The organism is Ralstonia pickettii (assembly GCF_001699815.1).
Lineage (GTDB): Bacteria > Pseudomonadota > Gammaproteobacteria > Burkholderiales > Burkholderiaceae > Ralstonia > Ralstonia thomasii.
Genome location: NZ_MCGB01000076.1, coordinates 1 through 57,671, shown reverse-complemented (window position 1 = coordinate 57,671; position 57,671 = coordinate 1). Strand labels below are relative to the sequence as shown.

General features: G+C 61.4%; 41 protein-coding genes, 2 pseudogenes and 1 other annotated feature (1 of these 44 running past the window's edge). Of the genes and pseudogenes, 24 read left to right on the top strand and 19 right to left on the bottom strand.

Features of this window, described 5'->3' with window-relative positions; all coding sequences use genetic code 11:
• On the bottom strand, positions 1 to 265 hold the 5' portion of the coding sequence (locus BEK68_RS15830) for an NmrA family NAD(P)-binding protein (RefSeq protein WP_012435388.1). 359 nt of this gene lie to the left of the window's left edge; the window shows 265 of its 624 coding nt (coding positions 1-265); the start codon lies at positions 263 to 265; its stop codon lies beyond the left edge, outside the window.
• Positions 266 to 1,029: 764 nt separating this feature from the next.
• Between BEK68_RS15830 and BEK68_RS15825 the strand changes: the two genes are divergently transcribed.
• Positions 1,030 to 2,133: an SDR family oxidoreductase gene (locus BEK68_RS15825; RefSeq protein ID WP_012435387.1), complete on the top strand. Its 1,104-nt coding sequence runs from the start codon at positions 1,030 to 1,032 to the stop codon at positions 2,131 to 2,133.
• 104 nt (positions 2,134 to 2,237) lie between these two features.
• Here BEK68_RS15825 and BEK68_RS15820 read toward each other — a convergent pair whose 3' ends face one another.
• The 3 genes from BEK68_RS15820 to BEK68_RS15810 all read right to left on the bottom strand — a co-directional run bounded on the left by BEK68_RS15820 (position 2,238) and on the right by BEK68_RS15810 (position 6,909).
• Positions 2,238 to 3,662, bottom strand: coding sequence for a mannose-1-phosphate guanylyltransferase/mannose-6-phosphate isomerase (locus tag BEK68_RS15820; RefSeq protein ID WP_012435386.1), 1,425 nt, complete (start codon positions 3,660 to 3,662; stop codon positions 2,238 to 2,240).
• Between the two features lie 76 nt (positions 3,663 to 3,738).
• Positions 3,739 to 5,754, bottom strand: a complete 2,016-nt coding sequence (locus BEK68_RS15815; RefSeq protein ID WP_012435385.1) for a capsular polysaccharide biosynthesis protein — start codon at positions 5,752 to 5,754, stop codon at positions 3,739 to 3,741.
• The gene (locus tag BEK68_RS15810) at positions 5,755 to 6,909 is read right to left on the bottom strand and encodes a glycosyltransferase family 4 protein (protein ID WP_012435384.1); all 1,155 of its coding nucleotides are present in this window, start codon (positions 6,907 to 6,909) and stop codon (positions 5,755 to 5,757) included.
• Positions 6,910 to 7,056: 147 nt separating this feature from the next.
• Here BEK68_RS15810 and BEK68_RS15805 point away from each other — a divergent pair, with 147 nt between their 5' ends.
• The 7 genes from BEK68_RS15805 to BEK68_RS25015 all read left to right on the top strand — a co-directional run bounded on the left by BEK68_RS15805 (position 7,057) and on the right by BEK68_RS25015 (position 19,243).
• Positions 7,057 to 8,223, top strand: a complete 1,167-nt coding sequence (locus tag BEK68_RS15805; RefSeq protein ID WP_012435383.1) for a polysaccharide biosynthesis/export family protein — start codon at positions 7,057 to 7,059, stop codon at positions 8,221 to 8,223.
• A gap of 208 nt (positions 8,224 to 8,431) precedes the next feature.
• Positions 8,432 to 11,071: an FkbM family methyltransferase gene (locus BEK68_RS15800; RefSeq protein WP_012435382.1), complete on the top strand. Its 2,640-nt coding sequence runs from the start codon at positions 8,432 to 8,434 to the stop codon at positions 11,069 to 11,071.
• Positions 11,068 to 15,267, top strand: a complete 4,200-nt coding sequence (locus tag BEK68_RS15795; protein WP_198135792.1) for a glycosyltransferase — start codon at positions 11,068 to 11,070, stop codon at positions 15,265 to 15,267. The genes BEK68_RS15800 and BEK68_RS15795 overlap by 4 nt, the downstream gene beginning before the upstream one ends.
• A gap of 204 nt (positions 15,268 to 15,471) precedes the next feature.
• Positions 15,472 to 16,506, top strand: a complete 1,035-nt coding sequence (gene gmd, locus BEK68_RS15790) for a GDP-mannose 4,6-dehydratase (protein ID WP_012435380.1) — start codon at positions 15,472 to 15,474, stop codon at positions 16,504 to 16,506.
• A gap of 3 nt (positions 16,507 to 16,509) precedes the next feature.
• A complete protein-coding gene (locus BEK68_RS15785; RefSeq protein ID WP_012435379.1) occupies positions 16,510 to 17,403 on the top strand; it encodes an NAD-dependent epimerase/dehydratase family protein in 894 nt (297 codons plus the stop codon).
• Entirely contained in the window at positions 17,400 to 18,515 is a 1,116-nt protein-coding gene (locus BEK68_RS15780; protein WP_012435378.1) for a glycosyltransferase family 4 protein, read from the top strand. The genes BEK68_RS15785 and BEK68_RS15780 overlap by 4 nt, the downstream gene beginning before the upstream one ends.
• Positions 18,516 to 18,652: 137 nt before the next feature.
• A complete protein-coding gene (locus tag BEK68_RS25015) occupies positions 18,653 to 19,243 on the top strand; it encodes a CatB-related O-acetyltransferase (RefSeq protein WP_249262930.1) in 591 nt (196 codons plus the stop codon).
• Positions 19,244 to 19,385: 142 nt separating this feature from the next.
• Here the strand turns inward: BEK68_RS25015 and BEK68_RS15775 are convergent, their stop codons facing one another.
• The 4 genes from BEK68_RS15775 to BEK68_RS15760 all read right to left on the bottom strand — a co-directional run bounded on the left by BEK68_RS15775 (position 19,386) and on the right by BEK68_RS15760 (position 23,378).
• Positions 19,386 to 20,681, bottom strand: coding sequence for a glycosyltransferase family 4 protein (locus tag BEK68_RS15775; protein ID WP_027693117.1), 1,296 nt, complete (start codon positions 20,679 to 20,681; stop codon positions 19,386 to 19,388).
• A gap of 82 nt (positions 20,682 to 20,763) precedes the next feature.
• The gene (locus tag BEK68_RS15770) at positions 20,764 to 21,417 is read right to left on the bottom strand and encodes an ABC transporter ATP-binding protein (protein ID WP_009240829.1); all 654 of its coding nucleotides are present in this window, start codon (positions 21,415 to 21,417) and stop codon (positions 20,764 to 20,766) included.
• Complete coding sequence (locus BEK68_RS15765) at positions 21,414 to 22,205, bottom strand: ABC transporter permease (protein ID WP_009240830.1); 792 nt, start codon at positions 22,203 to 22,205, stop codon at positions 21,414 to 21,416. Before BEK68_RS15765 ends, BEK68_RS15770 begins: the two co-directional genes overlap by 4 nt.
• Positions 22,206 to 22,223: 18 nt before the next feature.
• Entirely contained in the window at positions 22,224 to 23,378 is a 1,155-nt protein-coding gene (locus BEK68_RS15760; RefSeq protein ID WP_249262929.1) for a hypothetical protein, read from the bottom strand.
• Between the two features lie 385 nt (positions 23,379 to 23,763).
• Between BEK68_RS15760 and BEK68_RS15755 the strand changes: the two genes are divergently transcribed.
• The 7 genes from BEK68_RS15755 to BEK68_RS15725 all read left to right on the top strand — a co-directional run bounded on the left by BEK68_RS15755 (position 23,764) and on the right by BEK68_RS15725 (position 38,015).
• A complete protein-coding gene (locus BEK68_RS15755; protein ID WP_012435374.1) occupies positions 23,764 to 24,972 on the top strand; it encodes a capsule biosynthesis protein in 1,209 nt (402 codons plus the stop codon).
• A complete protein-coding gene (locus BEK68_RS15750) occupies positions 24,965 to 25,750 on the top strand; it encodes an SDR family NAD(P)-dependent oxidoreductase (protein WP_012435373.1) in 786 nt (261 codons plus the stop codon). Before BEK68_RS15755 ends, BEK68_RS15750 begins: the two co-directional genes overlap by 8 nt.
• Before the next feature lie 6 nt (positions 25,751 to 25,756).
• Positions 25,757 to 27,334, top strand: coding sequence for an LTA synthase family protein (locus BEK68_RS15745; protein WP_012435372.1), 1,578 nt, complete (start codon positions 25,757 to 25,759; stop codon positions 27,332 to 27,334).
• Positions 27,335 to 27,409: 75 nt separating this feature from the next.
• Positions 27,410 to 35,080 (top strand): type I polyketide synthase, encoded by a 7,671-nt coding sequence (locus tag BEK68_RS15740; protein ID WP_012435371.1) that lies wholly within the window; start codon positions 27,410 to 27,412, stop codon positions 35,078 to 35,080.
• Positions 35,080 to 35,973 carry a UDP-3-O-acyl N-acetylglycosamine deacetylase gene (locus BEK68_RS15735; protein ID WP_009240836.1) on the top strand — a complete coding sequence of 298 codons (894 nt, stop codon included), beginning with the start codon at positions 35,080 to 35,082 and terminating at the stop codon, positions 35,971 to 35,973. Before BEK68_RS15740 ends, BEK68_RS15735 begins: the two co-directional genes overlap by 1 nt.
• A gap of 16 nt (positions 35,974 to 35,989) precedes the next feature.
• The gene (locus tag BEK68_RS15730) at positions 35,990 to 37,351 is read left to right on the top strand and encodes an aminotransferase class I/II-fold pyridoxal phosphate-dependent enzyme (RefSeq protein WP_009240837.1); all 1,362 of its coding nucleotides are present in this window, start codon (positions 35,990 to 35,992) and stop codon (positions 37,349 to 37,351) included.
• Positions 37,352 to 37,355: 4 nt separating this feature from the next.
• The gene (locus tag BEK68_RS15725; protein ID WP_012435370.1) at positions 37,356 to 38,015 is read left to right on the top strand and encodes a GNAT family N-acetyltransferase; all 660 of its coding nucleotides are present in this window, start codon (positions 37,356 to 37,358) and stop codon (positions 38,013 to 38,015) included.
• 128 nt (positions 38,016 to 38,143) lie between these two features.
• On the opposite strand, the gene BEK68_RS25010 is transcribed toward BEK68_RS15725, so the two are convergent.
• Both BEK68_RS25010 and BEK68_RS25945 read right to left on the bottom strand, forming a co-directional pair.
• Positions 38,144 to 38,431 carry an H-NS family nucleoid-associated regulatory protein gene (locus BEK68_RS25010; RefSeq protein ID WP_012435369.1) on the bottom strand — a complete coding sequence of 96 codons (288 nt, stop codon included), beginning with the start codon at positions 38,429 to 38,431 and terminating at the stop codon, positions 38,144 to 38,146.
• Between the two features lie 252 nt (positions 38,432 to 38,683).
• Positions 38,684 to 39,519 (bottom strand): annotated as a pseudogene (locus tag BEK68_RS25945) (IS3 family transposase); the annotation flags it as partial.
• Positions 39,125 to 39,241: a sequence feature (AL1L pseudoknot), on the bottom strand. Its footprint overlaps the pseudogene before it by 117 nt.
• Positions 39,520 to 39,797: 278 nt before the next feature.
• Here BEK68_RS25945 and gstA point away from each other — a divergent pair.
• From gstA to BEK68_RS26200, 3 genes are all read left to right on the top strand, one after another.
• On the top strand, positions 39,798 to 40,409 hold the full coding sequence (gstA, locus tag BEK68_RS15710; protein WP_012435366.1) for a glutathione transferase GstA: 612 nt from the start codon (positions 39,798 to 39,800) through the stop codon (positions 40,407 to 40,409).
• Between the two features lie 31 nt (positions 40,410 to 40,440).
• Positions 40,441 to 41,232, top strand: a complete 792-nt coding sequence (locus BEK68_RS15705; RefSeq protein WP_012435365.1) for an SDR family oxidoreductase — start codon at positions 40,441 to 40,443, stop codon at positions 41,230 to 41,232.
• A 71-nt stretch (positions 41,233 to 41,303) separates the two neighbouring features.
• The gene (locus tag BEK68_RS26200; RefSeq protein WP_249262928.1) at positions 41,304 to 41,528 is read left to right on the top strand and encodes a hypothetical protein; all 225 of its coding nucleotides are present in this window, start codon (positions 41,304 to 41,306) and stop codon (positions 41,526 to 41,528) included.
• Between the two features lie 240 nt (positions 41,529 to 41,768).
• On the opposite strand, the gene BEK68_RS15695 is transcribed toward BEK68_RS26200, so the two are convergent.
• From BEK68_RS15695 to BEK68_RS15665, 6 genes and pseudogenes are all read right to left on the bottom strand, one after another.
• On the bottom strand, positions 41,769 to 42,347 hold the full coding sequence (locus tag BEK68_RS15695; protein WP_012435363.1) for a hypothetical protein: 579 nt from the start codon (positions 42,345 to 42,347) through the stop codon (positions 41,769 to 41,771).
• 256 nt (positions 42,348 to 42,603) lie between these two features.
• On the bottom strand, positions 42,604 to 43,125 hold the full coding sequence (locus BEK68_RS15690) for a lysis system i-spanin subunit Rz (RefSeq protein WP_012435362.1): 522 nt from the start codon (positions 43,123 to 43,125) through the stop codon (positions 42,604 to 42,606).
• 16 nt (positions 43,126 to 43,141) lie between these two features.
• Positions 43,142 to 44,219 (bottom strand): annotated as a pseudogene (locus BEK68_RS25000) (phage tail sheath C-terminal domain-containing protein); the annotation flags it as partial.
• 102 nt (positions 44,220 to 44,321) lie between these two features.
• Entirely contained in the window at positions 44,322 to 44,555 is a 234-nt protein-coding gene (locus tag BEK68_RS15675) for a hypothetical protein (RefSeq protein WP_012435361.1), read from the bottom strand.
• Between the two features lie 166 nt (positions 44,556 to 44,721).
• Positions 44,722 to 45,087, bottom strand: coding sequence for a phage tail assembly chaperone (locus BEK68_RS15670; RefSeq protein WP_249262927.1), 366 nt, complete (start codon positions 45,085 to 45,087; stop codon positions 44,722 to 44,724).
• Positions 45,088 to 45,166: 79 nt separating this feature from the next.
• A complete protein-coding gene (locus BEK68_RS15665) occupies positions 45,167 to 46,276 on the bottom strand; it encodes an enoyl-CoA hydratase/isomerase family protein (RefSeq protein WP_024542462.1) in 1,110 nt (369 codons plus the stop codon).
• 147 nt (positions 46,277 to 46,423) lie between these two features.
• On the opposite strand from BEK68_RS15665, the gene BEK68_RS15660 reads away from it, so the two are divergent.
• Entirely contained in the window at positions 46,424 to 47,329 is a 906-nt protein-coding gene (locus BEK68_RS15660) for a sterol desaturase family protein (protein WP_012435358.1), read from the top strand.
• Here BEK68_RS15660 and BEK68_RS15655 read toward each other — a convergent pair.
• A complete protein-coding gene (locus BEK68_RS15655; RefSeq protein WP_012435357.1) occupies positions 47,322 to 48,191 on the bottom strand; it encodes a LysR substrate-binding domain-containing protein in 870 nt (289 codons plus the stop codon). The genes BEK68_RS15660 and BEK68_RS15655 overlap by 8 nt on opposite strands.
• Before the next feature lie 256 nt (positions 48,192 to 48,447).
• Here BEK68_RS15655 and BEK68_RS15650 point away from each other — a divergent pair, with 256 nt between their 5' ends.
• Positions 48,448 to 50,037, top strand: a complete 1,590-nt coding sequence (locus BEK68_RS15650; RefSeq protein ID WP_012435356.1) for a rhodanese-like domain-containing protein — start codon at positions 48,448 to 48,450, stop codon at positions 50,035 to 50,037.
• Positions 50,038 to 50,351: 314 nt separating this feature from the next.
• Here the strand turns inward: BEK68_RS15650 and typA are convergent, their stop codons facing one another.
• Positions 50,352 to 52,172 (bottom strand): translational GTPase TypA, encoded by a 1,821-nt coding sequence (typA, locus tag BEK68_RS15645; protein WP_004626434.1) that lies wholly within the window; start codon positions 52,170 to 52,172, stop codon positions 50,352 to 50,354.
• Positions 52,173 to 52,422: 250 nt separating this feature from the next.
• Between typA and BEK68_RS15640 the strand changes: the two genes are divergently transcribed.
• From BEK68_RS15640 to BEK68_RS15625, 4 genes are all read left to right on the top strand, one after another.
• Complete coding sequence (locus tag BEK68_RS15640) at positions 52,423 to 52,941, top strand: MarR family winged helix-turn-helix transcriptional regulator (protein ID WP_012435355.1); 519 nt, start codon at positions 52,423 to 52,425, stop codon at positions 52,939 to 52,941.
• A gap of 81 nt (positions 52,942 to 53,022) precedes the next feature.
• Complete coding sequence (locus tag BEK68_RS15635) at positions 53,023 to 54,552, top strand: AdeC/AdeK/OprM family multidrug efflux complex outer membrane factor (RefSeq protein WP_012435354.1); 1,530 nt, start codon at positions 53,023 to 53,025, stop codon at positions 54,550 to 54,552.
• Positions 54,553 to 54,608: 56 nt separating this feature from the next.
• A complete protein-coding gene (locus tag BEK68_RS15630) occupies positions 54,609 to 55,898 on the top strand; it encodes an HlyD family secretion protein (RefSeq protein WP_012435353.1) in 1,290 nt (429 codons plus the stop codon).
• Between the two features lie 3 nt (positions 55,899 to 55,901).
• A complete protein-coding gene (locus BEK68_RS15625) occupies positions 55,902 to 57,458 on the top strand; it encodes a DHA2 family efflux MFS transporter permease subunit (RefSeq protein ID WP_004626426.1) in 1,557 nt (518 codons plus the stop codon).
• Between the two features lie 45 nt (positions 57,459 to 57,503).
• Here the strand turns inward: BEK68_RS15625 and BEK68_RS15620 are convergent.
• Positions 57,504 to 57,671 (bottom strand): integrase core domain-containing protein (locus tag BEK68_RS15620; protein WP_139111358.1); only part of this gene is annotated, 168 nt, incomplete at its 5' end.

Sequence of the window (57,671 nt, the reverse complement as noted above, 5' to 3'; positions counted from 1 at the left end):
TCAAATCAACCGGACTCAGCTTGATGTTGTCGAGCGCCAGATACAGCGAGCCATCGTTAACGATGCTCGGTGCTTCAAAAATGTACTCCTGCATGAAACCCGTGGGTCTCAGGCTCGTCCACGCCATGCCACTACCTCGCAGGTGCTCTTCGATCCGCTTGTGCATGTTGCTGAACACGAACGTCGTTTCTCGTCCTGCGTTCAGTCCGGATAGCTTGATCAGGTGATGAACGCCAGCCGCTCTACAGGCGTCGATGAAAGTCACTTGCGTACGGAACTTGAATCGCCCCGGGGCGATTCAGTTTGATATGTGCGTAACGATTCGAGAGGAGGAGTTTCCATGCCTATATGGAGCCCTCTCCAGCGCACGAAAGGGCAAGGCGCGCGCGCCACTGCTCAAGAGATTTGCGAACGATGCGCTGCGTATGCGGGGCGGCAGTTGCATCCCTTCGGGTGGATGGCTTTGACCGATTGTGTTGGGAAATTCGATTTGTGAATCCGGTGACGATCCAACGACGCTGCGGCTGTGTCGCTAGGGCTTGTAGCCGTACCTACCAGCATCCTGACTTCAATCGCTCTCTTGATGAAGCCTACCGAACGAAGCCAAACCAGCTCGGCTGGAAGGGCCGGTCGACATCTACAACGCCAGCAACACACCGCCAGAGATCACCACGAGCAAGACCTCCAACGGCACGGTACTGCACGCATGAAATCAACCCTATCAACGAGGGGTAAGCAAACACGCCACCCTAAAGGGGACCGAAAGGCTACATTCTTGTAAAATCAGATGCTTGGCGCTGATCCCGGCAGCATGCTTGACTACCGCTTGGCGAGCCGAAAGCATCAAGCGTATACGTCTCCTGGATTTGGCGATGCCTTTCCGGGCTGGCCAGCCCCGAGGCGACATCCGGTTTGGTCACCGGACTCTGACAAGCGCATCTGCGCCAATATCGATAACGGCGGCAACCTACATTTCTCGCGGATGAGCAAGTACCTTTGCGCAACGCGACGAATTTTCGAGTCTCAGGCATGAGTATTCTGCTAACCGGCGCGACCGGTTTTGTAGGCGGCGCTGTTGCCGCCAACCTTGCGGACAAGGGTTTGCTGCGCGACACCCGATTTGCGGTGCGCGGCGGCACCCCCGCCGACGGGCTCGTGCGCCTGCGAAACAACCTGCGCCGTTTTCAATTGCCGAAGACGGTGCTGGATGGCATTAGCGAAGCGCAAATCGTGCCGTTCGACTTGCGCAATGCGGCCGCCACCGCGCTTGGCGACCCGGAAATCATCATCAACTGCGCCGCGCTGGCGACGTTTTCCAACCATCCGTCGCTGTGGGAAACCAACGTGGGTGGCGTGCTGGCACTGGGCAGGCAGGCTGTCCAAGGCAAACGGCTGAAGCGCTTTCTGCAGGTTGGCACCGGCATGTCGTGCGGCAAACTTGCTGACCGCCACGTGCAGGAAAGCTGGAACGTGCCGCCGCTTGAGCAACACGCGGTGCAGTACACCTATTCCAAAGGGATGGCCGAGCTGAAGCTGCGCGAAGCGTATCCCGAGTTGCCGCTGGTGGTAGTCCGACCGTCCATCGTAGTCGGCCACAGCCAGTTGGGCTGCGCGCCGTCTGGCAGCATCTTCTGGATGCTGCGCATGGTCGCCCTGCTGGAGACCTTCAGTTGCCGGTTGGGCGACCGTATCGACATCCTCCCCGTGGACGATTGCGCCGAGGCCATCGTGCGGCTGGCGCTCAAGCCGATGCTGGCGCACGACCTGTATCACATCAGCGCTGGCGACGCGCATTCGGAGCAGATCGCCACGCTGTACCCGCGCGTCAAGCGCTGCGCGAGCCCGGAAGAAGATGCCCAGGCACTGGCCGATTACGTGTATCAGGAAAAAATCGAGGAGAAGGCGCTGGCTCGCAAATTTCTGCGCTTGACCGAAGATGGCAACGTGCGTCTGGTCGCGCGATCCATCCACCTATATGCCAAGTTCGCCAGCATGAGCTACGTGTTCGATAACACGCGACTGGTAACAGAGACGGGCTTTCAGCCGCGCTCGCTGCTCAGTTATCTAGACCGCTGCCTCGACACGTCGGACGCCGTGTCGATCACCGAGCAGATGCAGTGGGACTACAAATAAGCGTCCCCAACTAAACCAAACCACCAGACCAACAGTAGCCTCACCGCCCTCGGCATGCGCCCGTGGGCGCGTGCGCGAGGTAGTCTTTGCAGTCGTGAGCTCGCCTAAGCAACGCGCCCGTAGTGATCCTGGAAGCGAACAATATCGTCCTCGCCAAGGTAGGATCCGGATTGCACTTCAATCAGCTCAAGCGGAATCTTGCCCGGGTTTTCCAGGCGATGCGTCACGCCTAGCGGTATATACGTTGACTGGTTTTCCGACAGCAGCATCACCTGATCACCGTTGAATACCTTGGCGGTGCCGCACACCACGATCCAATGTTCTGCACGATGGTGATGCATTTGCAGACTGAGCGACGAGCCCGGATTGACGATGATGCGCTTGACCTGGAAGCGCTCGCCTTGGTCAATGCCCTCATATGAACCCCAAGGGCGAAACACCTTGCGGTGCGTGACCGACTCGTGACGGCCCGAGCTGTTCAGACGCTCGACGATCTTCTTGACGTCCTGCGCTCTGTCACGGTGCGACACCAGAATCGCATCGGCGGTTTCCACAATCACCAGGTCGTTGACGCCCACCGCCGCCACCATGCGGTGCTCGGCCCGCACGTATGTGTTCCTCGCGTCCTCGACCAGCACGTCCCCAAACAACGCATTGCCGTTGTCGTCGACGTTGGCGATCTCGGCAAGAGCCGTCCACGAACCGATGTCGTTCCAGCCCAGGCCAGCCGCCGTCACAACGGCAGCATGTGCCGTTTTTTCCATGACGGCGTAGTCGATCGACAGCTTGGGGCTGGCGCCGAAGGCCTCTGCATCGAGCCGCACGAAATCAGCGTCGCGCTTGGCGGCGTTCAGTGCCAGTTCTGCTTGACGGAGAATCTCGGGCGCATGCTGGCGGAGTTCGTCCAGGTAAGCGGCCGCCTTCAGCATGAACATGCCGCTGTTCCAGTAGTACCCACCCTCTTCCAGCAAGCGGGCGGCGGTCACCGCGTCCGGCTTTTCCACAAAACGCTCCACCCGGTACGTGCCATCGACTGCAACCAGCGCTTCGCCACCGCGGATGTAGCCGTAACCCGTATGCGGCTCGGTGGGCTCGATGCCAAAAGTGACCAAGAAGTTATCCTTGGCGACACTGGCTGCAACCGTGGCGAGCTTGCCGAACACCACGTCGTCCTCGATCACGTGATCCGACGGCAGTACCAGCAGCAGCGCATCGGGCGTTGCCTGCGATGCAAGCAGGGCCGCCACGGCTACGGCTGGCGCCGTATCGCGGCCGACCGGCTCAAGCACGATTGCCGACGGTTTCACGTCGACGCTGCGCAGTTGCTCGGCCACCAGAAAGCGCTGCTCCTCATTGGTGATCACGATCGGGGCGGCCACATTGCCGATACCGCGCAGGCGCAGCGCCGTCTGTTGCACCAGCGTGTGTTCGCCGACGAGCTTCAGATACTGTTTCGGATAGCCGCCGCGCGACATTGGCCAGAGACGGGTACCGCTTCCGCCACACAGAATGACGGGGTAAATATTCATATCAACTCCCTCAAGGACTACCACTCACTCAATCAATGCATTTGGCCCATCGCAACGCTCGTCGCCACCTGCCCCGCTACAGCACTCCACGCAGGCGCGCCTGCCGACGTTGCGCCCAGGCCCAATATCCGTACCACGCCGCATTCCGGCTCCAGCGCCACGCCTTGCGCAGCGGCCGCTTCCAGTCATCCGCAATCCGCCCAAGCGGGCGTGCTGCCGTTGATCCGAGCTTGCGCACCACCGCTTCCGGCGTGGTGAACAGCCGGGTGCGCCAGTCCCAATAGATTGGGTAGCGCAGCAACGCACCAGCCACCAGCATGTCGAGCGTCAGCTTGCGCTGCCGCCACGGCTGCTCCAGCGCATCTTGTGTCAGCCCCCAGCCTGCATAGAACGGCAACCCATAGGTGAAGACGCGCTTGCCTCGCAGCAGAGCATCAAATCCAACGAGCGATGACAGCACGTGCACCTCATCGGCGCAATCGACCAACGAGACCACGTCGGACTCGGCGTCGACAATGTCGGCCAATTCGTGGGCATGCACCAGCCCCTGCCGGTTGCCGGACAACACATCTGGATGCGGCTTGTAGACGATGAAGCCATCTGGATTGCGCTTGCGCACCGCTTCGAGCAGCGCTTCAGCCGTGCCGAGTGCCCCGGTGCCGAAGCGGATCGACGCATCGTCGGCCACCTGGCCAGCCACGAGGATGACCGTCTTGCCGGCCGGTGCGTTCCAGCCCGGCGCGCGCCGGCCGAGGTTGTACTTCGTGACGCCAAGGCGAGCTATCAACTCACGCAAAGCCGCCGCTCGAGCAAGTTCCGCATCATCGAATTGCGCGCTGTTCAGGGTATGCGTCAGTTCGTTCGGGGTGCGCGCATCGAAATACAGCCCCTCCCGATCGAGCACCTGGCTGCACGGCGCATTCATGTCGGAGCCAAGTCCGTCGGAGTGGAAGAAACCATCTTCCATGCGCAACATGGGTGCACTCGCTGGAATGCCCTCCGTGCTCTTGCCCCCCCACAGCGCCACACGCTCCCCGTGCTCTATCTTTTCTGACACGCGCGCCCAGCGCAATTTGCTCCCGCCAGCCATCAGGAATGGTGTGGCGAAAAACCGCTTCCATAGCTGGAAACGCACCCCCGCCACTCGCTCGCAATCTGCATAGCGCGCACGCACCGTGCGCTGCAGCTCAATGCTGTCAAGCGAGCGTTCCAGCGTGCCAACACCATGGGTTTCGGGGTCAAGATAGCGCGCGAGTCGCAGATAGACCGCGTCGAACAATGCGGCGAGTGTGGGGCGGTGGGGGCGGTCCGGCATCGGAAGATCATCCGTTGTCAGGCCCCAGCCCGCATAGTATGGGCGACCAAACACGCGCACAGGTATGCCAGCCAACAGAGCCTGCATGCCTTCGGGCGCGCTCACCGTATATGTATGGTCAATATGTGACAGCGTGGCGAAAAAACTGAAACCCGCAGCAATTCTGCGCGTGCCTGTAGGCAGATCACCCGCTCCGGACAGCCCGCCCGCAGCGCCACGGGCAGCGGGCCAGATCCAGATTTCTGCGCCGGGGTGCTCGCTCTGTGCCGCCGCCACCATGCGCGCAAACGCGGCCCTCGTTGCGCCCCAACCGCATTGCTGGTCAATCAGTAACACGCGCGGCTTACTATGCGGCTGCATTAACTCCGGTGGACAAACAGGCGTGGCATTGCGTGCAAGGTCCGCACGGGCGGCGACCATGCGCGCCATAAGGTCAGGCAGTTCCGGCGAGGTCCCCAGGCTATCGACGCTGGCAAGCAATCCCTGCACGGCCTGTTCCATCGGATCACCCGCGCCACCTGGCCCGGGCAGCACGAACCAAGACAGCATCGGCTCCCCGAGCTTGCATTCCGACCAGATCGGACCTGGAAGCAAAGTCGGTGTGGTCGAATCAATGCAGCGTTTGAGCCGGAGCACTGCCCGCCCCACCCGCCGCTCGCCCCATACACCACCGGCAACGCCCGCGATGGAGCCAAGCGTGCGCCAGCCCCGCGTCACGCCACGCAGGTATGAGGCGACCTGAGGCACAGGCCCGGCAACCGCGCCCATGTCGCGCATTTACGCCAGCTCCTCGATAAATTGATCAACTACCTCGAAGTGCTGCTGCCATGTGGGCTCGCGGAACCCTTCAATGCGGATCAGTTGGCTCGCGCGCCGCACGCTATTCGCCGTGGAATATTCCAAAATGCGCGCCATCCAGCCAGGGCCGTCAAGCGGATCGAGATAGTCCGGTATCTCGCCTGCGATCTCCCGGAACACCGGCAGATCACTGGCAATCACAGGCACCCGCATTGACAGTGCTTCGGCCAGCGGCATGCCGTAGCCTTCCACGAAAGATGGGAACAGCAGGGCCTGGGCGTGATGCAGATAGTTGTAGAGGCGCTGGTCGGAACAATTGGCCTCTTCTATGACTTTGCCGCGCAGGGCCACACAGCGTTCCAGCATATCCACCACGTTTTCGCACTCCCACCCTCGCCGCCCGATGACAACCAACGTCGGGGCACGTTCACCCAGTTCCTCGACCATACGGCGCCAGACATGGAGCAAAAACCAGTGATTCTTGCGCGGCTCAATTGTGCCCAGCATGACGAAATACGGCTGCGCGAGCGGGCGCGCGTCTACGTTGGCAGCCGGCACGCCTGAAGCCAGACGCGCCACTACCGTCTTCGGCAACGGCCATCCGGCCCATCGCGCTTCTTCGATTAAGGAATCGAGCGTAGCTTTGGAATTAGCGATAACACCAGACGCATGGCGAAGCGCCACACGCATCCGCTCCCGATGGAGCTCCCGCACTCCTGGGCGACAATATTCAGCGTGTGTGAGCGGAATCAAATCGTGCAGCATGAAAACCGTACGGATATTCCGGTTCGCCAGTGATTGAAAATACCGGCAATATTCCAACCCGGAATGGCTGGTATGCAGCAGCACCCCCCGAGCAAATCGCTCCCGACGCAGCGCGCCGAGAATAGCACGCACCATCAGTCGCCGAGCATCCCTCCAACGGGTGGCGTCCTGATTTAGCAACAACTCAAATGCCTGCGCCGATTCCCGCTCCGGCAATACGACATAAAATCCGCGCTCGCTCAGTACGGCACGCGCGCGGGATGCATAGTGGCGGATGTAGGCAAGGCCAACGCGATCCACGCCAGTTGGCAGAGTCTGTTTGGCCAGCCTGTCCAGAAGCCGCGTGACGTCTAAGAATATCGGTAGCACAGCTTTATTACGAATGCATGAATTAGCGGGTGGAGAGTAAAAATATGCCAACGACTTTTGCGGGAAAATTGCCAAAGGGCTGCATATTCTAGCGACGGGCATGTGATACTTGCAAAGTTTTGCTTGACCTCAAGAACCTTCTCCAGAATGCGCAGCCTGCCCGCCTTGCTTTCGGCAGTGTCGATTGTCGGCATTGCCAGCCTTACCGCCTGTTCGTCCGTCCCCTCTTCCGGCCCAACCCGATCGCAGGTAACCGACGCCGCCACCGATGCGTCCGTCACAGCCGGAATCCAGATCGTAGACGTGACCGAAGAAGTGGCCCAGCGTCTTCTGGCCGAGCGCCAGACCGCCGACTTTGCCCGGACGTTGGGGGGCGGGGCGCAATTCCAGCAGCAACTGGGCGTGGGCGACGTCATTGAAGTTTCCGTCTGGGAAGCCCCGCCGGCCACCCTGTTTGGCGCCACCGGCATGGACCCGCGTGTTGCGCCAAGCAACGCCCGCGTCTCCGTGCTACCCGAACAGATGATCAGCGGCGACGGTTATATCAATGTCCCATTTGCCGGGCAAATCAAGGCCGCCGGGCGCACCACCACACAACTGGAAAAGGACATTACCGCCGCCCTGAAAGGCAAGGCCAACCAGCCCCAGGTGCTGGTGCGGCTGTCCAAGAACGTTACCTCCTACGTGACCGTAGTGGGCGACGTTGCCACCAGCACCCGCATGCAACTGACTGCACGCGGTGAACGGCTGCTTGATGCCGTGGCCAGTGCCGGCGGCGTGCGCCAGCCGGTAGACAAGATAACGATTCAAGTCACCCGCGGCAACGCGGCTCAAACCCTGCCGCTGCAAACCATCATTCGCGACCCGCGCCAGAATGTGCCGCTGCGTGCTGGTGACGTCGTAACCGCGCTATTCCAGCCCCTCAGCTTTACTGCGCTGGGTGCCACCGGCAAAAACCAGGAAATCAATTTCGAAGCGCAAGGCATTACGCTGGCCCAGGCCATTGCCCGTGCCGGCGGCCTGGAAGACTCTCGCGCCGATGCGCGGGGCGTGTTCATTTTCCGCTTTGAAGATGCCAACGCCCTGCCCTGGCCGCGCCAGCCGGTGCGCACCACACAGAACGGCAAGGTGCCGGTGGTCTACCGTTTGAACCTAAAGGACCCCGGCAGCTTTTTTGTAGCGCAGACGTTTGTGATGGATAACAAGGATTTGCTGTACGTGTCGAATGCACCGATTGCTGAGCTGCAGAAGTTCTTGAATGTAGTGTTTTCCGTGGCTTATCCGGTGGTGACTACGGTGAATACGTTCAAGTAATTCTGTTTGCTTCGGTAGCCAGTCTAAATGGGGGCTGGCTATACCGTGCCTCAGCTCTCGAGCGCTTGCCCGGGCGGGTACCGCCCTGCAATTGCTCAGCATTTTGGGAATTTGGTCTACCAAGACAACTGGTTTGATGACAGTTCCGGCCGCGGCACCTCAGTGGACGTCGGACGTGACGGCATGAGTGCTGCCCGGATGTAATAGCATGAGTATTATTTCTTACGCCCAGAACTTTGAAGACGTCATGCTATGGCGTGCCTTGGGGCACGTAGCAGAAGGCTTCTATATCGATGTGGGCGCCCAGCACCCCACTATCGATTCCGTCAGTAAAGCGTTTTACGAGCATGGCTGGCGCGGCATTCATGTGGAACCCACCAGCACCTATGCCACCTTGCTGAGACAGGATCGCCCGGACGAAACCGTTCTGCAGGCCGCCCTGACCCACACCCATGGCACGCTGACGTTTTACGAAATCCCCGAAACCGGCCTGTCTACGGCGGATGCCACCATTGCCGAGCGCCACAAGCAGCAGGGCTTCCAAACCCGTGAAACCACAGTTCCCTGCCTCACCCTGGCCGATGTGTTTGAACATGCCGGCTCACGCGACATCCACTGGCTCAAGATTGATGTCGAAGGATTCGAACGGCAGGTGCTGGAAGGCTGGGGGCAGTCACTAGCCCGGCCATGGATAGTCATAGTGGAAAGTACGCTTCCGCTAACAACTATCGAATCCCACTCACATTGGGAACCGCTACTGCTTGGCCGCGACTACGAACACGCCTATTTCGACGGACTTAACCGCTACTACGTCTCTGCCGGCCACCCCGAACTGCGCGAAGCGTTCCGCGCAGGGCCGAATGTGTTCGATGGCTTTGCGCTTAACGGCACTGCCAGCGCCCCTTTTTGCCACCTGGTGCAGGAACACCATCAAGCACAAGTTGACTGCGCGCAGGCGGAGCTGGCCCAGGCAAAACACACTGCCCAGCAAGAAATCACGCGCCTGACCGACGCATTGGCTACGCAACAGGAGCTTCACACCAAACAAGAGCAGGCCCTGGGGGAACAGTTACGAGCAGCGAACGATGCCGTGCACCAGCTCGAGTCCACGCTGGTTGATCAGGGCCGCGCCAATGTCGAGAAAGAACAATCGCTGATGCGCGACCATGCTAATCGGGTCGAATCTCTGCTCCAGCAACTCCAAGCCAGCGAGACGGAGCTTCGTCAGTTAATGCAGGAAGGGGCTGCGCGCGAAAGAGAGCTAACACGGCAGGCTGCCCAAATCCGTGAGGAAGTGGACGAGCTGCTGCGCACCTTGGTACAGCGGGAAAAAGAGTTCTCCCAAGAACTCATGCAAACCCGCCAACATGGCGAACAAGCCCTGGCCGACCAGTTTTCCGCGAGCCAAGCCGAGCTGCGACGGCTGGCCCAGGAGGGAATCGAACGGGAACAAGTACTGACCCAGCACAACCTCCAGGTTCGGCAGCAGATGGAAGCCCTACTGCGCTCAGTAGCGCAGCGGGAAAGCGACTTTGCCAGAGAACTGCTACAAACCCGGCGCGAGGTCGAGCAGATCACTGCCGAACAAGCCCGCGTCCACGCGGAGCTAGAGCGGACTCTGCGTCACGAAGGGGCCGAGCGCGAATACGCGTTGACCGAGCAAATCGGCCAACTTCGACTGGAAGTTAAAGAACTGCTCCATTCGTTGGCGCAACGGGAAAGCGAATTTTCCCGAGAACTTCAGCAGGTTCACCGCGACGCCCAGCAAGCCGTCGGCGAACAAGCCCGAGTGCATGCCGAGCGCGACCAGGCATTGGTTCAACAACTTCTGACCGCATACGCAGAATTGCGTAGCGCCGAAGCGCGCGGCCGTGATCGAGAACGACAGCTTGACCAGGAAATTTCCAGCACGCAGGCAGAGCTTATCCAACTGACGCAGGCCCATGCGACACTCGAGGCGCAGCTCAGAGAGCAAATGGCGGCAGCACAACATACAACCTTGGCGCTTAAGGCATCGTTAGATGCGATTCACACCTCTTTCGCATGGCGTCTCACGGCACCAGTGCGCTGGATTGGCTCCCTGTTGTTCACCCCTTTGCCACTGCCGCGAACTCAGGCGGCGCCGATATTTTCACCTCCAGAAGCTCAGCCTGCAGCACCAGCCCCAACATCTGCTCTCACCCAACAACACTCGAGTGAGACCCCAATTTCTGCCTTAGCGATCACCCCCCCCATGAACCGTCTATCAACAGCACACACGCTGGATGAACTCTTGTCGTACCACGATCAGGACTTCGTCTTTTGTGCTTACATAACCTTACTTGGCCGGGAGCCCGACCCGGAAGGTTTGCGCTACTACCTAGCTCGCGTGCGTCAAGGGGTTGGCAAAATAGAGATTCTTTCACAGCTTCGCCTCTCTCCAGAGGGGAAAGCACGTGGCGCATCACCCCTTGCGGGCTTGGATGCAGTAGTGACGCCCTATCGCTACCTCAAGCTTCCCGTGATCGGCTCGTTGCTTGGTTTTTTGATAGGAGTCCAAGGCCCTGGCGTCAATCACCAGAAATTGAACGCGATCGAAAATCAAATCTGTGTCCTCGGCGACGAAAACCGGCACCGCTTTGTGCAACTCGAACAAGCAATGGCCAGCCTACACCACGTGGTCATGCAGCAAGTTCACTCAGTAGGTGCCGATCTAGGTGACGCATCGAATCCGAGCGAAGTCGCCGCAGCTACCGACGGCATCCGACCGCCTGAGTTCGAAAGTCTCAAGCAACTCTCGCCACGCGCGCGGGAAATCTATCTTCAGCTTAAGAAGTCTGCTGCCATTCATGCCAAGGGAGTCGCATGATGCGAATTGTGATTGACCTGCAAGCTTGCCAGACTGCCGGTAGCAGGAATCGTGGTATCGGCCGGTATTCAATGGCGCTCGCGCAAGCGATGGTGAAGAATGGGAGCAAACACGATTTCTGGCTCGCGTTGAATGGGCACTACCTCAACACCATTGAACCGATTCGAGCCGCATTTGAGGGACTGATTCCGCAAGATCACATCTGCACATTCGAGGTTACGACGCCGGTCGCGGACATTGATGCGGCCAACACGTGGCGCCGTCAGGTGTCAGAGCGTATGCGGGAGGCTTTCATCGCAGACTTGCAGCCGGACTTCGTTCACGTCAGCAGTCTGTTTGAGGGTCTGGTCGAAGACGCGGTGACGTCGATTGGTCATCTCGATCAGATTACACCTCACGCGGTGACGCTATACGATCTGATCCCTCTGCTGAATCCCAAACCATATCTCGAGAATGCAACGGTACGAGATTGGTACTATCGAAAACTGCAGTTCGCTAAACGCAGTGACTTGCTGCTGGCAATTTCGGAATCGAGCCGACAAGAAGGCATTCATGCACTTCAGCTCCCGCCAGAACGGGTTTTTAACATTTCAACTGCGATCGATTCGTCTTTCCGGCCAGTTGTATTAGGGGACGCAGCTAAATCGTCACTGCGCCTTCGTTACGGTCTCAAAGAGCGCTTCTTGATGTACACGGGCGGGATCGATCATCGTAAGAACATTGAAGGTCTGATCGCTGCATACGCAATGCTGCCAGCGGAACTGCGCCGGGACAATCAGCTTGCGATTGTCTGCTCCATTCAACAGGCGGATCGGGACCGCCTTTCCGCGCTATGCTTGAAAGAAGGCCTTGCCAACAACGAGGTGGTATTCACAGGATACGTTCCTGAGGATGACTTGCTCGGCCTCTACAACCTTTGCACATTGTTCGTATTTCCATCTCTGCATGAAGGATTCGGCCTGCCGGCACTCGAGGCGATGGCTTGCGGCGCGGCAACAATCGGCGCAAACAATAGCAGCATCCCCGAGGTGATCGGACGCGATGATGCGTTGTTCGATGCGCGCACCCCTCGCCACATCGCGGCAAAAATTGCGGCCGTGTTGCAGGACGAGGCGTTTCGGGCAACGTTGCGCGAGCACGGACTCAAACAAGCATCCAAATTCTCATGGGATAACAGCGCGAAAAGTGCCCTGGCCGCCATGGAAGCGGCAGCGGAGATGTGCGACGTTGCGCGAACATTTGTCGTCTCCAAGCCCCTCCGTGCACGCCTTGCATACGTTTCGCCCATGCCGCCTGCAAAGACTGGCATCGCCGATTACAGCGCAGAGCTGCTTCCTGAACTGACACGTTACTATGATATTGATGTCGTCGTCGATCAGCCGGAAGTCAGCGACCCGTGGGTATGCAGCAACCTGGCAATCCGAGATTTCGACTGGTTCGACAGGAACGCAAAACAATTTGACCGAATCGTCTACAACTTTGGAAATTCGCATTTCCACGAGAAGATGTTCGGCTTGCTTGAGAGGCATCCTGGCACCGTCGTGTTGCACGACTTCTATCTGAGTCATCTGCAGCAATGGCGTCAACATCAACACCAGTGGCCTGGATATTTTTCGCGTAGCCTGCTGACGTCGCACGGCTATCGTGCTCTGATCGAGCACGTAGATGACGAGAATGACAGCGTCGTATGGCGCTATCCTGCTAATTTCGACATCTTTGCACGCGCATCCGGCGTCATCGTTCATTCGCAATTCGCGTTTGCCGCTGCTGAGCAATTCTATGGCAATGCGAGTATCCGCGAGATGGAACACATCCATCAGTTACGAGCAATCCCACAAGTGGATCGCCAGAGCGCTCGAATGCAACTAGGTTTTGACGATGACGACTTTGTCATCTGCTCGTTCGGAATGCTTGGCCCGATCAAGCTAAATCAGCGGCTCTTAACCGCGTTCCTAAACTCGAGCCTAGCCAAAGATCCGAAATGCCGGCTCGTGTTCGTCGGCTCGAATGACGCGGGCGCTTATGGTAAGGAAATCGAGCAGTGCATCAAGGAGAGTGGGTGCGAGGATCGCATCGTCATCACAGGATTCTTGCCGCCTGATCTTTTCAATGCGTACCTTTGTGGTGGCGATGCAGCAGTACAACTACGGACGCAAACACGTGGCGAGACCTCCCGCGCGGCACTAGATTGCATGGCGCATGGATTGCCCTTGATTTTCAACGCGCATGGGACCATGGCCGAGTTCCCGGACGACGCAGCAATAAAAATCTCGGACGAGTTTGAAGATCGCGAACTTGTGCTTGCGCTCGAGCGACTGCGCAAAAGCAAGACCACAGGCGAGCGGTTGCGCGCGCGCGCGCTTGCCCTCGTTCGCGAGCAGCATGCGCCCGCGAAGGTGGGGCACCGCTTCTATACCACCGTCGAGAAATTTGCGCGTTACGGCAGTAAGGCCAGAGCGCAGCGCTTGACGGAGGCGATCGGCAATCTGACTGACGTAGCGACATCTGACGATGATTTGTGCACGACCGCACGTAACCTCAATATCAATACGCCGTCACTGAGACAACGTGAGTTGCTGGTCGATATTTCCGTCTTGGTCCAGGTTGATGCGAAATCAGGGATTCAGCGAGTTGTCCGATCTATCCTGAGCCAGTTGCTGCGGAATCCGCCTCCCGGCTATCGAGTCGAGCCCATCTACAGTACGCAGGAAGGGGCATGGCTAGGCTACAGGTATGCTCGTCAGTACACGCTGGCGATGCTCGGCCATACCGACCCTACGGTTACGGACGATGTCGTAGAGCCGTATCGCGGAGACACTTTTCTCGGCCTCGATTTGACTCTCCACCGGGCATCGAGGATGGCTGACATTGGCTTTTACTCTCGGTGGCGCGCTCGTGGCGTGGGGATTCATTTTGTCGTGTACGACCTCTTGCCCTTGCTTCACTCACAGCATTTCGAATCGGGCGTGACTGAGTCATTCGACTCCTGGGTAGACGCAATCACGGCCGTCTCGGATAGTCTGATTTGTATCTCTCGAACAGTCGCCGAAGAGCTTCACGAGTGGCTGTACTTATCGCGCGTGAAGCGCGATCGTGCTTTGGGAATCGGCTGGTTTCATTTGGGAGCGGATGTCGAAGCCAGCATACCGACAAAGGGTATGCCGGAAGACTCGACCAACGTGTTGGCAAATCTTGTGAAACGCCAAACAATACTCATGGTGGGGACACTTGAGCCGCGCAAGGGACAAGGCCAAGCGTTGGCAGCTTTTGAACACTTGTGGGAACAGGGGGTGCAAGCCAACCTGGTTATTGTCGGCAAGCAAGGATGGTTGGTCGAAAAACTGGCCGAACAACTGAGGAACCACCCCGAACGTGGACAACGTCTGTTCTGGTTGGACAGCGTCAGCGACGAGTATCTGCAAGCGATTTACGCTAATTCGTCCGCGTTGCTGGCGGCATCGGAGGCTGAGGGCTTTGGCTTGCCACTCATCGAAGCAGCGCAGTTCGGCATTCCCATTATTGCACGCGACATTCCTGTCTTCCGCGAGGTAGCGGGCGAACATGCCTTCTACTTCTCCGGCAACGGCCCGGCCGAACTATCGGCGCGACTTTCAGTCTGGCTGAAGAAACACCAGCGTGGCGAAGTACCTCAATCGAAGAATATGCCGTGGCAGACGTGGTCCGAAAGCGCGCGCCAGTTAATGAGCGTCGTATCGAACCGTCGTTGGGCTTTTGAGTGGATGCCGGACAGAACTCCTCGGTTTCGGGGGTCATCGTCGTCTCTGCGATCCCAGGTGGGGAAGAAAGAAGGTGGACTGGTCAGAACGACCGGTCAGGCAGGCTATTTGCTCTTTGGCCCCTTCCTGCCCTTGCAGTCAGGGCAATACGTGATTCGCGTGTGGGGTAGCGTGAGGGCCCCCGGTCGCGCCAAGCTTGACATTTGCATTGACAGTGGAACGACGATCTTGGCTGAGGCGACCTTGCCGAAGCAAGTCGCATCTGCCAAACCAGTAGAACTTATACCACCCATTGCCGTTTCGTTACTTAATGGCTGCCACGATCTGGAAGTTCGTCTGTGGGTAAGCGAAGATAGCGAAATCGAAGTGAGCCGTATTGATATTTCAACGTGCATTGATAAAAAAATTAAAAAGGAAGAATCGGATTGCAATACAGCGGATAGCCCATTATCCGTCTAGATAGTTTTTTTCAGCCTTTCATATTTCGACGATGCAACAGCGCAACCCTTGGACTCAATTTAATGACTCCATTAACTTGCACGGCTCACGGCGCAACTGTTGCAGCGCCCTTCTGCATCAGCAGCCGGAAAACTAGGCTGCCACGAAGGAAATAGCCCACCAACCCTATTTAATTTATTTCACTTTAAAATCAGAGAAATAAGAATGACCACTGCTATCATCACCGGCATCACTGGCCAAGACGGCGCCTACCTAGCTCAACTGCTCTTGGAAAAAGGTTACACCGTCTACGGCACGTACCGCCGCACCAGTTCCGTCAATTTCTGGCGAGTCGAGGAACTCGGCGTAGATAAGCACCCGAACCTACATCTGGTCGAGTACGACCTGACCGATCTGAGCGCCAGCATCCGCCTCCTACAGACGACCAAGGCCACCGAAGTCTATAACCTCGCCGCGCAAAGTTTCGTCGGCGTATCGTTCGACCAGCCCGCCACCACGGCCGAGATCACCGGCATCGGCCCGCTCAACCTGCTCGAAGCAATCCGCATCGTCAACCCGGAGATTCGCTTCTACCAAGCCAGCACCTCCGAGATGTTCGGTAAGGTCCAAGCCATTCCCCAGATCGAGAGCACGCCGTTCTATCCGCGCAGCCCTTACGGCGTGGCCAAGCTGTACGCACACTGGATTACCGTGAACTACCGCGAGAGCTACAACATCTTCGGCAGCAGCGGCATTCTGTTCAATCACGAGTCGCCGCTGCGTGGCCGTGAGTTCGTGACCCGCAAGATTACCGACAGCCTAGCCAAGATCCATCTGGGCAAGCTGGACGTGCTGGAACTGGGCAACCTCGACGCCAAGCGCGACTGGGGTTTTGCCAAGGAGTACGTTGAGGGTATGTGGCGCATGCTGCAGGCTGACAAGCCAGATACCTACGTGCTGGCCACCAACCGTACAGAAACGGTCCGTGACTTCGTCACGATGGCGGCCAAGGCGGTCGATACCGAAATCATGTGGGAAGGCCATGCCGAGAGCGAAGTCGGCTACGATCGCAAAACAAACAAAGCCATCGTCAAGATCAATCCCAAGTTCTACCGCCCGGCTGAAGTCGAGCTGCTGATCGGCAATCCCGCCAAGGCCCGCGAAGAACTGGGCTGGGAGCCCAAGACGACGCTTGAGCAACTGTGCCAGATGATGGTCGAGGCAGACGTCCGGCGCAATCAGGCAGGCTTCTCGTTCTAAGACATGGCAAAGGTCCTGATTACCGGCATTCGCGGCTTCACCGGGCAGCACTTGCTCAAGGAGTTGCTTGATGCCGGTCACGAAGTCTGCGGCCTGGCACACACACCGGCGCCCGAGGCGTCGGTGCGTGTGCATGTGTGCGACCTGCTTGACCGCACGGCACTGACGGAGGTGCTCGCCCGAGAGCAGCCCGAGGCGGTGGTGCACCTCGCCGCCATTGCGTTTGTTGCCCATGGCGACGCCCGGGCAATCTACGAGACCAATGTGGTGGGCACCCGCAATCTGCTGGATGCTATCCATACGTCGGGCTGTCGGCCAAAGTCCGTACTGCTGGCCAGCAGCGCCAACATCTACGGCAATGCAGACCGCGAGGTGATTGACGAGTCCACTCCCGCTGCGCCTGCCAATGACTACGCGGTCAGCAAGCTGGCCATGGAATACATGGCCAGGCTGTGGGAAGACAAGCTGCCAATCACCATCGTGAGGCCGTTCAACTACACAGGGGTAGGACAGTCGCCCAACTTCCTGCTGCCGAAGATCGTCTCGCACTTCCGCGAGCGCAAGCCTGTCCTAGAACTGGGGAATCTGCACGTCGTCCGCGATTTCTCCGATGTGCGCAGCGTTGTGTCCGCCTATGGGCGCTTGCTCGACGAGCAATTCGCGGGCCAGACCTTCAATGTCTGTTCGGGTACTGGCTATGCGTTGGAGGATGTGCTGGCCATGATGTGCGATCTCGCCGGATACCAGCCGGAGATCAAGGTGAACATGGCCTTTGTACGCGCCAACGAAGTGCACACGCTGATCGGTAGCAACGCCAAGTTGCGTGAGGCCATTGGCGCGCAGCCCACCATTGCGTTGCGCGACACACTGCAGTGGATGCTGGAAGCCGAAGAATGAAGCTGATCCTTGCGGTGGATGCGATCGTGCCACCATTGACGGGCATCGGCCGCTACACGTGGGAACTGGCCAGGCACTACACCCTGCCGCAAATCGGACTGGACCAAGCGCGCTTCTTCTTTGCCGGCCGCTGGGTGGAGGATCCTGCCTCGCTGCTACAGCCTGCCACAGCGCAGCCGCGTCGGCGCAAGGGCTTGCTGCCCCGCATGCCTGCCAGTTGGCGCCGCTGGAACATGCGGCGCCAAATGCGAAGCCATGTATTTCATTCGCCAAACTATTTCCTTCCCGATGCGGTGGATGGCGGCATCGTCACGGTGCACGACCTGTCCGTATTCAAGTACCCCGAGACCCATCCGGCGGAGCGCTTGCGGCATTTCGAGCAAGGCTTTGCTTCCACACTGAAGCGGGCTGCACATCTGATCACCGATTCCGAGGCGGTTCGTGCAGAGGTGGTGGAATACTTTGGCTGGCCGCGTGACAAGGTCACCGCAATCAGGCTTGGGGTGCCGACCGAATTCGGGCCGCGTCCGCACGCAGAACTGCGTGCGGCGCTAGAGCAGTATGGCCTGGCGCCGGGAGCCTATGCGCTTTGCGTCTCAACACTGGAGCCGCGCAAGCGCGTCGACCGCCTGCTCACTGCCTACGGCACCCTGCCCTCGGCATTGCGCGAGAGCTGTCCGCTTGTGCTGGCAGGCAGCAAGGGCTGGCTGAGCGACGGTTTGCAGGAGCAGATTGCGCGCGGCCAGAGCGAGGGATGGCTGCACTACCTGGGCTTCGTGCCCGAGCCCGTCCTTCCCTTGCTGTACGCTGGTGCGCGGGCCTTCCTGTACCCTTCGGTGTATGAAGGCTTCGGCCTTCCCGTATTGGAAGCCCTTGCCAGTGGCGTACCGACGCTGACGTCCGATTGCTCGTCGCTGCCGGAGGTCGCCGACGGCGCCGCTTGGTTGGTGCAGCCGGATGATCACGCCGCGCTGTGTGAAGGGATCGCCAAGGTCTTGTCCGACGAAGCATGGCGCGCGCAGGCAGTGGAACGCGGACTGCAAGTGGCCCAGCAGCACAGTTGGGCCCGCTGTGCGGCGGGTACGCTGGAGGTGTGCCGGCAGTTCGCGTGATGGGTGGCGCGATGATGTACCGTGCGGGCGAGGTGTTATCGAACCGCCAGTGAAGTCCGTCTTATCTCATGCTCTTCGCCGAGCTCCTGCGTTTGCAAGGTCACACTGAGCCACTCAGCCAACGGAGCCGACTTTATATGATCAGTGATTTAGTTTCAGAAGATATCAGGGTTTCGATAGGTAAAGGCACCTATGCGTCCTCTCCGCCAATTATCCGCCCACATCATGCGAATAATCGAATAGTCATTGGCAACTATTGCTGCCTCGCGCACGACGTGACTATTTTTGCCGGCGGCAACCATCCCATGGGCTATCTGACAATGCATCCTCTGAAGCTCTATTTGGGTAAGGGATCATTTGAGGACTGGTCCGCCGATTGTGGCGATGACGCTGAAACAACGACAATTGGGAACGATGTATGGATCGGTCATGGTGCAACAATTTTGTCCGGAGTTAAAATTGGAGATGGCGCAGTCATCGGGGCCCGTACTGTTGTCGCGAGTGATGTGCCGCCTTACGCCATTGTTGCAGGTAACCCGGCAAAATTAATCAGAAAGCGCTTTAGCGAGCCGCAGATTGAACAACTATTGAAACTCGGCTGGTGGAATTGGCCACGAGAACACATTGAAGAAGCTGCAGAATATCTGTGTTCTGGCGATCTTGATGCACTCTTGGCCTTTGCAGGGGAAAAGCGAGGAGTATCAAGTCCTTGTTCATCCGTACACTAGTCTGCAACCTGACATTCATGTGCACGTTGGCGGCGCAAACCTGACCAACGACGGCGAGCTTATGCAGTGATGCAACGCATGTCGCTGCAGCCGAGAGAGATGCCGCTTTGTCCAAAGCCGAGACCATGCGAGCTTAACTCGCTTACCAGGGCAAGGTGGCCAGCAATTTTTTGAGCTGCATGGCACTTTCGGACCACGTGAGCCACGGCATGGACCGGCTATCGGGTGCACTACCCGCCTGTAGCTGATCGAGCCAGCGCGCGAGCACAGGAGCAAGTTCAGCACCTGTGCCGGCGGCAAAATAGCTGGCATGGGCGCCAGCTATTTCCCGAAATACTTCAATATCGCGCACAAGTAACGGTATGCCATGTTGTGCAGCTTCCACCAGAGGCAGCCCAAAGCCCTCGGCCTCGGACGCCATCACCAGACCATTTGAACGGCAATAGAGGTGGCTCAACTCAGCATCGCCTGCCCGCTCTAGCCAAATCAGGCGTTTACCGGCCTCGGGGTGCTGCCGCAAGCGGGCAGCCATCGCCTCCATATGCCAGCCCGGCTTGCCAACAATGACCAGCTTCACATTCCCACCCTGCTCCCACAGGATGTCCAGCGCGTCCAGCACTTGCGCATGGCCTTTGCGCGGTTCAATCGTCCCCACCATCAAGATGACGGGGCCCGAGCCCTCTTCAAACTGGGCGTACCTGGGGCTTTCTCCCTGGTTGGACGGCAACTGGCTGGCGACCAAATCGGCCCCTAGGTGAAACCACCGCGTTGGCAAAGCGGCCGGCTGCATGCTGTATTGCCGGCGCAGCCAATCATCCGCCTGCTTTGCCACTGATGCCGAGATGCAAAACAATGCATCAGCATGCACAGCCAGCGTCGCCAGCCAGCGCGGGAAGGCCTTGCGTGCAATCGGCGTAAACCAGTCAGGATGCAGTACCGGCAACAGGTCATACACCACGACGACCAGCTTGACGCCCTGCTGGCGCCAGCGCAGCAGTTCACTCTGCCGCCGGGGCAAAATGCGACTGGTCAGATCCAGCCCAAGGAACACGTCGCCTGCAGCGACCTGAACCACCTCACTATCTGAAGAGTCGGAGCGTGGTTGTCCGCTCAGCTTGACAAGATAGTTGTCGGCATAACGATAGCCCTGCTTGCGGGTAGCCTGCACCGGGCGCACGATAAACCCATCGGGAGGCGATTGGAGTACGCACAGCAGCAGTGCCCGCACTACACGCTGTATGCCACTGCCTGCGTCATTGCGGGCGATAATGGATACATCCACCAGCAGTTGCCGTGGTCTACCGTCCGATCCTGGCGCTGCCTTGCTGGCGGTGCGAGACTGGACGGCAACCCGGGCGGCGTTCACCCACCGATGTGGCCACCATTGAGCCAATCGCAGCAACAGGTAGATTTCAAGAAGGCTGCGACGGCGAATCATGAAGTCCTGTCTTGCTGGGCAGGATAAGAAAAAAACCAACTTAGCCGCAACGCCATCCCCTTAAGCGCAGGGCACGACCAAGTTAGCCAACGCTTTCCTGGTAGAAGGCATATGCGTCGTCGACTTGTTCGAAGGTATGCAGCTTGCCCTGCACCAGGACGGCCGCGCTGTCGCAGTGTTCGCGAATATAGCCGGCGTCATGGCTGACGATGATCAGCGAACGGTCGCGGCGCTTTTCGAATAGTTCGCGGTGGCATTTGCTATGGAACCGGCTATCGCCCACCGCGATGATTTCATCAATCAAAAAGCAGTCGAACTCAATGGCCATGGAAATGGCGAACGCCAGCCTGGCTCGCATGCCTGCCGAATAGGTTTTTACCGGCTCACGCAGGTAGTACCCCAATTCGGAGAACTCTTGCACGAACGGTTCTGCCGCTTTGGCATCGCTGCCGTACACCCGGCAGATGAAGCGCAGATTGTCCATGCCGGTCAGACTACCTTGGAATGCGCCACCAAATGCCAGGGGCCAGGACACACTCATGCCGCGGCGAATCTTACCTGCAGAGGGAAGTTCCGCACCGCTGATCATGCGAATCATCGTGGATTTCCCGGCGCCATTGCGGCCGAGAACACCAATCTTTTCTCCCTTGGCGACGCGCAGGTTGATCCCGTCCAGAACAGTGCGCCGACCCTGACGGGTATGGTAGATCTTGGAGAGATTCGCCAATTCGATCATTCCGGCTCCACTCGCTTGCTGGCGTCCATCACGAAAAACAGACCGACCAACAGCATCACCAGATCGGCAACGACCATGTAACCGATGTCGTAATGGGGCTTGACTAGCGCACCGAAATAGCCCCCGCGTACCATCTCGACGCCATGAACCATCGGAAGCAGCAAAATGTACTTTTGGACGGCCCTTGGCATCCAGTCGACCATGAACAGCGCCCCCGAAAGCGGAAATAGCAGATAGGCGACGGTATGCCAGATCCGTTCAGCAGCTTCACTCCGCTCGCTTAGCGCACCGACGATAAAACCCAGCCCAATGCCAAAGACGGACAGATAGATCCAGCCGCCAATGATCTGCGTGATATCAGCCGGCGGCTCCATCATGCCCAAGGTAACAAACAGCGTTGTCAAAAACAAAAAGGAAATGGTCGCCCCGGCAATCTCCAGAATGACGCGCGACAAAAACAGATCGATCACCCGGACATTACGGTGATACAGCAAGCTCTGATTAGGCTCAATCGCCAACGCGCAACGGCTTGCGCTGTTTCGCCAGACCAGTACCGAGGAATATCCAGTTACAGCAAACGCGGTGATAGGCAAACTGGAACCATGGGTGGCTTTGCTCAACGTCCATAGCGCTGTCACCCCCAAGGTGAACATCATCGGCTCGAAAAACACCCACAGGAAGCCGATGTTGTGCCGCCCGTAGCGGGTAAGGATTTCGCGCATCAGCAAAGCCCCCACCACGCGCAACTGGATCTGGAATGATCTCAGCAATGGCGTGTCATGTCGCATGCAGGTCTCTTCTCTACCTTAATCGTGATGCTCGCGAACGCCGGCAAGCACTAAGCTGAGAACCCCCCACACCAGCATGCCCAGGGCGAAAATTTCGAAAATCCGCTTCAACCGCTTCGGTTCGACCGCCACATCCGGCTGATTCGGCTGCACCAGACGTTCCAGGTACAGTTGCTTGCGCTGCGCTTCAGCGCGGGCATTCTCCAGCGCCGCCATCGCCGATGCCAACTGTTTGTCGGCAAACTGCGAGTCGAGTTGAAGGCGGGTGTAGTTGGCGGCCTTATCCGACAGCGAACCCTTGCCCCCCGTTACACCGCCCGTTGCCTCCTGGATTTGTTTTTCCACTGCGGCAATATTGGTTTTCAGCACCGGAATCTGCGGATTCTGTGGCGCAATGGCTTGTAGCTGGGACAGCTGCGTCTGCGCACTGAACAGTTGCGCCTGCAGCGTAGTTACCTGCTGCAATTGCAAGGCCGACTGCCTGTCGGGGTCGAACACGGTGTTCGATTTACGATAGGCCGCCAGCGCCGCCGCTGCATCCTTGGCTTTGGCCGCAGCCGCATCGACCTCGGCGCGCGCGAACTGCACCATGTCTTTCGCGGCGCGCTCGTTCATGCGGTTGATCAAGTGTTCACTCAGTTCCAGCAGAGACTCATTGATCTTGATCGCATCCTGCGAGGAGAACGAGCGCACCTGCAGCGTGGTGATCGCGGAGGTGGAGTCGAACTCCACCGTGACCACGCGCTTGTTATAGTACTTCCAGAGCGCTTCAAAACTATCGTCGAACTGCCGCAGGAACCGGCTCAGGATGTCGCCGTGGTTGCCGTAGGCGTCGAGGATATAGTTGTTTCGGTTCAGCTCGCCCAGGGCATCGCGCGATTCGATGTAATCGATCACCGGATAGGTGTCATCCTGCGCCCGCGAGAAGCCGGTGCCCTGCAAGAGCGCACTCAGGCTGCCGCTCTGGCTCTGCCGCTGCGGGCTGCGCACCACAAAGCGCGACTCAGAAACGTAGATATCGGACGCAACAACGCCAAAGTAGAGCGTCGCGAGCGCGGTTGGCACAACAACAGTGCCGAGAAAGAGCCGGTTAACGCGTTTCAAACGCTGCCAAAGCCCACTTCTGCTTCTGGTCGCCTCAGCGGCCGTGTCTTCTCTCAGTACCGTATCCAACGTATTTTCCAATGCAGTGCATCCCGACGCAGTGCGCCAGGCCGGTACCCTGAAGCTGAGCACGCGCTCAACGCCGGGCGATCCATCAATAAACGCAGACTTATCTGCGCGTTACCACCCCAATATGACGGCCGCATGACGCGTTCGCAATTCCACAATTGAGGGGAGTTGATTATAGCCAGGGCCTCATGACGGCGCTATTGCGCGCCGCCGCCAAACGCATCAGATTAACAACGCCTCCAGGGCATCCCCTTACGAGACATTGCCGCCTAGGGTATCCTCCTGCCCTGCTCGGACTGTCACCGAAGCGAGCTTTGCCTCGCCCTGCAGATCTGACTGCCTCATCCCTCTTCCCTGATACTTAGGCTGCTGCACGCCCCAACAGATGCGCCGATCGTTTCTCGCCCTGCAAGGCACGGCATCGCCTTTCTTCCGCCAACTGCTGTCCGCTCTGAGCTCACGCGGACACCATGTGCAGCGGGTGAACTTCTGCGGGGGCGATCTCGCCTATACCGGCATCGAGAGAGGGTGCAATTACACGGGTGAACTAAATGCCCTTTCTGGCTGGTATTCCGACCTACTCAAATCAGGTAGCTTTACCGACCTCCTACTCTTTGGGGATTGCAGGAAAATCCATCAGCCTGTATATCCGAGTGCCGAGCGAAATAATATTCGCGTGAACGTATTCGAAGAAGGTTATGTCCGGCCTCATTGGTTTACCATGGAAGTGCACGGCGTGAATGGTCGCTCGCGGTTGCCGCGCGACCCGGCGTGGTATCGCGAGCACCGCGCAGTAACGCCGCGTCACGCTCCTGGCCAAAACACTGGCTACAACCTCTACGAACGCGCTTACCACGACATCCGCTACCGCATGGCAAATGCCTTGTACGCCAGCCGTTTTCCGCACTACCAAAGCCATCGCCCCCATAACGGCTACCGCGAATACGCGGGGCTGGCCCGGCGCCTGCTTCAGGAGCGCCAGTATCGGGTTGAAGCGGAACGGCTGACGGAGCGCCTGCTCGCAAAGAAGCTGCCCTACTACTTGTTTCCGCTGCAACTGAATTCGGACTCCCAGATCCAGACCCACTCGCCGTTCGATGGCATCCGGCAGGCGATTGACCATGTGCTTGCCTCGTTCGCCGCGCATGCGCCTGCTGATGCGCTTCTGGTCATCAAGAATCATCCGCTTGACACAGGGCTGATCGAGTATCGCCACTACGCCAATAAAGCCGCAAAAGCGCTCGGCATGGCAGACCGCCTTGAGTTCATCGATGCCGGCCACCTGCCGACCTTGCTCGATCACGCGCGTGGCGTGGTGGTGGTCAACAGCACGGTCGGGCTGTCTGCCCTGCACCACCGCCGGCCGCTGAAGGCATTGGGAACGGCGATCTACGACATGGAAGGCATGACCTGGCAAGGCAACCTGGATACGTTCTGGCGAGAAGCGGACGAACCGGACATGGCCTTGTACCAGGCGTTCCTGGACTACCTAGTGCACCACACGCAAATCAACGGCGACTTTTACACACGCACCGGCATCGCCATGGCCACGGCCGGCGCGGTGAAGCGGCTGGAGGCTGCGGCCCATGACTGACCGCCGCGCCCATTGCATTGTCATCACCGGCGCCAGCGCAGGCATTGGCCAGGCACTAGCTCGCGCATACGCGGCACCCGGCGTCACGCTCGGACTGGTTGCGCGCGATGCAGTGCGGTTGGAAGCCTGCGCCGATCAGTGCCGGCAGGCCGGCGCCACCGTAATCACTGCGCAATTGGACGTCCGTGACGCTGGGGCCGTCGCCGCATGGCTGACGGCATTCGACGATGCGCACCCGATCGACCTGCTGATCGCAAACGCTGGCGTGGCAAATACATTGTCTTCGGCCAGCGACTGGGAAGACCTTGCGCGCACACGCGAGGTCTTCGACACCAACTTCTATGGGGCGTTTCATACGCTGTTGCCTGTGCTGGCACGCCTGCGTGCACGCAAGCGTGGCCATGTGGCGGTGATCAGCTCGCTGGCGGCCATTCGCGGCATGGCCATCTCGCCGGCTTATTGCGCGAGCAAGTCGGCAATCAAGGCTTATGGAGAATCGGTGCGACCGTTGCTGGCGGCGGACGGGGTGCTCCTGTCATTGGTCTTTCCCGGCTTCGTCAAGACGGCGATGAGCGACGTCTTCCCCGGCGATAAGCCTTTCCTGTGGTCAGCTGACAAGGCGGCTCGCCACATCCGCGCCAAGCTGGATGCGGGGCGAGCGGAGATTGCATTTCCGGCGCTGCTGGCGCTGGGTATGCGCCTGCTGCCACTGCTGCCTCCACGGCTGGGGGACCGCATCCTGGACCGGCTGTCCTACCTGCCCCGGGCAGAGCGTTAACGCAGCATGCCAGGCGCAGCCATTTTCCTGCTTGCCCTGGCGATGTCGTTCCTGCCGGACGCCATCGCCTTGCCGCGTTCCGCGCCGCCGTGGCGGCGCAACGCTGCGGCGCTTGCCACGCATGGTTTTTCGGTGGCAACGGTGTTCCTGCTGACGCTGGCGGTATCGGCACGCCCGGTGTTCGCGGGTTTCGTGGCCGTGTCGCTGACGGGATTGCTGGCCGTGGTCAGCAACGCCAAGTATGCGTCGCTGCGCGAACCACTGGTGTTCTCGGACTTAAGCCTGTTCAGCCAGTTGTTCCGACATCCGCGCATGTACCTGCCGTTCCTCAGCTTTGCCAACGTGCTGGCGCTTGGCTTTGGTGTGGCGGTCTTCGTAGGGATGCTGGTGCTGAGCATGCCGCTGCAGGGCGCCTCGCGGGGGCTGCTGCTGGCCGGCGCGGCGGCTAGCTTCCTTTTGCACGCATGGGCCGTGCGAACGCTTCGGCTCACAATGCAGCCCGATGCCGACCAGCGCCAGCATGGCTTCTACGCGGTGTTCGTGGCCTACTTGCTGAACGGCCTGCGCCCCACCACTGCGGCAGCGCTGCGCACAGCGATGAGCCATGGGCCGTTCTCGCGCACGGCGGAACCAACGGTACGGCCGGACGTCATCGTCATCCAGAGCGAATCGTTTTTCGACGCGCGCCGGCTCGGTCTCGCCGTGCGCGCCGATCTGCTGCCGAACTTTGATGCAGCCTGCGCCGAAGCGGTGCAGTGCGGCCAACTGGAAGTGCCGGCCTGGGGCGCCAACACGATGCGCACGGAATTTGCCGTGCTCTCGGGGCTGGATTCTGGCGCGCAAGGCTACGCCAAGTTCTACCCATATGCTTATATACGCCAGCCGTGTACTTCGTTGGCGGGGTGGTTCCGGCGCGCGGACTACCGTACGGTGGCTATGCATCCGTACCACGGAGACTTCTTCGGCAGGCACCGCGTTCTGCCGCTAATGCATTTCGATCGCTTTCTCGATATCCGCCATTTCAACAAGGCGCAGCGCGCGGGTCCCTACGTGGCCGACCTTGCGGTGGCCGATGCCATTCAGGTCGAACTTGAGGCCGCCGGCGATTCGCCGGCGTTCGTCTTCGCGATGACCATCGAGAACCATGGGCCGCTGCACCTGGAACACGTGGCGCCCGGGGAGGCGGCTTCCTATCATGCGTTTGGCGAAGGCAAGCCTTGGAACGATCTGACCGCCTACCTCCGCCACCTCGCAAATGCGGACGCCATGATCGGGCAGTTGACGCGCTATCTGGCTACCCGCAAGCGTCCCGCGATCCTCTGCTTCTATGGCGACCACGTGCCGGCACTCCCGGCGGTTTATCGCCAGACCGACCATCTACCCATCCATAGCGACTATCTGTTGTGGCGCAGTGATGCCGCCTCGGCGCCACCAAGCCAGCAGAAGCGCATGCGGGTACATGCCGAATCGTTGGGCCAACTGCTGATCGATTGCATCAGCGCCCCGCTACCGGCATCGCGGGATGCCGGGGCATCAAGAACAAACGCGGCGAGCACTGAAAGCCAACAGCAGCAACAACAGTAGTCTCTGCCACCTTGGTGTGCCCAGAGATAGCAACGTGAAGCCGCAAGCAGCGCAGAAATCGAGCAGGTTAAGAAGATGAAAGATGCAATAGCTATTGTCGGAATGTCGTGTCGGTTTCCGGGCGGTGTTCACAGCCCGGAGGATTATTGGAAGCTCCTGGTTGCTGAAACCGACGCCGTGACCGAAGTGCCGGCGGACCGCTTCAGTACCGAGTTTTATCAACACCCCTCCAAGCGTGAGCCCGGCAAGAGCTATACTTTTGCGGCCGGCGTCATCGACAACGTCGCGGGCTTTGATGCCGACTTCTTTGGCATCTCGCCGCGCGAAGCGCAGCAGATGGATCCTCAGCAGCGCCTGCTCCTCGAACTGGCCTGGGAAGCCTTCGAACATGCAGGGCACCACCCCCAACAGATGGCGGGCCAGAACTGCGCAGTGTTCGTCGGGGTGGCGGCGCAGGACTATGGCGACCGGGGCGTCGACGACCTCAGCGTGGTGGACGCCTACTCCGCCACCGGCAATACGCTGAGCATCGCCTCCAACCGCATCTCGTATCTGTTCGACCTGCGCGGGCCGAGCATGTCGATCGACACCGCATGCTCGTCGTCGCTGGTGGCACTGCACCAGGCATGCAACGCGATCCGAGCCGGAGAGGTGGAAACGGCGCTGGCAGGCGGCGTCAATCTGCTGCTGCACCCGTTCCCCTTTGTCAGCTTCGCCAAAGCCTCGATGCTGTCGCCCACCGGCCGCTGCCGCGCTTTCGATGCTTCTGGCGACGGTTATGTGCGTGCCGAAGGCGGCGCGCTGGTGCTGCTCAAGTCGCTGTCCAAGGCGCTGGCCGACGGTGACACCATCCATGCCGTGATCGCGTCGTCGGGGGTCAACTCCGATGGCCACTCGCAAGGCGGCATCAATGTGCCGGCGTCGGCCACGCAAGCGGCGCTGCTGGAAAACGTGTACGCCCGCGCCGGGGTCGATCCGCGCGAAGTGGACTATCTGGAGGCGCACGGCACCGGCACCGCAGTCGGAGACCCAATCGAGACGCGCGCGCTGATCGACGTGATTGGCAAGCTGCGCAGCCCCGATGCGCCGTTGCTAATCGGCTCGGCCAAGACCAATGTCGGGCATCTGGAAACGGCGTCCGGCATGGCTGGTCTGATCAAGGCAATCCTGTGCCTGAAACATCGCGCGGTGCCAGCGTCGATCCACTTCCGCACGCCGAACCCCAATATCGACTTCACGGGTGGCAACCTGCGTGTGGTCGATCGCTACACACCGTTGGCGGCCAAGGACAAGCGCCTGCTTGTCGGCGTAAATTCGTTTGGTTTTGGCGGCACCAATGCGCACGTTCTGCTGCGCGAAGCCGCGCCGCCTTCCAAAGCAGCAAAAGCCGGCAAGGCGATCAGCGTTGCGCAAAACCGCCCCGCCCCGTTGATGCTCAGCGCGCGTTCGCAAGAAGCGCTGCAGGCGCTGGCCGCCGCCTATCGGGACCAACTCGGCGCAGGCACGTCCTGGCAGGCGCTGGCAGGCGCGACGGCTCATCGCCGACAGCCCTTACGCTACCGCGCCGTCATCGACCCATCTAACGCTGCAGACGTTGCCGCAGATGGCATCGCGGCGCTGGCTGCGCTGGCGCAAGGCGACACCTGCCCCGCTGTGGTGACGGGCGAGGCCGTCGCCAACGACGGCAAGCTGGCGCTGGTGTTCTCCGGCAATGGCTCTCAGTGGGCCGGCATGGGGCAGCGCCTGCTGCAGGAGGACAGTGTCTTCTGCGCAACCGTAAAGCAGATCGATGCCTTCTGGTGCGCCGACGGCAGCGCATCGCTGCTCGATGTGATGCGTGCAGGCGCCACCGCGGAGTGGCTGCAGCGCACGGAAAACGCGCAGCCACTGCTGTTTGCCATACAGGCGGGCATCGTGCAATCGCTGCTCGAGCAGGGCCTGCGCTTTGACGCATGCTATGGCCATAGCGTGGGCGAAGTCGCGGCGGCGTATGCCGCGGGCGCCTTGTCGATGGAGCAGGCCGTGCGCGTCATCAAGGTTCGCAGCCGCGCCCAGGCGCTCACCGCTGGCAAAGGCAAGATGGCCGCTGCAGGCGTGGGGGAAGGGGCCGCGCGCGAACTGATCGCCGCGTTGGGCCTTGACGACGTGTTGGAAGTCGCCGGCATCAACAGCCCCGGCGCCGTCACGCTGGCCGGCCCCCTCACGGCACTGGAAGCCGTGCAGGCGCATTTGGCGCAGGCAAATCAGTTCTTCCAGATGCTCGATCTAGACTACGCCTTCCACAGTCGGCAAATGGATGCCATCCATGATGTTGTGGTGGAAGGTCTGCGAGGCCTGCAACCGCGGGCAACGCACAGCACTTTTGTCTCAACGGTGACCGGCACGCCGCTGTCGGGCGCCGAACTGGACGCCAGCTATTGGTGGCGCAATATCCGCGAGCCTGTCCAGTTCGAGCCGGCCACGCGCCAGCTGATCGATGGCGGCATGCGGCTGTTCCTGGAAATCGGGCCGCACTCGATCCTGCGCGCCTACGTGTCGCAATCATTGGAGGCGGCACGCGCGAACGGCAGCGCCCTGCCAACGCTCAAGCGCAACCACGACCAGAGCAGCCAGCTGCGCCACGCGTTCTGCACGGCGCTCGCACACGGCGCGCGGCTGGATCGCAATACCGTCTACCCCGACGCACACCGCGACGTCGTGCTGCCGACCTATCCGTGGCAGCGCACGCCCTACTGGGCCCCCATCACCGCAGAAGGCTACGACCTGGTCCACCGCCACCGCCAGCACCCGCTGCTTGGCTACCGGCTGAAGGACTGCGCGGCAGCCTGGGAAAACCAGATCGACCCAGTCAAGCTCCCCATGCTCGCCAGCCACGTGGTGGACGGGGCTGTCACCTTTCCTGGGGCGGGTTACGCGGAGATGGCGCTGGCTGCGGCGCGCAGCTACTTCGGTACCGTGACTTGCGCGGTGGAGAATCTGGAGATTCGCACCCCGGTGGTATTCCAACCGCAGCAGGGCCGACTGTTCCGCTTTACGCTCGATCCGCGCACTGCGGGTTTCGTGATCGAAACGCGCCCACGCGTGAGCGACGATCCCTGGACCATCAATGTGGCCGGTCGCTTGCTGATCGGCGGCCCGTCGCAGACCGCGCCGGCCATCGAGCCGCAAAGCATGGCTGCGCTCGAAGAGCAGGCCCCCATTGCCGGCAGCACGCTGTACCAGGCGGCACTCGCGATCGGCTTGGAGTTTGGCGAGGCCTTCCGCTGGGTGCAGACGGTCCGCATCGACGGTGACGTTGCACTCGCTGAGCTTGCAGCGCCCGCCTCGCAGCAGGCTCATCTGGATCGCTACACGATGCATCCGGGCGCGCTCGACAGCGGCCTGCATCCGCTGCTGGCCCTGATGGCCGCCGGCAAGCCCAGTGCTGAGCAGGCCGCCTACGTACCGGTGCAGTTTGGCCGCATGGATTACTTTGGCGGCGTGCCGGCCCGCGTGGTGGCGCGGATCGAACGCCGCAGTCCGCATTCGTTGGTCGCCAATTTCCAATACCTGGATGCCGGCGGCAATACAGTGCTGAAGCTCTCCGCATGCCGCTTCCGCCGCGTAGATCTGATCCGCCGTCGCCACGGCAAACCTGGGCGCTATGTCTTTGCGCTGGAAGCCAAGCCGGCAACCGAAGCGATTGCTGCGGCTGCGACGCCTTCGCCGGCCAGCCTGTTGGCCACGGCAGCCACCATGGTCGCCGGCACCGAAGACGCCGCGCATCGCGACAGGCACCTCACCGAAGTCATGCCGCTGATCGACGTGCTGGCTGCGGCCTACGCGTTGCGTGCCGTCGAAGCGCTGCACGTCCGCGCCAAGGCCGAGCTGCCGGCCTGCGCGAATCCAGCACTGCTCGCACGGCTAGTCGACATGTTGCTGGAAGACGGCATCCTCGTGCGCCGCGACGGCGTGCTGGCACTGGACGACGAAACGCTGCCGCCTATCGAAGAACTCTGGCGGAGCCTGCTATCCCTGTCGCCCAGCCATGTGGCCGAGCTGACGCTGCTGGCACATTGCGGCGCCTCGCTGCCGGCCATTCTGAACGGCGAGCTGGAAGCTGGCGCCGTGCTGCCCCCGGCGCGCAACAGCCTGCTGGACCATCTGTTCGAGGCCTCCCCGACGTGGTCGCATGTCAACGCAATGGCCAGTGCTAGCCTGGATGCGTGCATCGAGAGATGGACCCAGCGCCGCCCGATGCGGGTTCTGGAAATCGTCCCGCCGGAAGCCAATCTATTCGAGCCGATCGGCGCGCACCTGCAGGGCCGCTGCGAGTACACCATCGCCGGCAGCCCCGAGCAGCTCGGCGCCTTTGATACCGGCCGTCATCCGCTAATCCGCACGGCGACGCTACAACTGAGCGATCAGCCCGAGTTGACCGTCGAGCCGGGACGCAGCCACACGTTCGATGTGGTGGTGGTCAATAACCTGCTGCGCACATCTGGCAAGCCGAATCGATTGCTGGCGGCCGTGCGCACGTGGATGACGCCTGGGGCACTGCTGGTGCTTAGCGAGGCCCAGCCAAGCCGTTTCTCCGACATTGTGTTCGGTTTGTCGCCGGAATGGTGGTCCGCAGGTCGTGGGGATTTGCTCCCCGCCGAGTCCATCGAAGCCATGCTGCTTGCCGAGGGCTTCCAGTCACCAGCCCGCCACGTCGAGGCTGATCTCCAGATTGAAGGCGCACCGGCGCTGCTGCTGGCGCGCCGCCAGCTTGGACGTCAAGCCGATTCATGCGATATCGGCGAGATCGTCACAGAAGGAATTGACGGCAACGCCGAGCAATTGGGGGCGAACTGGCTGGTGGTCTGTCCTGGCACACCGGCCGAACTCGCCACCACGCTGGCTGCCGCGCTCGAAGAGGCCCTTGCTGGCGCAAGCCTAGCGAGCCGCAGCCCGCGCGTTGCGTTGGTGGAGTCCCCCGAAGCGGCGCTGGCGCATGCCGCACTGGACGAAGCGGGAGCACCGTGCCAGATCGTCTTCCTTGCTGCAGACGCGCCAAGGCTTGACGATAGCGCCGACGCGGGCACGCTGATGCAGGCGCAAGAGCCGACTTCAGTCGCGCTAGCACGTTTAGTGCGCGGCTTGAGCGGTAAGCGCGCCAGCGCGCAACTGTCGATCGTCACCTGCGGCGGCGCGCCGCTGGCTGCGCCCGGCACGCCAGCAATGGCGCTGCAGCCGTCGCAGGCCACCCTGTGGGGTCTGGGCCGCGTGCTGATGAACGAGCACGCCGAACTGCATTGCAGGCTCATCGATATCGATCCACGCGAGACGCAGCCAGTACCGGCGCTCAGCCGTGAGCTGCTATGTGCCGATGCGGAAGATGAAGTCGTGCTCGGCCTCGAAGAACGCTACGTGCCGCGCATGCTGACCGCCGAAGTGAGCGAGCTGCGCGAACAGGCCACACGGGCCGCCGCAGGTGCATCGGCCATACCCGCTGTGCTCGGCTTTGAATCGCCGGGCTCACTGAGTCACCTGCAGTGGTTCCCGCTGCCCGAGTTCGAGCTGGAACCCGACGAAGTCGAAGTGGAGCCGATGGCCGCGGGCCTGAATTTCCGTGACGTGATGTACGCGATGGGCCTGTTGTCTGACGAAGCCGTCGAGAACGGTTTTGCCGGTCCGACCATCGGCATGGAGTTCTCCGGCCGCGTCACGCGTGTGGGCAGTGCGGTCGCGAATTTCGCCAGCGGCGATCTGGTGCTCGGTTTTGCCCCCGCGTGTTATGCGAGCCGGTTGCGTACCCGCGCGACGGCGCTGGCACACAAACCCGCGCGGCTGAGCTTTGAGGAAGCCGCCACGATCCCGACCACGTTCTTCACCGCCTATTACGGGCTCAACGAACTGGCGCGCATTCGCAAGGGCGAGCGCGTACTGGTGCATGGCGCGGCCGGCGGTGTCGGCATCGCTGCAATCCAGTTGGCACGCCACCTCGGTGCCGAAGTATTCGCCACCGCAAGTAGCAATGAAAAGCGCGAGTTTGTACGCCTGCTCGGCGCAAGCCGCGTGTTCGACTCACGCAGCCTGGCATTCGCCGACGAGATCCGGCGCGCGACCGGAGGCGAAGGTGTCGATGTCGTGCTCAACTCGCTCGCCGGCGAGGCGATGGTGCGCAGCATCGACGTGCTACGTCCGTTCGGTCGCTTCCTCGAGCTCGGCAAGCGCGATTTCTACGAGAACAGCCGTATCGGCCTGCGCCCGTTCCGCAACAACATCAGCTATTTCGGCATCGACGCCGACCAGTTGATGGATGCGTCGCCGCAGCTCACCGCATCCCTGTTCGCCCAGGTGATGGCGCTGCTCGATCAGGGCGTGCTCGATCCGCTGCCCTACCGCGCGTTCCCTGCCGCACGCATCGAGGAAGCCTTCCGCTACATGCAGCAGGCCCGCCAGATCGGCAAGATCGTGGTCACCTTCGCCGGCGGGGTGCCCGCACCACAGGCCGCCAGCGCATCGCATCTCGCGCTGGATCCGTCGGCCGCCTATCTGGTTGCGGGCGGCACCGGCGGTCTGGGCTTCGCCACGGCACGCTGGCTGGTCGAGCGCGGCGCACGTCATCTGGTGCTGGCCAGCCGGCGCGGCACGCTCGCGCCCGAACTGGCCGAGGAAGCGGCGCACTGGCGCGACACGCTCCAGGTAGATACGGCGGTCGTGTCGTGCGACCTCAATAATGGCGCGGCGGTGCGCGCGCTGGTCGACGGACTGGGCCGCAGCGGCACGCCGCTGAAGGGGCTCGTGCATTCGGCAATGACCATTGCCGACGGCCTGATCGCCAACCTGGACGACGCCAAGATGCGCGACGTACTGGCGCCCAAGGTTGCCGGTGCCTGGAACCTGCATCAGGCCACGCGCGAACTCGCCCTGGACTTTTTCGTGGTGTATTCGTCGGCCACCACCTTCCTGGGCAACCCCGGGCAGTCCAACTACGTGGCCGCCAACGCCTTCCTTGAGGCGCTGATTCACCAGCGCCGCGCGCAAGGCCTGCCGGGCACCTACATGGCTTGGGGCCCACTCGAGGACGTGGGCTTCCTCGCCCGCAATGCCCAAACACTGGAGGCGTTGCAGGCCCGCATTGGCGGCCGCGCAATCACCTCCGCACAGGCGATGACCGCGCTCGAACAGGTGCTGCAGTGCGGCCATGCCGGCGAAGCGCTACTGTGGCTCGACTGGAAGTCCATCTCGCGCGTCATGCCAGCCGCACGCTCGCTGCGCTATCTCGACATGCGGGGCGGCATCGGACAGGAAACGCAGCGCGCCGATGGCGCCAGCATGCAAGCCGAGATCCGCGCGCTTGACTCCGCCGAAGCCGTGCAACTGGTGATCGAGACACTGCAGGCACAGATCGCTCGGATCCTCCACCTATCTGCCGCCAAGGTCGATCCTGATCGCTCAGTGACCGATCTGGGCATGGACTCGCTGATGGGCATGGAGCTCGGCATGGCAATTGAGGAGTGCTTCGAGGTCAAGCTGCCGGTGATGATGTTGGCCGAAGGTGCGACCGTGCGCTCGCTCGCGCAGAAGATAGCTGAATCGGTGCGCGCCGGCGCAACCGACGGCCAGGAAGCAGGCGCTGCAAGTGATGTCGAGCAGCAATTGGCCTCACTGTCGGCCATCCATGGCTCGGAAATCAGCAGCGACGAACTGCAACGCATGGCACGCGAAATGACCGCCAACCGAGCAGTCGCAGATGTCCTCACTGAGACGACCTCGTGATGACCGCGCCGGGCTGGGCAAGCAATCAGGGAACACTGGCGCGCGAGCTGCGGCTGTACGGCCGCGGGCTGCACACCGGCAAGCGCGTCAATGTCCGCGTGCATCCTGAGCGCGTCGGACACGGCATCGTGTTCCGGCGCATGCGCGGCGGCCAGCAGCTTGCATTACTGCCCGCCTCTGCGGCGCTGCGCCTGGGGCAGCCGTTGTGCACGGCACTCCAGAATGCCGATGGCTGGCGCGTGCGCACCGTCGAACACCTGCTGGCAGCTTTGCTGGCATGCCAGATCGACCACGCCACCGTCGAGATCGATGCCGAAGAGGTGCCGATCCTGGATGGCAGCGCACAGCCCTGGCTGCAGGCGATCGAGGCCTGTGGACGCCTCCCGCTGGATGCACCCAAGCGCTTCCTGCGGATTCTCAAGACGGTTGCTGTGGAAGATGGCGGCATGCATCGCACGATCATCGAACCGGCCGACCACTATGCGATGTCCGTAACCAACGACCTCAAGGGGTTCGGCGAGATGAACTGGCAGGGCATCATCGACCCCGTTTCGTTCGCTTCCGACATCGCGCCATCGCGCTCATATGGCCGCCTGCGCTGGGCGGTGCCAGCCATCTTGTTTGGCTATCTGCGGGGCCAACCGATTCTGCGCGGCGCGAGGCCGTCATGCACCGCTACCATTGTCGGCTCCGGCGTGATCGGCGGCATGCGCCTGCCGATGGAGTTCGTGCGGCACCGCGTGCTTGATCTAATCGGCGACCTAGCTCTGCTGGGCGCGCCGCTGTTAGGCAAGGTCACAGCCTTGCGCCCCAGCCACGAAATGAATTACCGGCTTTGTGCCGCCCTGCTCGCCCGGCCCGATGCCTGGGAATGGGCATACCCCACACACTGACGAAGGAATCCGCAGTATGAGACTGGGCGACCAGTTGCGACAGCAGCTTGCTGCTAAGGCCCTGAAGCGGCAGCTTGATCGGGTCACGAAAGAAATGGAGACGGGAGCCGAACGGGCGGCAGTTGCGGCCCATACCGGTGAAGCGTCGGCAGCACAGCCGGTCAATCCGGCGGACTATGCGGCACTGTGCCGCTTCGACACGCTGCCTGCGTACCAGCAGGTCTCGATCATCCGCGAGGTAAGCGAGCGTTTGGGCATTGCGTCGCCGTTCTTCCGCGTCCACGAAGGCGTGGCCGGGGCCACCACGCAGATCAACGGCCAGTCCTATATCAACTTCGCCAACTACAATTATCTCGGCCTATCCGGGGATGCTGAGGTATCGGCCAGCGCCAAAGCCGCAGTCGACCAGTATGGCACCTCGGCGTCGGCAAGCCGCATGGTGGCCGGCGAGCGGCCGGTCCAGCGCGAGCTAGAGCGCGCGCTGGCAAGCGTCTACGAGGTCGACGACTGCGTCGCCTTCGTCAGCGGGCATGCCACCAACGTCACCGTGATCGGATGCCTGTTTGGCCCCGGCGACCTGATCGTGCATGACGCGTTGGCGCACAACAGCATCGTGCAGGGGGCGCAGCTCAGCGGCGCCAAGCGGCTGAACTTCCCGCATAACGACTGGGCAGCGCTTGACGCCCTGCTCACGCGCGTGCGGCGCGACTACCGCCGTGTGCTGATCGCCGTGGAAGGCATCTACAGCATGGATGGAGACTTCCCCGAGCTGGAACGCTTCATCGACATCAAGCGCCGCCACGGTGCCTTCCTCATGGTCGACGAAGCGCACTCGTTCGGCGTGCTCGGTGCGACAGGCAAAGGCATCCGGGAGCATTTCGGGCTGGCCGGCCGCGACGTCGATATCTGGATGGGGACTTTCAGCAAGACGCTGGCGGGCTGCGGCGGGTACATCGCCGGCGAGCAGGCGCTGATCGACATCCTGCGCCACCTGGCACCCGGTTTCCTGTACAGCGTTGGATTGTCACCGGTGCTGGCCGCCACCTCGCTGACCGCTCTTCGGCGCATGCTGGATGAGCCGCAACGAGTCGCCAAGCTGCGCGAGCGCGGACGTCAGTTCCTGGACGCCGCACGTGAAGCGGGCCTCAACACGGGGCTGAGCGCCGGATACTCGGTCGTGCCAGTGATTATCGGCAGTTCGCTCAAGGCCGCGCAATGGGCCAATGCACTGTTCGAGAAAGGCATCAACACGCAGCCGATCTTTTATCCCGCGGTGGAGGAGAAAGCCGCGCGGCTGCGCTTCTTTATCTGCTCCACCCACACGCCGGAACAGATCGCTTATACGATAGCGTCCGTTGCGCAGCTGGCACGGCGTTAGCACTATGGACACGATGCTGCAGATGGATCAGTCATCGGGCTCGGCACTCACGTTCCGTCGCGCTGCGGCTAGCGATGCCGCTGCGCTGGCGCCGTTGGTGCTCGCCTCCGGCCGCCAGGAATTGGACTGGCTGCTGGGCGTGCCACCGGCCGCATGCGAGGCTTTCCTGCGCCGTGCCATCGCCACCCCAAGCGGGCGTTTCTCGTGGAAGCGCCATTTGGTCGCCACGATCGGCGGTCAGCCAATCGCTGCCCTTGCGATCCAGGACGGTCGGCACAACTGGCTGGATGATCTCTACGCAGTCCGCGACTTCCTGCAGCATTTTGGCCTGCGCCGCACGCCCAGCATCATCCGCCGCGGGCTGATTCTCGAAAGCGAGATTCCCGCTCCCACGCGGCGACAAACGCTGGTGGCCCACTGCGCCACGCACCCCGATCTGCGCGGCCGGGGAATTTTCAGGGCCCTCTTCTCACACGCAATCAAGCAGCAACTGCTTCCTTCCACGGTCGGGCAGACGCTTGTGCTCGATGTGCTGGACACGAACCACCGTGCAGCGGCGCTTTACCGGGAACTCGGATTCGAACCAATGGAACGTGGCCGCCGCTCGGCTAGCTTGCCAGCGCACCTGGCGGCCACTCGGATGCGGTATTGCGCTTGCAGCTGACTGGGTGAGTGTCGGCCCAGTAGGTGCAGACCCACCACGCGCTATTACCAGCAGACGGCTAGCATGCGGGCAGGGACTGATTGGACATCACGACCAACACAGTCCGCGACGGCCTATGGACCTCTCTGTCAAGTTCCAACCCGGAAGTGCTCCGGGCTCTGGCCAGCATTGACCGCACGCTGCAGCCAATCCGGCATATCGCCCTCTCCATCCCACGTTTGACCCTCAGCACTACGATATCGTGCTTTCGATGAAGCGCGACGAAGCGGCGGAAAACACCCTGCGGCAGTGAGATCGGCATACGCCAGGCCATATCGTGCGATCTGCATGCGAACCCACGCGATAGCCTCAGCCCGTCGCCGCAACATCGCCGCAGGGCTGGACTCGATCATGGACAGATCAACACGATTCGGCATGTAGCGAAGTTTCTAGGAAAAGAAAGATGAGTATTCGGCTTTCGGCGTGGCAAGGTTTCCCGGTATCGCGTCATCAGCGATGAACGCGCTTCAACAGTGCTCCACCACTATCCCAATGGACATCCACATCGCGAAGCAGATGGCCGCTGAGAATGTAGTCATCGGATGCTGCGGCTATGGCTTCCAGCTTGACCAACTCACCAACCGGCAATGTATCTAGATTGAATGACAGAAAAGGTTCCGTTGGCGAAAGGTACGCATGGTGCTGCTCACCCGCCAGCCCACAATGCGCCGCGCGAACACGTCGATGACGAACGCCACGTACAGCCAGCCCTGCCAAGTGCTGACATAAGTGAAGTCGGACACCCACAGTTGATTGGGCCGCTCGGCTTTGAACACTCGCTGGACCCGGTCCAATGGGCATGGCGCCGAAGCATCCGGCGTCGTGGTCCGCACCACCTTGCCACGACGCACGCCCCGCAACCCCTGACGCTTCGTCAAGCGTTCGACTGTGCAACGCGCGACACGGATGCCCTCGCGATTCATCGGCTTCCAGACCTTGTCGGCGCCATACACCTGCCAGTTGGCATGCCAGACGCGCTCGATGTCGGGGATAAGCGCGTCGTCGCGTTGGGCACGTTTGCAGCGCAGCGCCGGTTTGCGTTGCTGGGCCGCGTGGCGCCGGTAGCAAGACGGGGCAATCTGCAAGACCTTGCAGATGGGCTCGACCCCGTACGCATCGCGGTAGCGGTCGATGTACGCCTTCACGACTTGAGTCGGCGGTCGAGCTCCGCCTGCGCAAAAAACGCGCTGGCCGTCTTGAGAATCTCGTTGGCGCGGCTCAGTTCCTTGACCTCGCGCTGCAACCGCTTGAGCTCCTCGCGCTCGCTGCTGGTCAGGCCGTCACGTTGCCCGCCATCGACCTCCTCGCGCTTGACCCAGTCCAGCAGCGTCTGCGGCACGCAGCCAATCTTGGGCGCGATGGATTCAACCGCCGCCCACAACGACGGATACTCGCATCGGTGCTCTTGCACCATGCGCACGGCGCGCTCGCGCACCTCGGGTGAGAACTTGTTCGTCTTGTTCATTGCTCCATTCTCTCAAGAGTTGGAGCCTCCTCAAATCCCGGGGCGATTCAGCAACAGCATATTTGTATCTCCGGGTAGTCAGTCGAGGGGCCAGCGGGGACCGATATTGCGATCCCCTGCTGAACAAGACTGATCTGCCCCGCCCTTCTCATCGGTCGCCCTGACGATGAGCGAAATTTTGCTGGCGCACCGATGAATATCGATCGCATGCCCAGTCATATCAGTAAGCCCCAGAGTAGATGACAGGGGCGATTGCCCCATCCACTCATGGATCAATCATGAAGCTCTACTACGCGCCCCAAAGCTGCGCTCTCGCACCGCACATCGTCGCTGCCGAAGCTGGTATCCCGATCACGGCTGTCTCTGTCGACATTCCCACGCTTAAAACCGATACCGGTATCGACTATCTGACTATCAATCCAAAGGGCTTCGTTCCGGCTCTTGAACTGTCTGATGGCCAGGTTCTAACGGAGAACGCTGCGATCCTGCAATTTCTAGCCGACCAGGCGCCCGCAGTCGGATTGGCGCCTCCCAACGGCACGTTCGAACGCTCCCGCCTGCACGAGATGCTGCATTACCTGGGCACCGACATTCACCGCGGCTACAGCCCACTATTTCGCCGCGAGACGCCGGCTCAGACCCGCGAAGAGCGACAGTCCAGCCTCCGGCGCCACTATGCAGTACTCGACACTGAGCTTTCACGCACGCAGTTTCTTCTCGGCCACCAATTCAGCGTCGCAGACGCGTATCTCTTTACCTTGACGCGTTGGGCGAAGCTCATTCAGTTGGATATTTCCCAGTTCGGCCACCTGCAAAGCTTCCAAGGGCGTGTCGCCGCGCGTCCTGCAGTCGCTGCAGCAATGCGCGCTCAAGGTCTGATCGACGCGTGACGCCTTAATACTTCTGGTCAAAGAGGACTCCATGAACTCACCAAATACGCCTGTGCCTGCAACTGCGACGAGCAGCGGTTTGCACGGAAAGGTCGCGATGATTGTTGGAGCAAGCCGCGGCTTGGGCAAAGGCATCGCCAAAGCGTTTGCCGACGCGGGTAGCAAGGTAGTGGTTGTGTCCCGCACCCCAGTGCCTGCAGGTGAGCTGGAAGATGGCGCTACACATGCTGAGATTGCGGATGCCCGCACTGATACAACTGCCGCCACGCTGCTGACAAAGCATGATCCCGATATCCTGGTCCTAGCCGCCGGTGCCACTCCAGTTATGAGGACAATCCGGGAGCAGTCTTGGGAGACGTTCTCTCTCAACTGGGACACCGATGTGAAAATGGCTTTCCATTGGTTGCAGGCAGTCCTGTCGAAGCCGCTAAAGCCAGGAGCGCGCGTAGTCGTGATCAGCAGCGGCGCAGCGATCTCCGGCTCACCGCTAAGCGGGGGCTACGCCGGCGCCAAGGCAACTCAGCGCTTCATCGCACAGTATGCGCAGGATGAGGCATTGCGAGCCGGATTGGACATTGCAATCTCGACAGTGATGCCGCGTTTCGCGCCAACAACTGGCGTTGGTGCACCTGCGGTTCGCGCTTACGCCGAGCATGCCCGGGTCGACGTCGATGAATTCCTCCAGACGTTTCAGCGCTCCTTCGGAGCACTCGTCACGCCCGAGACTGCCGGCCATGCAATAGTCGGCCTAGCCAGTACTCGAACTTCGGAGGTTGCGCCTGCCTACTTACTGACGGGAGACGGCTTACAGAAGCTGGCCTGACGGTGCGAAGCAATAGGCGTAAGACCTCGGGAATGTGCCGGCACCATGGAGGGCGCTGGGCAACTTCTAGTTTGTTGAATCTAAGCGGCCAGTTCACGGCACCACAACGCATCGACGCCGCGCCCGCCGCCGCTCGCGTACCCGCCGACGTCGAGCGCGCGCTGCAACTGCTCAACAAACACATCTACCAGGCAGACCGCCACACCGGCATGCTCATCGTCCTGCAGCACGATGACGCCAAAGACCCGTCGTCATCTCCGCCGGCAGCTATCGGCACAAGCGCGCCCGCGCGCTGACTGACTTTGCGCGGGCGTCGGTGCAGATCTCGGATTTGATTGAGGCGGGGGTGTAGGGGGCGGGATGGGGCTCGCATCGCTGGGCGGGTTGCGGGCGTCGGTGCGGGCCCTTGGGGCTGGCCGTTATTGGCCGGTCTCGGCCCTCCGCTTGGTGCGTGGGCTAGCCGGCGCCAGAAGCAACTACCGACCCAAACCAGCCAATCGAACTTCTCGAGAGCGAAAGCTTAGCCGGTATTGTGCTTACTGCAGCAGACGTTGAATGTCGCCTTGCCGTATAGGAAATTTCTTGAAGTCGCCGTAGTCTTCAAAGAACCATACACATTTGTCAGCCGTTTCATCGGTACCACGCGCGAGGCATACCTCGGCTTCGCGAGAATACCAACCCTGCTTTCCGTCCTCGATCGTGATGCGCGTGACTAACGGATTACCGAAGCAACTTGACCCAAATACCACGCGCTCAAGCAACGGCTCACCGTTTCTCTGGAGACTCAGGAAGATCTCTGGTGCAGCCCCACACATTCCCCGTTCACTCCAGCCAGTTTGAGTAGCGATGATCGTGTACTTCGAGTCGGGCAATGAGCATTCGTAGGAGAGTTTGCTTGGCGAAAAAAATCCATGGCGAGCCAACACGTCGGGACGAACCGTGCCGTGTTCAGTCAACGCGGTGATCGCCGGGTTGTGTATCCCTCGATACTCGACGTCTAAGAATTGCGCATCCGGGACGCATGAAATGCGCACGAAATCAACCGTATAGTCGGCCCACACCGGACTAGCGAGCACCAAGAGCAGCAGCGCGATGAGTGGAAACCACTTGTGCATTTGAGGCTGCCGATGATCAGTGTGCTTAAGGGTCATGAAGAAAATTTGTTGCCTTGTTTTCGCAGCAGATCCATCTCCATCGCCATCTTCGAGGGAACACCGGTCAGTATCGGATCATTGTCGGAAACGTATCACTGACTCGCGGCCATACCTAGCAGCTCGAGGAGGGGTGTCAGGCACGGGCGACAGTATTGAATCGGTTGTCGGCTCATGGCCGATTGCCGCCAATCGCCACCGCAACTTGCTGACGCCCCCTTTATGGTTGGACGCAAACACCAGCCACCTCAAGCGCCCGCTCCCTCCCCTGCAAATACCTCAGTTTCTCCGCATCCCGCTCGGCCCCAGCGAAGAGATCGACAAGATCTGCCGCATCCTCTCCAGATAGCTCACATCGGCCGGCGGCTCCATCGCCCAGGCCGGTGCTGGGCTGATCTTCACCTGCGCCGGCACCGGCGTCGGGCTGGCAACGGGCGCGCACTGACATCCGTACATCACCAGCAGCAAGAGCGCGCTGCAGACGCGTGTTTTCAGCGGTGGCACGTTGCATCTCCGAGAAATGGGTACGGTCGAGCGCGTCGAGCTGGTCGGTAAGCTGCCGGTGCTTGCCGATTGCTGCCTGCAGCGCGGTCACGACGGTATCGACGGCAGCCTGGCGCTCGCTGGCGTGGTCGCGCTGGATCTGCGCGATGGTCGTCTCGTACCGGTTGGCCAGCCAGCCACACACAGCTGCTGCAGCCACCGCTGCCACTGTCAGGAGTCGGACGATTGCGAAGTTCATTGGCTTTGCCTTGTCTGATGATGTGGGTCAGCCACTCGTTGGTGACCTCGAAGCGGAAGATCGGGTTTTCTGCCGGGAAGACGTCGGTAAAGCGCACGTTCCACACGACGCTGCCCTGCTCGATCCGGCTGGCGGTGTTGAGCACCGGGTCTGCGTAGACCTCGAAGTCGATCAGCGCGCCCGCGTTGCGCTCGTTGCGCATGAATACGTGCAGGCCTTCGGTGACGTGTGCACGTAGGTCTTCGTAATGCCACGGTCGACGGCCCATTTGTGACCGGCCTGCGCTGCATCCATAAGGAGGTCGAGCGTACGCACGCGCGTGACGAACGACCATTTCGAATCGGTCGACAACGTGCGATTGCCCCACAGGCGGTAGCCACCATCGCGAATGATGGTGGCGATGCGGGCCTAGTTGAGCGGGTTCGCGCGGCAGGTCAGATCGTTGTCGAGATACTCGATGGGCCGGCCTGTGCCGGTGATGCCAACGAATTCCTTGTTGGACGGCGACGCCCAGTAGCCGTATTGCGCATCGGTGTACGCAAACAGGCCTGCAGCGAAAGCGGATGCAGTGCATCTACTTCTGCATTGGCGGTGGTGTCCCACGTGCGCACGCCCGGGCCGTCGATGATGCTGACGGCGCGCAGCTTGTCGGCAAGCCCATCCATGGCCGTCGCGACCGGCTGGCGCGCGGAGAACCCCGGTGCGATCAGCAAGCGTGGCTGCACGTTGAAACACGATTTGGCATCGAGCATCGACTGCAGGCCGGTGCGCACGCCGCCCGCCGTGACGCCACCGATGATGCCGGACGTGAGCGCGTTGGTGTCTTTCGACTCCGTCACGCCGGTCGCGACGATGACAGCGGAGGTGCGGGCGTAGATGGCATTGATGGCGCGGGTGATGGCGCTGTTCTGGCCGAAGGCCTGCGCGGCCTCGCGCGGGTTGGTGATCTGCACCGGCACATCGGGCTGCACGAGATCCGCACCGGGGGTGTAGGTGTCTATCAGGTCGATGATGGACGACGAGGGCACGGCAATTGGCCGTGGACCGCTATCGATAATCGTGGTGGTGATGCCGTGGAAGAATGAAGATGCCATGCGGCTCCTCGACGGGAAGAAGAAAAAAAACGCCCCGCGCGGTGGCGGGGCTTGCTTGCTGCGGGGTGTGGCGCTGGGGGCGTCCAGGCGCTGTCTTCGGTGCTAGTCGACGCTGATGTTTAACGTCACAGGGCCATTTGCCGGCACAGTGACCTCTTTGGTCCGATAGACCTTCCCATCGCTGTAGATCGTCGCGGTGTAATTTTTGGCAGGGATTTCCTGCTCCTTGCCGAACTCCGTATATCCGTTGTGCCCCCACCGCGCCTTGTCGATTGTGACGGCCGGCGTTTTCAGATTCTCTTTATCCCCTACCAGATTGACGATGACTTTTGTCATGATGGCTCCACGGTTGATCAGCGTTGAATGGGTCGTCATGCGCGCATGTGCGTGACATGCGCGCCGATGACTCTTGCTACGGTAGGGAGCAGTGAATCGGTTTCCTATGGGGCTTGCGTCATGTGTCGGTGGTCTGGGTCTTGGTGTTTTTGTCGTTCGATGGCGCCTAATCTAACAGCGCATCCGGGGTGTCCGGCCCAGTGAAATTGGCGGGAAAACCGGGTTGCCCGGGCACTTCGCGCAGCGCCTGGCGGTACTGGCCGACCTGCTGCGCTTTGCTCGCATCGCCGGAATCCATGGCCTTGTAGAACATGGCGTCGGCTGCCATGAGGCGACGATCGCGCTCCTCGCGGGCGCGCTGGCCCAGCACGTGCAGCCGTGCTGCTTCGAGCTGCTTGCCGGTGTCGCGGCACATGTTCTGGCCAACCCAGAAATCGACGCCGTGAACAAGATTGGGGTACTTCTGCCGCACGCAGAAAATCAGTTCGTCATGTGTGATCACAAGGCTGATCCTCATGGGCGCAAGCGACAAGCGGCGGGGGTTCGGCGAGGGGCGTTCACCAGTCACAGCAAGTCAACGGTTCAAAATCCAGGCGCGCAATTTACCGGTTCTAGTCCGACAGCCCCAGCAGCGGATGCTGCTCATGGCGCCAAGGCGAAACAAAGAAGGCGGCCACTTCGTCGTCACGCACGGCGTCAATGCTGGCGTGCTTCCACTTGGGCGCATGATCCTTGTCGACCGCGAGGGCCCGAATGCCTTCGATGCCATCGCCTTCGGCAAACACGTGCGTCATCATGTCCAGTTCGCGGCGCAGCTCATCGGCCAACGTGGTGTGGCGGCCGCGGCGGATCAACTCAAGCGTCACCGCGATCATCAACGGCGAGCGCTTGGCCATGTGCGCGGCGGTCTGAGCGGCCCATTCGGTATCCGTGCTGCCGGCCAGATCCGCGAAGATGCCTTGCACGCTGCTTTGGCTGAAGCAGGCATCAATGGTCTCGCGGTGAAGGGCGATGATGGCCTTGGCATCATCGGGCGCCGATGCGGCTTCGGTAAAGCAGGCGGTGATCTGCTCGGCGCTGCCCCAGTTGCCGTCGCGCAGGCGCTGGAAGATGGACGCCAGCGCCGCGGTGGTGACATGGCAATCGGCAAGGCCGATCGACAACGCATCCGCCGCTTCGATCATCTGGCCGGTCACGCCCAGGTATTCGCCCACATGACCCGGCACGCGCGCCAGGAACCACCCGCCGCCCACGTCCGGAAACAGGCCGATGTTGGTTTCGGGCATGGCCATCTTCGTGCGTTCGGTCACCACGCGCAGCGATGCGCCTTGCGAGATGCCCATGCCACCGCCCATGACGACGCCGTCCATCAGCGCGATGTAGGGCTTGGCATAGCTGAAGATGAGGTGGTTGAGGCGGTACTCCTCGGTGAAAAAGGTGATGAGCTGCGGGTCGCCTGCCGTGGCCGCGCGGTAGAAGAAACGGATATCGCCGCCCGCGCACAGGGCTTTGCCGCCCTCGCCACGCAGGATGACAGCGTGGACTTCCGGATCGTGCTGCCACGCCAGCAGCGCATGCGACATGGCGCGAATCATCTCCAGCGACAGCGCGTTGAGCGCCTGCGGCCGGTTCAGCGTCAGCCAGCCGATGCCGCCGCGTACTTCGGCGATCACGTTGGGTTGAACTTCAGCCTGGGGCGCGGGGGAAGCGGTGGATTGCATGTCTCGAATGTTGTTGTGGGTAATAACGGCTCGCACTGTACACGACAGCGTATTGAAGCGAGGAAGGGCTCTAGCCTGCCCCCTTTCGCAGCGCGGGTGTTGGGCGTATACCTGCCAGTTGGAGACGACACACATCACAACAATCCAATGACCCCTGCCAACGCCGCCCCGGGCGCGTCGAGTTTCGACCCCGGCCTGATCCTTCTGGCCTTCGCGCCGGTCTTCCTGCTGACCATCGGCGCCGAGGCGTGGTACTGGCGCAAGCGCGACCCGTCCGTCTACAGCCTCAAAGACACCGTTTCAAACGCCTGCCTCGCGCTCATGCACCAGGCGTCGGATGCGTTCTTCCTGTGGCTGATGATCAAGACGGTGTATTCGTGGACGTACAGCCACGGCCTGCGCACAGTGCCCGAGACGTGGTGGTCATTCGTGCTGCTCCTGCTGTTGCAGGATTTTCTGTACTACTTCTTCCACCGCGCCAGCCATCGCGTGCGCTGGATGTGGGCCTCGCATGTGACGCACCACTCGTCGGAAGGCATGAATTTTTCGACGGCATTCCGCCAGAGCCTGACCTATCCGATTTCCGGCATGTGGCTGTTCTGGATTCCGCTTGCATGGATCGGCTTTACGCCGGACTGGGTGATCCTCGCCGTGGGCTTGAATCTCGCGTTCCAGTTTTTCGTCCATACACGGCTGGGGGCGCTGGATTCGCGCTACGCCGGCTTCTGGCGCTGGCTGGGGCAATACGTGAATACGCCGTCGGTGCATCGCGTGCACCACGCCAAGAACCCGCAGTACATCGACCGCAACTACGCCGGCGTGCTGACCATCTGGGATCGCATGTTCGGCAGCTTCGTGCCGGAGGAGGACGCCCCCGTTTTCGGCATCACGCGGCAGGTTCACACGCACAACCCGATCACCCTCACCTTCCACGAATGGCGCGACATGTGGGCTGATGTGTTCCGCGATCGGGACATTCGCTACCTGTGGAAACCGCCCGAGTGGCGCAGCCCGCGCGCGGCGGTCACGGCCGAGGCGATGCCGCTCACATGAACGGCGGCCCGAAGCGCGTGGCGACGCGATCGGTGGAATCGAACAGATCGCGCAGCACGGCACTCGTGCACGTCGGCTGCACGTACAGGTAGAACGCTACCTCGGGCAGACGCGGCAGACCATCGGCCTCGGTCAGCACACGCATGTTGGCATCGAGCAATTCGGTCGTGCGCGCGGTCACGCCGAGCCCCGCGCTGATCGCGGCCTTGATGCCCGTCAGCGTGGGCGACAGATAGCTCGTGCGCCACGGAATGTGGTGGGCATCCAGGCATTCGATCGACAATTGGCGGAACAGGCTCAGCTCGTCGGCCATGACCAGTGGCACCGGCGCGGCGGGATTGAAGATGAAGTCTTCCGCGCAGATCCACACCATCGGCGACGTGCGCAGCTTGATGCCGGGAAAGGCATCGTCATAGCGTGTCGAGATCGCCAGATCGAGCGTCTTGTCGCGCAACGCGTCCATCAGGAACGGGCTGCGGCCCACGTTGATTTCCATCTGCAATTCCGGCGACAGCTTGGACAACCGCCGCAGCAGATTCGGCAGGATCGAATCGGCCACATCGTGCGGTGAGCCGATGCGGATTTTCTCGATCGGCCCACCAGTTTGGATCACCTGCACGGCCTGGTCGTTGAGCGCCAGGATCTTGTGCGCATAGGCGACGAGCCGCACGCCATCGGGCGTCATCATCTTGTGGCGGCCGCGCTTTTCGAACAGCGCGCAGCCCATTTCCTCCTCCAACCGCTGCATCTGCTGCGTAACCGCCGACTGCGTGCGCCCCACCCGTGCTGCTGCCGCGGCAAACGTTTCGTGCTGAGCGATCGCCACGAAGGTGCGCAGCAGATCGATGTCCAGATTTCGCATCCCGATCCCGATACTTCAGATTTTCTAATTGATTCCCGCTAAAAATTAAATTGTTCTGCGCAATTCTGGCCGATAACCTGTCAGACACACAAATAAAACTGAACAAACACTCTGTTCAGGCAGACACCCCAGCCGCAGAGAAATCGCGCTCCGACACTGAATCGGTTTCAGCCTCAACCCGAATCGCGTTGCCTGCAATCCGCGCTGCGTGCGCGGAGGGGCGTCACTAACCCTTTTTGATTCGTTTCGCGTCGATATGACATCGTTCGTTACCGCCCAGGCCCTGAAAGCGTGGCTGCACGACGGCGCCGAGATCGCGCTGTTCGACGTGCGCGAGCACGGCCAGTATGGCGAAGCCCATCCCTTCTACGCCATCCCGCTGCCGTACAGCCGACTTGAGATCGATGCCCCGCGCCTTGCGCCACGCCGCGCGGTTCGCATGGTCGTTTATGACGACAACGATGGCGTTGCCGATCGCGCGGCCGATCGCCTGAACACCATCGGCTACACCAACGTGCACGTACTGCAAGGCGGCGCACAAGCTTGGGCGCAGGCAGGCTTTACGCTGTTTGCCGGCGTTAACGTGCCGTCCAAAACCTTCGGAGAACTCGTCGAGAGGGCGTACCACACGCCGCGCGTCACCGCGCGTGAACTTGCGGCCATGCGTGAACGCGGCGACGACGTCGTCATCGTCGATGGCCGCCCCGTCAGCGAATATCTGAAGATGACGATCCCGTCGTCGATCTGCTGCCCGAACGGCGAACTGGGGCTGCGCATCCGCGAGCTTGTCCCCGATGCAACCACGCCAATCGTCGTCAACTGCGCGGGCCGCACGCGCAGCATCATCGGTGCGCAGACGCTGATCAACCTCGGCATCCCGAACCCCGTGATGGCGCTGGAGAACGGCACGCAAGGCTGGTATCTGGAAGACCTTCCACTGGAACACGGCAGCACCCGCCGCTATCCCGATGTCATTGCGCCCGCTAACGTCAAGGACATGCGCGAGGCCAGTCAGCAACTTGCCGCGCGCTCTGCCGTGCCCGAGGTGGATGCGGCAACGCTCGCACGCTGGGTCGCACAAGGCGAACAGAGCCTCTACCTGTGCGATGTCCGCACACCTGAGGAATTCGCCTCTGGCAGCTTACAAGGCGCGCAGCATGCGCCGGGCGGTCAGTTGATCCAGGCAACTGATCAGTACGTCGGCGTGCGCCACGCGCGGCTCGTGCTGTTCGATGCCGACGGCGTCCGCGCGCCAATCGTTGCCAGCTGGCTGCGGCAACTTGGTCACGATGCCTATGTGCTGCGCGACGGCCTGGACAGCCGCGCGAGCCTGCCGGTGGCCATGACAGTGTTGCCGCAGCCGTTGCCCGAGTTCAGCGTGCAAGCACTCGCCACTGCGCTCGCGGCCGGCACCGCACATGTGATCGACCTGCGCCCCAGCATGAGCTTTCGCCGCGCCCACGTGCCTGGTGCCACATGGGCCATTCGTCCACGCTTGCCGGCCCTGGCCGCCGACCGCGATACCGTCCTGATCGCCGACGACCCGCGTATCGCTCAGCTCGCCGCGGCAGATTGGGCAGCACACGCGCCGCAAGCCGCGTCGCGTCTCAAGTTGCTGGCCGGTGGCATCACCGCGTGGACTGCCGCCGGCTACGCCACCGAAGGTTCCGACAGCGCACCGCCTGACGCCGATTGCATCGACTATCTCTTCTTCGTGCATGATCGGCATGACGGTAATAAGGCTGCGGCAAGGCAATACCTGGCCTGGGAAACCGGCCTGCTCGCTCAGCTCGACGCGCAGGAACTCGGCGCCTTTCGCGTCGGTGCGGGTGGCGCGCAGTCATGACGCTCTACCGTTGAGACCCACGCACCATGTCGCCGCTGCGCGCTTCGTCGATGCGCTGGCGCTGTTCGGTATTGGCACCTCGTGGGGCGGGTTCGAGAGCCTAGCAACGTTCAGTAATGTGGCGGGCACGCGCACTTGCACGGATCAGTCTGCAGCTGGCCCAGCCCGATCGTGCGCCTGCACATCGGATTGGAAGATGCGCAAGACCTGATCGAAGATCCGGCACAAGCGTTCAGGCATAGCACTAGCGGCATCGCCGAGCAAAAAAAACGCCCCGGAATCTCGGGGCGTTTTTCTGGCAGATCGATTGTCGATCAGACCGCTTCTTCACGCGATGCGCGCTTGCGCTCGTGCTCCTTCAGGTGGCGCTTGCGCAGGCGGATACTCTTCGGCGTGACTTCCACCAGCTCGTCGTCGGCGATGAATTCCACCGCGTACTCCAGCGACATCTGGATCGGCGGCACCAGGCGCACGGCTTCGTCGGTACCCGACGCGCGCACGTTGGTCAGCTGCTTGCCCTTGATGGGGTTCACGACCAGGTCATTGTCGCGGCTGTGGATGCCGATGATCATGCCTTCGTACAGCGCGTCGCCAGGCGACACGAACATGCGGCCGCGATCCTGCAGCTTCCACAGCGCGTAGGCCACGGCAGCGCCGTCGTCCTGCGAGATCAACACGCCGTTGTGACGCTCGCCCAGATCACCTTCCTTGACCGGGGAGTAGTCGTCGAAGATGTGGCTGATCAGGCCCGTGCCGCGCGTAAGCGTCAGGAATTCGCCCTGGAAGCCGATCAGGCCACGGGCCGGAATGCGGTATTCCAGACGCGTGCGGCCCTTGCCATCCGACGCCATGTCGAGCAGTTCGCCCTTGCGGCGGCCCAGCTCTTCCATCACGCCGCCCTGGTGGCCGTCTTCCACGTCCACGGTCAGGCGCTCGAACGGCTCGCACTTCACACCGTCGATTTCCTTGAACACCACGCGCGGGCGCGACACGGCCAGCTCGTAGCCTTCACGACGCATGTTTTCCACCAGAATCGTCAGGTGCAGTTCGCCACGGCCCGACACTTCGAAGATCGTGTCGTCGCCGGTGTCCTTCACGCGCAGAGCCACGTTGGACTTCAGCTCGCGGTCCAGACGGTCGCGCAGCTGGCGGCTCGTCACGAACTTGCCTTCACGTCCTGCCAGCGGCGAGGTGTTGACGCAGAAGTTCATCGTGAGCGTCGGCTCGTCCACCTTCAGCATCGGCAGGGCTTCCTGGGCGTCGGGCGCGCACACGGTGCAGCCGATGCCCAGTTCTTCAATACCGTTGATCAGCACGATGTCGCCGGCTTCAGCTTCCTGCACCAGTTCGCGCTCCAGGCCACGGAACTTCAGCACCTGGTTGATACGACCCTTGATCGGGTTGCCTTCCGGGCCGAACTTGACCACCACGTCCTGCAGCGGACGCACGCGGCCGCGCGTAATGCGGCCAACGCCGATCTTGCCGACGTAGCTCGAGTAGTCCAGCGAGATGATCTGCAGTTGGAACGGACCGTTCGGGTCGTCGTTACGCTGCGGCACCTTGTCGAGAATGGTCTCGAACAGCGGCTTCATGTCGCCTTCGCGCACGTCGTCGGTCAGGCCGGCGTAGCCGTTCAGGCCCGAGGCATACACCACCGGGAAATCGAGCTGGTCATCGTTGGCGCCCAGCTTGTCGAACAGGTCGAAGGTCTGGTTGATTACCCACTCCGGACGTGCGCCCGGGCGGTCCACCTTGTTGATCACGACGATCGGCTTCAGGCCCAGGGCCAGCGCCTTGCGCGTCACAAAACGCGTTTGCGGCATCGGGCCTTCCACGGCATCCACCAGCAGCAACACACCATCGACCATCGAGAGCACACGCTCCACTTCACCACCGAAGTCCGCGTGCCCCGGCGTGTCGACGATGTTGATGTGCGTGCCGTTGTATTCGACCGCGCAGTTCTTGGCCAGGATCGTGATGCCCCGCTCTTTTTCGATGTCGTTCGAATCCATCACGCGCTCGGCGATCTGTTCGTTCTCGCGGAACGTGCCGGCTTGGCGAAGGAGCTGGTCGACCAGTGTGGTTTTGCCGTGGTCAACGTGGGCAATGATGGCGATGTTGCGAAGCGCGCGCATGGAATGTGAACTCGAAAAGACGTGACACGAGCCCGGGACAGCACCCAAATTCAGCTCGCGGAATAACCTGACATTCTAGCATGCTGCGATGCGCAATACATGACACTCGTTGATGAATCGGTGAAGGGACGTGGATCGGGTGAATATAAGATCACTCATTATTTCTAAAAATGGAATCACACATTCAGTACCTTGCTGTTTGCTGCGTCAATTCGTATATTTGTCCGGACAATGATTGTGCATACATAAGATGTCCGAACAGACAAGACCCGCCACCGAAGTTGCTGCCGGAACGCTCTTCCGGGTGGAGGACTACCGCATGTGCGAAAGCGTTGGCTACCTCGTCGGGCGCGCCAAGACAGCGCTGTCCATGGCCATCGAGCAGGAAGTTGCCGCGATGGACGTGACCCATTCCCAGGCTAGTTGCCTAGTGCTGCTCGCTAACGGCCGATGCCAGACCGCGACCGACCTCGGCCGCGAACTGAACACCGACATCGGTTCGCTTACACGCATGCTCAGCCGCATGGAAAAGCGCGGCTTGATCGAGCGCGTGCGCAGCGAATCCGACCGCCGCGTCGTGCATCTGGAGGTGACCGAAGCCGGCCGGGACTTGGCCGACCGCATGCCGGCCATCTATACGCACGTGCTGAACCGTTTCTTTGCCGGCTTCACGCCGGGCGACGTCGATACGCTGCGCGGACTTCTCAAGCGCATTCTCGACAACGGTGCCGCCACGGAGGGCCACCGCATGCGCCCCGCCGATCACTGACACTGACGCCACCTTGTCCGAAATGGACACGCAGCACCAAACGCTTCTTGCTCTCCCCGACCGCTTGATACAACGAACAACATGAACGCCTTGAACTCCGCCCCTCAGGCACCTTCGCCCCTAAGCCGCGCTGGCAACACGCGCGCGCAATGGCCGGCACGCCTGGGCGTGGCGCTTTCCGCCGTGACGCTGGCCGTGCTGGCTGGTTGCGCGAACCTCGGCAATTCGCATAGCACGCAGACGCTGACAACACCGGGGCAGCTGGCGAGCGCGCAATCGTTGCCCTCAGAAGGCGGCCAGTGGCCTTCGCAGAACTGGGTCGATCAGTTCGACGATCCGCAATTGCGCGCGCTGGTGGATGAGGCCATCAAGGACAACCCGAACCTGCAAGTCGCCTTTGCCCGCGTCCGAGCTTCGCGTGCGATGGCCGATGTCGTGCGCGGCAATCTGTATCCGAGCGTCGGGCTCGATGCCGACATGACGCGCCAGCGTCTATCGGAATACGACATGTTTGAAGGCACGCCGCTGGCCGGCCGCTGGTTCACAGAATCGAAGATCCAGCTAGGCGTGAGCTACGACCTGGATTTCTGGGGCAAGAATCGCTCCGCATTGGAAGCGGCGCTGTCCGACGACAAGTCGATCGAAGCGGAAAGCCAGGCTTCGCGACTGATGCTGTCGACCACGGTGGCACGCACCTACGCCAAGCTGGCTGCACTCTATGCGCAGCGCGACGTGGCTGAACGGTCCATCGCGCAGCGCAAGGATTTGACCAACCTTGCCGGCCAACGCTTGCGTGCCGGCCTGGATACGCAAGTCGAGACCACGCAGGCGCGCGCCAACGTGGCTGCCGCGCAGACGGAACTGGAGCAGGTTGACGAGCAGATCACGCTGGCACGCAACCAGCTGGCTGCGCTACTGGGCAAGGGCCCGGACCGCGGCTTGACGATTGCGCGCCCGACGCTGCTCGCACAAGCCACGCCCAAGCTGCCGAACAATCTGACCATCGATCTGATCGGCCGCCGCCCGGATCTCGTGGCTGCACGCTGGCGAGTGGAAGCAGCGTCGAAGGACATCGACGTGGCCAAGGCACAGTTCCTGCCGGATATCAGCCTGACTGCATTCCTGGGGCTGGCTTCGATCGCGCCGGAAAACCTGCTGCTCGGCGCATCGCGTCAGCTCGGCATCGGTCCGGCGCTCAAGCTGCCGATCTTCGAGGGCGGCAAGCTGCGCGCCAACCTGCGGGGCAAGTACGCCAACTATGACGCCGCCGTCGCCAGCTACAACCAGACGCTGACCGAAGCCCTGCACGACACCGCTGACCAGATCACCACGCTGCACAGCATCGATTCGCAGATCACGATCCAGCGCACGGCCCTAAGCGAAGCTGAGCGTGCCTACAGCCTGGCCCGCACGCGCTACAGCGCCGGCCTCGGCACGCAACTGGTCGTGCTGAACGCCGAGACGACCGTGCTGCAGCAACGCAAGCTCGCGACCGACCTGCAGGCACGCCGACTCGACGCGCAGATGGCCCTCATCAAGGCCCTCGGCGGCGGCTATACGGCAGAAGACCTGCCGGGCGCCAAGCCTGAGGCCGCCGCCTCGCATGGCTGACCTGTACTGAATTGAACTGAACCGACCGTTCCAACGCATTCTTTCGAGCCAACATCATGAGTGACAACAAGCCCCAAGCCGCACCGTCCGCTGCTCCCGCGCCCGCAGCCCCCGCGGCAACGCCTACCGGCAACGGCAACGGCAACGGCAAGCGCAAGCGCATGCTGACCACGCTGGCCGCCGCACTGGTGGTTGCCGGCGTCGGCTACGGCCTCTACTGGGGCCTGTACGGCCGCTGGTTCGAGTCGACCGACGATGCATACGTGCAAGGCAACGTGGTCCAGGTGACACCGCAAGTGGCTGGTACCGTGGTCGCCATTCGCGCCGATGACACGCAACTCGTCACCTCTGGCCAGCCCGTGATCGAACTGGACCGGGCCGATGCACGCGTCGCGCTGGAGCAGGCCGAAGCCGCGCTCGCACAAACGGTGCGCCAGGTGCGCACGCTGTACTCGAACACCAGCGCGTTCACCGCCACGATGGCCATGCGTGAAAGCGATCTCGCCAAGGCCAAGGATGACTTGGCCCGCCGCAAGCAGATCGCCGGTACGGGCGCCGTGTCGCAGGAAGAAATCTCGCACGCACAAACCGCCGTGCAGGCTGCGCAGTCCGCGCTGGAAGCCGCCAAGGAACAGCTGCAAGGCAACCGTGTGCTGACGGAACAGACCACGCTGGAGCGTCATCCGAACGTGCTGCAGGCTGCCGCCAAGGTCCGCGAGGCTTACCTGGCCTATGCGCGTACTAGCCTGCCGGCATCGGTCACGGGCTATGTGGCCAAGCGTTCGGTGCAGGTCGGCCAGCGCGTCGCTCCTGGCACGCCGCTGATGGCCATCGTGCCGCTGGATCAGCTCTGGGTGGACGCCAACTTCAAGGAAGTCCAGGTGCGCCACATGCGCGTGGGCCAGCCGGTTGAACTGGTGGCCGACGTGTATGGCAGCAGCGTGACGTACCACGGCAAGGTGGTCGGTTTCTCGGCGGGTACGGGCTCGGCGTTCTCGCTGTTGCCGGCACAGAACGCCACCGGCAACTGGATCAAGGTCGTGCAGCGCCTGCCGGTGCGCGTGTCGCTCGATCCAAAGGAATTGAAGGACCATCCGCTGCGCGTGGGTCTGTCGATGGAAGCCAAGGTCGACATCCATGACGAAGGCGGGCAGAGCCTGGCCACCGCACCGGCTGCGTCGCCGCTACAAACGACGGTGTACGACCAGGCCGGCAAGGACGCAGATCAGGTCATCGCCAGCATCATCGCCGCCAACGCTGGCCGAGGCGGCGCCACGGCACCGGCCGCCGCCAACGTGCCGGCCGCATCGGCTCCGCGCACTTCGCAACCCGCACCCAAGGTCTGACGCATGGCAACCGCCGCGCCCAAGCCGCTACAGCCACTGACCGGCGCCAAGCTGGCGATCGGTACCGTCGCGTTGTCGCTGGCCACCTTCATGAACGTGCTGGATTCGTCCATCGCCAACGTGTCGATCCCGGCCATTTCGGGCGACCTGGGCGTGGCCCCGAACCAGGGCACGTGGGTCATCACCTCGTTTGCGGTGGCCAACGCCATCTCGGTGCCGCTCACGGGGTGGTTGACGCAGCGTTTCGGGCAAGTGCGCCTGTTCGTCACGTCGATCCTGCTGTTCGTGTTGTCGTCTTGGGCGTGCGGGCTGGCGCCCAATATGGGCATGCTGATCGCCGCCCGGATCATCCAGGGCGCTGTGGCGGGCCCAATGATTCCGCTGTCGCAATCGTTGCTGCTGTCGACCTATCCGCCCGCCAAAAGCTCAATGGCGTTGGCGCTGTGGGGTATGACGACGCTGGTCGCGCCAATCATGGGCCCGATCTTCGGCGGCTGGATCTCCGACAACATGAGCTGGCCCTGGATCTTCTACATCAACATCCCGGTGGGCATCCTGGCTGCCTATGCGACGTGGGTCATCTACAAGGACCGTGAATCGCCGACACGTTCGCTGCCCATCGACAAGATCGGCCTGGCGCTGTTGATCCTGTGGGTCGGCTCGCTTCAGTTGATGCTCGATCGCGGCAAGGAACTCGACTGGTTCAACTCGACCGAAGTCGTGGTGCTGACGGTCGTCGCCATCGTGGGCTTCGCGTTCTTCCTCATATGGGAGCTGACCGAAGATCACCCCGTGGTGGATCTGACGCTGTTCAAGGGCCGCAACTTCAGCGCGGGTGTCGTCGCCATCTCCGTGGCGTACGGCCTGTTCTTCGGCAACCTCGTGATCCTGCCGCTATGGCTGCAGACCATCGTCGGCTACACCGCCACCGATGCGGGCCTGATCATGGCACCGGTGGGCATCTTCGCCATCATTCTCTCGCCCGTGATCGGCAAGAACCTGCCGAAGATGGATGCACGCTGGGTCGCGACCACGGCGTTTATGACCTTCGCGCTGGTGTTCTGGATGCGCTCGCGCTTTACCGTACAGGTAGATACGTGGACGCTGATGATCCCGACGCTGATCCAGGGCGCGGCCATGGCGATGTTCTTCATCCCGCTCACGTCGATCATCCTGTCGGGTCTGTCGCCCGAGCGGATTCCGGCCGCCTCCGGGCTATCGAACTTTGTGCGGATCATGTTCGGCGGTATCGGTGCATCGATCTCGACCACGGTGTGGGACAACCGCTCCGCCCTGCACCATGCGCAACTGGTTGAACACGTGAATCCGTACAACCCGGCCTATGCGTCGTCGATCAACCAGTACACGCAATTGGGCATGCCCAACCTGCAGGCCCATGGCGTGATCGAACGTGTGATCTCGCAGCAGGCCGCAATGCTGGGCGCCAACGATATCTTCTGGATTTCGGCCGTGCTGTTTATCGTGCTGATCGTCTTCATCTGGCTGACCAAGCCGGCGAAGTCGGCCGCCGGCGCAGAAGCTGCAGCCGGCGCGCACTGATCCAAGATCGCGCGTGTCAAGTCCTGCCATAGGTTGACACTGTGCTCAGTCTCCGAGCGCCCGATGCACCGCATCGGGCGTTTTGTATTTCAAGGCCAGATGAGGCCGTTCGTGGTTGTAGATATGCACGGCCTGCGCCACCATGCGTGCGGCCTGCTCTAGGTCGGCGGGGCGCTTGAGCAGCAACTCCCCTTTGAGGATGCCGTTGACCCG

Coding starts and splice junctions, on each gene's coding strand:
- BEK68_RS15825 (WP_012435387.1), top strand. CDS start 1,030: ATGAGTATTCTGCTAACCGGCGCGACCGGTTTTGTAGGCGGCGCTGTT.
- BEK68_RS15820 (WP_012435386.1), bottom strand. CDS start 3,662: ATGAATATTTACCCCGTCATTCTGTGTGGCGGAAGCGGTACCCGTCTC.
- BEK68_RS15815 (WP_012435385.1), bottom strand. CDS start 5,754: ATGCGCGACATGGGCGCGGTTGCCGGGCCTGTGCCTCAGGTCGCCTCA.
- BEK68_RS15805 (WP_012435383.1), top strand. CDS start 7,057: ATGCGCAGCCTGCCCGCCTTGCTTTCGGCAGTGTCGATTGTCGGCATT.
- BEK68_RS15800 (WP_012435382.1), top strand. CDS start 8,432: ATGAGTATTATTTCTTACGCCCAGAACTTTGAAGACGTCATGCTATGG.
- BEK68_RS15795 (WP_198135792.1), top strand. CDS start 11,068: ATGATGCGAATTGTGATTGACCTGCAAGCTTGCCAGACTGCCGGTAGC.
- gmd (WP_012435380.1), top strand. CDS start 15,472: ATGACCACTGCTATCATCACCGGCATCACTGGCCAAGACGGCGCCTAC.
- BEK68_RS15785 (WP_012435379.1), top strand. CDS start 16,510: ATGGCAAAGGTCCTGATTACCGGCATTCGCGGCTTCACCGGGCAGCAC.
- BEK68_RS15780 (WP_012435378.1), top strand. CDS start 17,400: ATGAAGCTGATCCTTGCGGTGGATGCGATCGTGCCACCATTGACGGGC.
- BEK68_RS25015 (WP_249262930.1), top strand. CDS start 18,653: ATGATCAGTGATTTAGTTTCAGAAGATATCAGGGTTTCGATAGGTAAA.
- BEK68_RS15775 (WP_027693117.1), bottom strand. CDS start 20,681: ATGATTCGCCGTCGCAGCCTTCTTGAAATCTACCTGTTGCTGCGATTG.
- BEK68_RS15770 (WP_009240829.1), bottom strand. CDS start 21,417: ATGATCGAATTGGCGAATCTCTCCAAGATCTACCATACCCGTCAGGGT.
- BEK68_RS15765 (WP_009240830.1), bottom strand. CDS start 22,205: ATGCGACATGACACGCCATTGCTGAGATCATTCCAGATCCAGTTGCGC.
- BEK68_RS15755 (WP_012435374.1), top strand. CDS start 23,764: ATGCGCCGATCGTTTCTCGCCCTGCAAGGCACGGCATCGCCTTTCTTC.
- BEK68_RS15750 (WP_012435373.1), top strand. CDS start 24,965: ATGACTGACCGCCGCGCCCATTGCATTGTCATCACCGGCGCCAGCGCA.
- BEK68_RS15745 (WP_012435372.1), top strand. CDS start 25,757: ATGCCAGGCGCAGCCATTTTCCTGCTTGCCCTGGCGATGTCGTTCCTG.
- BEK68_RS15740 (WP_012435371.1), top strand. CDS start 27,410: ATGAAAGATGCAATAGCTATTGTCGGAATGTCGTGTCGGTTTCCGGGC.
- BEK68_RS15735 (WP_009240836.1), top strand. CDS start 35,080: ATGACCGCGCCGGGCTGGGCAAGCAATCAGGGAACACTGGCGCGCGAG.
- BEK68_RS15730 (WP_009240837.1), top strand. CDS start 35,990: ATGAGACTGGGCGACCAGTTGCGACAGCAGCTTGCTGCTAAGGCCCTG.
- BEK68_RS15725 (WP_012435370.1), top strand. CDS start 37,356: ATGGACACGATGCTGCAGATGGATCAGTCATCGGGCTCGGCACTCACG.
- BEK68_RS25010 (WP_012435369.1), bottom strand. CDS start 38,431: ATGCCGAATCGTGTTGATCTGTCCATGATCGAGTCCAGCCCTGCGGCG.
- gstA (WP_012435366.1), top strand. CDS start 39,798: ATGAAGCTCTACTACGCGCCCCAAAGCTGCGCTCTCGCACCGCACATC.
- BEK68_RS15705 (WP_012435365.1), top strand. CDS start 40,441: ATGAACTCACCAAATACGCCTGTGCCTGCAACTGCGACGAGCAGCGGT.
- BEK68_RS15695 (WP_012435363.1), bottom strand. CDS start 42,347: ATGCACAAGTGGTTTCCACTCATCGCGCTGCTGCTCTTGGTGCTCGCT.
- BEK68_RS15690 (WP_012435362.1), bottom strand. CDS start 43,125: ATGAACTTCGCAATCGTCCGACTCCTGACAGTGGCAGCGGTGGCTGCA.
- BEK68_RS15675 (WP_012435361.1), bottom strand. CDS start 44,555: ATGACAAAAGTCATCGTCAATCTGGTAGGGGATAAAGAGAATCTGAAA.
- BEK68_RS15665 (WP_024542462.1), bottom strand. CDS start 46,276: ATGCAATCCACCGCTTCCCCCGCGCCCCAGGCTGAAGTTCAACCCAAC.
- BEK68_RS15660 (WP_012435358.1), top strand. CDS start 46,424: ATGACCCCTGCCAACGCCGCCCCGGGCGCGTCGAGTTTCGACCCCGGC.
- BEK68_RS15655 (WP_012435357.1), bottom strand. CDS start 48,191: ATGCGAAATCTGGACATCGATCTGCTGCGCACCTTCGTGGCGATCGCT.
- BEK68_RS15650 (WP_012435356.1), top strand. CDS start 48,448: ATGACATCGTTCGTTACCGCCCAGGCCCTGAAAGCGTGGCTGCACGAC.
- typA (WP_004626434.1), bottom strand. CDS start 52,172: ATGCGCGCGCTTCGCAACATCGCCATCATTGCCCACGTTGACCACGGC.
- BEK68_RS15640 (WP_012435355.1), top strand. CDS start 52,423: ATGTCCGAACAGACAAGACCCGCCACCGAAGTTGCTGCCGGAACGCTC.
- BEK68_RS15635 (WP_012435354.1), top strand. CDS start 53,023: ATGAACGCCTTGAACTCCGCCCCTCAGGCACCTTCGCCCCTAAGCCGC.
- BEK68_RS15630 (WP_012435353.1), top strand. CDS start 54,609: ATGAGTGACAACAAGCCCCAAGCCGCACCGTCCGCTGCTCCCGCGCCC.
- BEK68_RS15625 (WP_004626426.1), top strand. CDS start 55,902: ATGGCAACCGCCGCGCCCAAGCCGCTACAGCCACTGACCGGCGCCAAG.